This window comes from Mesorhizobium escarrei (genome assembly GCF_935825525.1).
Classification (GTDB): domain Bacteria; phylum Pseudomonadota; class Alphaproteobacteria; order Rhizobiales; family Rhizobiaceae; genus Mesorhizobium; species Mesorhizobium escarrei.
Genome location: NZ_CAKXZT010000145.1, coordinates 778 through 57,335, shown reverse-complemented (window position 1 = coordinate 57,335; position 56,558 = coordinate 778). Strand labels below are relative to the sequence as shown.

Annotated in this window: 54 protein-coding genes and 1 pseudogene; 20 read left to right on the top strand and 35 right to left on the bottom strand. The window is 61.6% G+C overall.

The genetic code is table 11. From position 1 onward, the window contains the following. Positions 1-62: 62 nt before the first annotated feature. The 3 genes from NMG80_RS24685 to NMG80_RS24675 form a co-directional block, all read right to left on the bottom strand. Positions 63-272 carry a hypothetical protein gene (locus tag NMG80_RS24685; RefSeq protein WP_254020517.1) on the bottom strand — a complete coding sequence of 70 codons (210 nt, stop codon included), beginning with the start codon at positions 270-272 and terminating at the stop codon, positions 63-65. 279 nt (positions 273-551) lie between these two features. Continuing rightward, the gene (locus tag NMG80_RS24680) at positions 552-2,720 is read right to left on the bottom strand and encodes an amylo-alpha-1,6-glucosidase (RefSeq protein ID WP_254020516.1); all 2,169 of its coding nucleotides are present in this window, start codon (positions 2,718-2,720) and stop codon (positions 552-554) included. A 77-nt stretch (positions 2,721-2,797) separates the two neighbouring features. Beyond that, positions 2,798-3,892 carry a glycosyltransferase family 4 protein gene (locus NMG80_RS24675; protein ID WP_254020515.1) on the bottom strand — a complete coding sequence of 365 codons (1,095 nt, stop codon included), beginning with the start codon at positions 3,890-3,892 and terminating at the stop codon, positions 2,798-2,800. 178 nt (positions 3,893-4,070) lie between these two features. Here NMG80_RS24675 and NMG80_RS24670 point away from each other — a divergent pair, with 178 nt between their 5' ends. From NMG80_RS24670 to NMG80_RS24640, 7 genes are all read left to right on the top strand, one after another. Further along, positions 4,071-4,217 carry a hypothetical protein gene (locus NMG80_RS24670; RefSeq protein WP_254020514.1) on the top strand — a complete coding sequence of 49 codons (147 nt, stop codon included), beginning with the start codon at positions 4,071-4,073 and terminating at the stop codon, positions 4,215-4,217. A 27-nt stretch (positions 4,218-4,244) separates the two neighbouring features. Continuing rightward, the gene (locus NMG80_RS24665; RefSeq protein ID WP_254020513.1) at positions 4,245-4,487 is read left to right on the top strand and encodes a hypothetical protein; all 243 of its coding nucleotides are present in this window, start codon (positions 4,245-4,247) and stop codon (positions 4,485-4,487) included. A gap of 312 nt (positions 4,488-4,799) precedes the next feature. Beyond that, positions 4,800-5,555: an ABC transporter ATP-binding protein gene (locus NMG80_RS24660; RefSeq protein WP_254020512.1), complete on the top strand. Its 756-nt coding sequence runs from the start codon at positions 4,800-4,802 to the stop codon at positions 5,553-5,555. Then, positions 5,548-6,294: an ABC transporter ATP-binding protein gene (locus NMG80_RS24655; protein WP_254020511.1), complete on the top strand. Its 747-nt coding sequence runs from the start codon at positions 5,548-5,550 to the stop codon at positions 6,292-6,294. The genes NMG80_RS24660 and NMG80_RS24655 overlap by 8 nt, the downstream gene beginning before the upstream one ends. Before the next feature lie 61 nt (positions 6,295-6,355). Further along, the gene (locus NMG80_RS24650; protein WP_436798340.1) at positions 6,356-7,543 is read left to right on the top strand and encodes an ABC transporter substrate-binding protein; all 1,188 of its coding nucleotides are present in this window, start codon (positions 6,356-6,358) and stop codon (positions 7,541-7,543) included. A 69-nt stretch (positions 7,544-7,612) separates the two neighbouring features. Continuing rightward, positions 7,613-8,500 (top strand): branched-chain amino acid ABC transporter permease, encoded by an 888-nt coding sequence (locus tag NMG80_RS24645; RefSeq protein WP_254020509.1) that lies wholly within the window; start codon positions 7,613-7,615, stop codon positions 8,498-8,500. Then, positions 8,500-9,483: a branched-chain amino acid ABC transporter permease gene (locus tag NMG80_RS24640; protein WP_436798674.1), complete on the top strand. Its 984-nt coding sequence runs from the start codon at positions 8,500-8,502 to the stop codon at positions 9,481-9,483. Before NMG80_RS24645 ends, NMG80_RS24640 begins: the two co-directional genes overlap by 1 nt. Positions 9,484-9,565: 82 nt before the next feature. Here the strand turns inward: NMG80_RS24640 and NMG80_RS24635 are convergent, their stop codons facing one another. Then, complete coding sequence (locus tag NMG80_RS24635; protein ID WP_254020508.1) at positions 9,566-9,970, bottom strand: type II toxin-antitoxin system VapC family toxin; 405 nt, start codon at positions 9,968-9,970, stop codon at positions 9,566-9,568. Further along, positions 9,967-10,200 (bottom strand): AbrB/MazE/SpoVT family DNA-binding domain-containing protein, encoded by a 234-nt coding sequence (locus NMG80_RS24630; RefSeq protein WP_027156398.1) that lies wholly within the window; start codon positions 10,198-10,200, stop codon positions 9,967-9,969. Before NMG80_RS24630 ends, NMG80_RS24635 begins: the two co-directional genes overlap by 4 nt. Before the next feature lie 157 nt (positions 10,201-10,357). On the opposite strand from NMG80_RS24630, the gene NMG80_RS24625 reads away from it, so the two are divergent. Continuing rightward, positions 10,358-11,302 carry a lipid kinase gene (locus NMG80_RS24625; RefSeq protein WP_254020507.1) on the top strand — a complete coding sequence of 315 codons (945 nt, stop codon included), beginning with the start codon at positions 10,358-10,360 and terminating at the stop codon, positions 11,300-11,302. A gap of 59 nt (positions 11,303-11,361) precedes the next feature. Here NMG80_RS24625 and NMG80_RS24620 read toward each other — a convergent pair whose 3' ends face one another. From NMG80_RS24620 to NMG80_RS24605, 4 genes are all read right to left on the bottom strand, one after another. Beyond that, positions 11,362-11,868, bottom strand: a complete 507-nt coding sequence (locus NMG80_RS24620; protein WP_254020506.1) for a hypothetical protein — start codon at positions 11,866-11,868, stop codon at positions 11,362-11,364. A 228-nt stretch (positions 11,869-12,096) separates the two neighbouring features. Then, positions 12,097-12,909, bottom strand: coding sequence for an ABC transporter ATP-binding protein (locus NMG80_RS24615; protein WP_254020505.1), 813 nt, complete (start codon positions 12,907-12,909; stop codon positions 12,097-12,099). After that, complete coding sequence (locus NMG80_RS24610) at positions 12,903-13,970, bottom strand: FecCD family ABC transporter permease (protein ID WP_254020504.1); 1,068 nt, start codon at positions 13,968-13,970, stop codon at positions 12,903-12,905. Before NMG80_RS24610 ends, NMG80_RS24615 begins: the two co-directional genes overlap by 7 nt. Continuing rightward, positions 13,960-15,090: an ABC transporter substrate-binding protein gene (locus NMG80_RS24605; RefSeq protein ID WP_436798673.1), complete on the bottom strand. Its 1,131-nt coding sequence runs from the start codon at positions 15,088-15,090 to the stop codon at positions 13,960-13,962. The genes NMG80_RS24610 and NMG80_RS24605 overlap by 11 nt, the downstream gene beginning before the upstream one ends. Positions 15,091-15,204: 114 nt before the next feature. Here NMG80_RS24605 and NMG80_RS24600 point away from each other — a divergent pair, with 114 nt between their 5' ends. Then, entirely contained in the window at positions 15,205-15,993 is a 789-nt protein-coding gene (locus NMG80_RS24600) for a class I SAM-dependent methyltransferase (RefSeq protein ID WP_254020503.1), read from the top strand. Positions 15,994-16,384: 391 nt separating this feature from the next. Here NMG80_RS24600 and NMG80_RS24595 read toward each other — a convergent pair whose 3' ends face one another. Beyond that, the gene (locus NMG80_RS24595) at positions 16,385-17,710 is read right to left on the bottom strand and encodes a type II toxin-antitoxin system HipA family toxin (RefSeq protein ID WP_254020502.1); all 1,326 of its coding nucleotides are present in this window, start codon (positions 17,708-17,710) and stop codon (positions 16,385-16,387) included. Beyond that, positions 17,710-17,964, bottom strand: a complete 255-nt coding sequence (locus tag NMG80_RS24590; RefSeq protein WP_095486276.1) for a helix-turn-helix domain-containing protein — start codon at positions 17,962-17,964, stop codon at positions 17,710-17,712. The genes NMG80_RS24595 and NMG80_RS24590 overlap by 1 nt, the downstream gene beginning before the upstream one ends. Positions 17,965-18,177: 213 nt before the next feature. On the opposite strand from NMG80_RS24590, the gene NMG80_RS24585 reads away from it, so the two are divergent. Then, complete coding sequence (locus NMG80_RS24585) at positions 18,178-19,197, top strand: LLM class flavin-dependent oxidoreductase (protein ID WP_254020501.1); 1,020 nt, start codon at positions 18,178-18,180, stop codon at positions 19,195-19,197. A gap of 41 nt (positions 19,198-19,238) precedes the next feature. On the opposite strand, the pseudogene NMG80_RS24580 reads toward NMG80_RS24585, so the two are convergent. The 15 genes and pseudogenes from NMG80_RS24580 to NMG80_RS24505 all read right to left on the bottom strand — a co-directional run. Beyond that, positions 19,239-19,751, bottom strand: a pseudogene (locus NMG80_RS24580) (RES family NAD+ phosphorylase); the annotation flags it as partial. Continuing rightward, positions 19,748-20,137, bottom strand: coding sequence for an antitoxin Xre/MbcA/ParS toxin-binding domain-containing protein (locus NMG80_RS24575; RefSeq protein WP_254020500.1), 390 nt, complete (start codon positions 20,135-20,137; stop codon positions 19,748-19,750). The gene NMG80_RS24575 and the pseudogene NMG80_RS24580, both read right to left, overlap by 4 nt. 229 nt (positions 20,138-20,366) lie before the next feature. Then, on the bottom strand, positions 20,367-22,013 hold the full coding sequence (locus NMG80_RS24570; protein WP_254020499.1) for a GMC family oxidoreductase: 1,647 nt from the start codon (positions 22,011-22,013) through the stop codon (positions 20,367-20,369). Further along, positions 22,010-23,524, bottom strand: a complete 1,515-nt coding sequence (locus NMG80_RS24565) for an FGGY-family carbohydrate kinase (RefSeq protein WP_254020498.1) — start codon at positions 23,522-23,524, stop codon at positions 22,010-22,012. Before NMG80_RS24565 ends, NMG80_RS24570 begins: the two co-directional genes overlap by 4 nt. 26 nt (positions 23,525-23,550) lie before the next feature. Then, complete coding sequence (locus tag NMG80_RS24560) at positions 23,551-24,393, bottom strand: class I fructose-bisphosphate aldolase (protein WP_254020497.1); 843 nt, start codon at positions 24,391-24,393, stop codon at positions 23,551-23,553. Further along, positions 24,366-26,102 (bottom strand): glycerol-3-phosphate dehydrogenase/oxidase, encoded by a 1,737-nt coding sequence (locus tag NMG80_RS24555; RefSeq protein WP_254020496.1) that lies wholly within the window; start codon positions 26,100-26,102, stop codon positions 24,366-24,368. The genes NMG80_RS24560 and NMG80_RS24555 overlap by 28 nt, the downstream gene beginning before the upstream one ends. A gap of 18 nt (positions 26,103-26,120) precedes the next feature. Next, complete coding sequence (locus tag NMG80_RS24550) at positions 26,121-27,116, bottom strand: aldo/keto reductase (protein WP_254020495.1); 996 nt, start codon at positions 27,114-27,116, stop codon at positions 26,121-26,123. Next, the gene (locus NMG80_RS24545; protein ID WP_254020494.1) at positions 27,113-28,093 is read right to left on the bottom strand and encodes a sugar-binding transcriptional regulator; all 981 of its coding nucleotides are present in this window, start codon (positions 28,091-28,093) and stop codon (positions 27,113-27,115) included. The genes NMG80_RS24550 and NMG80_RS24545 overlap by 4 nt, the downstream gene beginning before the upstream one ends. A gap of 28 nt (positions 28,094-28,121) precedes the next feature. Next, positions 28,122-29,111: an ABC transporter permease gene (locus NMG80_RS24540; RefSeq protein WP_254020493.1), complete on the bottom strand. Its 990-nt coding sequence runs from the start codon at positions 29,109-29,111 to the stop codon at positions 28,122-28,124. Between the two features lie 19 nt (positions 29,112-29,130). Next, entirely contained in the window at positions 29,131-30,672 is a 1,542-nt protein-coding gene (locus NMG80_RS24535) for a sugar ABC transporter ATP-binding protein (protein WP_254020492.1), read from the bottom strand. Positions 30,673-30,778: 106 nt separating this feature from the next. Beyond that, entirely contained in the window at positions 30,779-31,810 is a 1,032-nt protein-coding gene (locus NMG80_RS24530) for a substrate-binding domain-containing protein (RefSeq protein WP_254020491.1), read from the bottom strand. A gap of 421 nt (positions 31,811-32,231) precedes the next feature. Further along, complete coding sequence (locus NMG80_RS24525; RefSeq protein WP_301943385.1) at positions 32,232-33,356, bottom strand: LacI family DNA-binding transcriptional regulator; 1,125 nt, start codon at positions 33,354-33,356, stop codon at positions 32,232-32,234. 110 nt (positions 33,357-33,466) lie between these two features. After that, complete coding sequence (locus NMG80_RS37085) at positions 33,467-34,984, bottom strand: amino acid ABC transporter permease/ATP-binding protein (RefSeq protein ID WP_301943386.1); 1,518 nt, start codon at positions 34,982-34,984, stop codon at positions 33,467-33,469. Between the two features lie 76 nt (positions 34,985-35,060). Further along, the gene (locus NMG80_RS24510) at positions 35,061-35,897 is read right to left on the bottom strand and encodes an ABC transporter substrate-binding protein (RefSeq protein ID WP_254020489.1); all 837 of its coding nucleotides are present in this window, start codon (positions 35,895-35,897) and stop codon (positions 35,061-35,063) included. Between the two features lie 164 nt (positions 35,898-36,061). After that, positions 36,062-36,928 carry a PfkB family carbohydrate kinase gene (locus NMG80_RS24505; protein ID WP_254020488.1) on the bottom strand — a complete coding sequence of 289 codons (867 nt, stop codon included), beginning with the start codon at positions 36,926-36,928 and terminating at the stop codon, positions 36,062-36,064. A gap of 101 nt (positions 36,929-37,029) precedes the next feature. Between NMG80_RS24505 and NMG80_RS24500 the strand changes: the two genes are divergently transcribed. From NMG80_RS24500 to NMG80_RS24460, 9 genes are all read left to right on the top strand, one after another. Further along, a complete protein-coding gene (locus NMG80_RS24500; protein ID WP_254020487.1) occupies positions 37,030-38,031 on the top strand; it encodes an SIS domain-containing protein in 1,002 nt (333 codons plus the stop codon). A 62-nt stretch (positions 38,032-38,093) separates the two neighbouring features. After that, positions 38,094-39,221 (top strand): NAD(P)/FAD-dependent oxidoreductase, encoded by a 1,128-nt coding sequence (locus NMG80_RS24495; RefSeq protein WP_254020486.1) that lies wholly within the window; start codon positions 38,094-38,096, stop codon positions 39,219-39,221. Positions 39,222-39,453: 232 nt separating this feature from the next. After that, positions 39,454-41,223, top strand: coding sequence for an IucA/IucC family protein (locus NMG80_RS24490; RefSeq protein WP_254020485.1), 1,770 nt, complete (start codon positions 39,454-39,456; stop codon positions 41,221-41,223). Then, entirely contained in the window at positions 41,207-42,916 is a 1,710-nt protein-coding gene (locus NMG80_RS24485) for an IucA/IucC family protein (protein WP_254020484.1), read from the top strand. The genes NMG80_RS24490 and NMG80_RS24485 overlap by 17 nt, the downstream gene beginning before the upstream one ends. A 13-nt stretch (positions 42,917-42,929) precedes the next feature. Next, positions 42,930-44,201, top strand: a complete 1,272-nt coding sequence (locus NMG80_RS24480) for an AMP-binding protein (RefSeq protein ID WP_254020483.1) — start codon at positions 42,930-42,932, stop codon at positions 44,199-44,201. Further along, complete coding sequence (locus NMG80_RS24475; RefSeq protein ID WP_254020482.1) at positions 44,201-45,544, top strand: DUF6005 family protein; 1,344 nt, start codon at positions 44,201-44,203, stop codon at positions 45,542-45,544. The genes NMG80_RS24480 and NMG80_RS24475 overlap by 1 nt, the downstream gene beginning before the upstream one ends. Then, entirely contained in the window at positions 45,541-46,386 is an 846-nt protein-coding gene (locus NMG80_RS24470; RefSeq protein ID WP_254020481.1) for a sugar phosphate isomerase/epimerase family protein, read from the top strand. Before NMG80_RS24475 ends, NMG80_RS24470 begins: the two co-directional genes overlap by 4 nt. Before the next feature lie 172 nt (positions 46,387-46,558). Further along, positions 46,559-46,828 carry a type II toxin-antitoxin system prevent-host-death family antitoxin gene (locus NMG80_RS24465; protein WP_254020548.1) on the top strand — a complete coding sequence of 90 codons (270 nt, stop codon included), beginning with the start codon at positions 46,559-46,561 and terminating at the stop codon, positions 46,826-46,828. A 69-nt stretch (positions 46,829-46,897) separates the two neighbouring features. Next, complete coding sequence (locus tag NMG80_RS24460) at positions 46,898-47,182, top strand: hypothetical protein (RefSeq protein ID WP_436798672.1); 285 nt, start codon at positions 46,898-46,900, stop codon at positions 47,180-47,182. A gap of 70 nt (positions 47,183-47,252) precedes the next feature. On the opposite strand, the gene NMG80_RS24455 is transcribed toward NMG80_RS24460, so the two are convergent. The 9 genes from NMG80_RS24455 to NMG80_RS24420 form a co-directional block, all read right to left on the bottom strand. Beyond that, positions 47,253-47,666 (bottom strand): helix-turn-helix domain-containing protein, encoded by a 414-nt coding sequence (locus tag NMG80_RS24455; protein WP_254020480.1) that lies wholly within the window; start codon positions 47,664-47,666, stop codon positions 47,253-47,255. Then, positions 47,666-47,821 carry a hypothetical protein gene (locus NMG80_RS37430; protein WP_367186005.1) on the bottom strand — a complete coding sequence of 52 codons (156 nt, stop codon included), beginning with the start codon at positions 47,819-47,821 and terminating at the stop codon, positions 47,666-47,668. Before NMG80_RS37430 ends, NMG80_RS24455 begins: the two co-directional genes overlap by 1 nt. Beyond that, the gene (locus NMG80_RS24450) at positions 47,761-48,060 is read right to left on the bottom strand and encodes a type II toxin-antitoxin system RelE/ParE family toxin (protein ID WP_367186002.1); all 300 of its coding nucleotides are present in this window, start codon (positions 48,058-48,060) and stop codon (positions 47,761-47,763) included. The genes NMG80_RS37430 and NMG80_RS24450 overlap by 61 nt, the downstream gene beginning before the upstream one ends. A gap of 246 nt (positions 48,061-48,306) precedes the next feature. Beyond that, complete coding sequence (locus tag NMG80_RS24445; protein ID WP_254020479.1) at positions 48,307-50,388, bottom strand: TonB-dependent receptor domain-containing protein; 2,082 nt, start codon at positions 50,386-50,388, stop codon at positions 48,307-48,309. A 168-nt stretch (positions 50,389-50,556) separates the two neighbouring features. After that, positions 50,557-51,315: an iron ABC transporter ATP-binding protein gene (locus tag NMG80_RS24440; protein ID WP_254020478.1), complete on the bottom strand. Its 759-nt coding sequence runs from the start codon at positions 51,313-51,315 to the stop codon at positions 50,557-50,559. Then, complete coding sequence (locus NMG80_RS24435; protein ID WP_254020477.1) at positions 51,312-52,286, bottom strand: iron chelate uptake ABC transporter family permease subunit; 975 nt, start codon at positions 52,284-52,286, stop codon at positions 51,312-51,314. Before NMG80_RS24435 ends, NMG80_RS24440 begins: the two co-directional genes overlap by 4 nt. Continuing rightward, a complete protein-coding gene (locus NMG80_RS24430; RefSeq protein ID WP_254020476.1) occupies positions 52,279-53,259 on the bottom strand; it encodes an ABC transporter permease in 981 nt (326 codons plus the stop codon). Before NMG80_RS24430 ends, NMG80_RS24435 begins: the two co-directional genes overlap by 8 nt. Then, positions 53,256-54,158 (bottom strand): siderophore ABC transporter substrate-binding protein, encoded by a 903-nt coding sequence (locus NMG80_RS24425; protein ID WP_254020475.1) that lies wholly within the window; start codon positions 54,156-54,158, stop codon positions 53,256-53,258. The genes NMG80_RS24430 and NMG80_RS24425 overlap by 4 nt, the downstream gene beginning before the upstream one ends. A gap of 28 nt (positions 54,159-54,186) precedes the next feature. Further along, positions 54,187-54,471, bottom strand: coding sequence for a DUF2218 domain-containing protein (locus NMG80_RS24420; RefSeq protein WP_254020474.1), 285 nt, complete (start codon positions 54,469-54,471; stop codon positions 54,187-54,189). Positions 54,472-54,630: 159 nt separating this feature from the next. Between NMG80_RS24420 and NMG80_RS24415 the strand changes: the two genes are divergently transcribed. Next, positions 54,631-56,340, top strand: a complete 1,710-nt coding sequence (locus NMG80_RS24415) for an ABC transporter ATP-binding protein (protein WP_254020473.1) — start codon at positions 54,631-54,633, stop codon at positions 56,338-56,340. Positions 56,341-56,558: the final 218 nt, after the last annotated feature.

Below are 56,558 nucleotides of genomic sequence, written 5' to 3'. Positions count from 1 at the left end.
ACAGGTGTTGCGCTACGCTGGCTGTGTATGCCATTTCCGGCGCCGCAGCCGGGCGGGCGGCGCTATCGGCCCAACGGCTGCCTTGATAGGGAAATCAGTTCTGTCTCGTCGGTCACGCCGGCCATGTAATTGGCAATAATCCGAGACGCGATCGCCTCGCGCTGACCAGTCGATTGACCTTCAAGCTTGAGCTGTTCGAACGCTCGAGCCAGCAGAAGCAACTCGGACGGATCGAAAATACCAGCTTCCTCAGCTTTTCGACGGATGGCCATGGCATCCCTCAAAGACGATCGATTGTCTTTGCAACGTTTGCCGCGACATTGTGTTCCGGGAGGTGGTTCAACACGAGCCTAAAGCGCGTCGCGTTCGACCGGCCTCACGTGACGCGCTTTAGGTTGTTGTTTATGCATGTCGTTATCGCAAAACCCCTGCACACCCTCGGGTCCAGGCCCGAGGGCATGCTTTTGCGCGACATGCATTACATTAGGCGCGCGCCCTTGCTGGCCCTCTGCCGACAGCGGCTGACGCCAGTGGCCGCTTGCCGGCCTGCGTTATGAGCGCACCACCAGAGGCACCAGACCCTCATGGCGGTGGTCGAGATAACACACAACACGGTCGCCAATGCGCTCGAAGATGAGATCGACTTTCGCCTCGCCAATGGCCAGGTGGCGGATAACGATGTTGTCGATGCCGATAGGCAGCCGCGGGCGTTCCACAGTGATCTCGCGTTTCCAGCCGTCAACCCGAATGCCCAGGCAAGCCTGCAGCATCATGAAAGCGGAGCCAGCCGACCAGGCTTGCGGCAGGCAGGCGACCGGGTAGGCCACCGGTGAATCGCTGGCCGCACGCGTAAAGCCGCAGAACAGCTCTGGCAGCCGCATGTTGAAACGGACCGCCGCCTCGAACATACCGCTCATCAGCTTCACGACGCTGTCGCGTTCGTGATAGCGGGCGAGCCCGGAGGCGCAGAGCGCGGTGTCGTGCGGCCAGATCGAGCCATTATGATATGACATCGGGTTGAATGGGATCTCGTCGTCGGCCAGTGTGCGAACGCCCCAACCGCTATGAAGATGGGCAGAGAGCAGCTGGCTGGCAAGTGCCTGCGCCCGTTCCGCCGACGGCAGCCCGACATAAAGCAGGTGACCGGCGTTGGACGTGCGAACCGCGCATTGCTTGCCTTCTCCGTCGATCGCCAAAGCATAGAAATCGCGGTCCGGCATCCAGAAATGCGTCTCGACCGCCTGACGGATCCTCTCTGCCAGGGCGCTCCAGTGCGCCGCCTTGGCGTCGTCGCCGCGCCTGGCGGCCAGCGCCGCCATCCCTTGATATGCGGCGAAGGCATAACCTTGCACCTCGACCAATGCGATCGGCCCTTTGGGGATGGTGCCGTCGGCGTGGAAGACGGCATCGGAACTGTCCTTCCAGCCTTGGTTGAACAGACCCGTGTCGGCCGCCCTGTTGTAGGTTACAAAGCCTTCCCCGTTGCGGGCTCCGACCTCTTCCATCCAAGCAGTGGCGGCGCCCAGCGAGTCCCACATACGGTCGACGAATGCCTCGTCTCCGGTGCGATCGGCGTAGGACGAAGCCAGATAGACATAGAGTGGCGTGGTGTCGACGCCGCCATAGTAGCGGCCGAACGGCAGCTCGCGCAGCACGGCCATTTCGCCCTTCCGGGTTTCATGCATGATTTTGCCAGGCTCGGCATCGTCGAATACAGAGGTCTCGGTCGACTGATAGTGGGCAAGAAACGCCAGTACGCCGCGGGCAAGGTCCGGATTGAGCCAAAGCATCTGCAAGGCGGAAATGACGCCATCGCGGCCGAAAGCCGTCGAAAACCAGGGGATGCCGGCATAGGGGTATGGCCCGGTCTCCAGATCGGTCGTCAGCAGCGCGATGTCGGCGCGCGTGCGTGTCAGCCAGTCGTTGAACACGCGGCCGGAGCTGAAGACGGTGGCGCCCTGCCGGCGCTTTGAGCGCATGGCGAAGCGGGCTCGCGCAGCGGCCGCGCGAAAGCGGTCGCTGGAGGGGGTTTCGTCGCTGTGGCCGACCTCCAGGTACAATGCTCTGCTGTCACGTCTTGCCACGACAATGAGGAAATCGGCGTGATTGGGGTGCACCTGATCGGGCTTGATCGAGAATGCGATGACCGATTGACGCGCCACATTGTCGAGGCCTTCATATCGGAACGTTACGCTCGCCGCGCCGACCAGCGCGTCATGGGCGCGGCCGCGGCGGCTACGCGTAGTGCCGCGCACCTCGAACATGTCACGGAAATCGGCGTCGAAGTCGAGCCTGACCGGGAGAACCACCTCGCGCGCGGAGTAGTTGGTGAACTTGATGCGTTCGAACATGCGGTCCTGCCAGATGAACCGCGTCCGATCGACGTGGACGACGCCCGGCAAAGCTTCGCTGCCATTCGGCCCGATAGTGGCCAGGTTGGTGAGATTGGCGGTGAACAGGATGTTGTCCTGCGACAGCGAGGCGCCGAGCAGCGACGGCATCCGGCCGCCGATGAACAGGCGAAAGCGCGACAAAACACGCGTGTCGTCACGGAAAAGCCCGTCGCCGGTGCCGCGTATGTCGCCGTAGCTGTCTGCGACGACGAAGCAATCCTCGTGTTTCAGCGCAAATTGCCGATGCGGCTCGCGCGGTGCCGTTTCGTCGATTGCCGGCAGCGCCACGGCTGGATCAATCTTGCGGTCTTCGAGTTGAGTGGTCATGGTCAACTCCTCCCGTCCAGAAGCGACCAAGGCGGCTCAGGCGCTGATCCGAGCAGCCGAGCCGTCGCCTTGCTCGGTCAGGTAGACATAGTCATCATTGCGGCATTTTTAGCGCGCTCGTGTTGAGAACCAAGTGCTTCTGTTATGTCCTCCGAGAGCGAGCCATAGATCGCCACGTAGTCGCGGCACATGCGCTCGACCGTGAATCGCTCTTCAAAAGTCCGTCGCACCTGTGCACGATCAAGCCCGTTTATCCGCCGTACCGCATCCACAGCTCCGTCCAGCGTGTCGACGATCAACCCGGAAACACCATCGTCGATGACCTCCGGAACGGCACCGCGCCTGAACGCTATCACAGGCGTGCCACAGGCCATCGCCTCGATGGTTACGAGTCCGAAGGGTTCCGGCCAGTCGATAGGGAACAAAAGCGCTGCTGCATTACCCAAAAAGTCTGCTTTTCGCCGTTCGTCGATCTCGCCGATGAATTCCACGTTCGAATTTCTAAGAACTTGGGGTTCGACCCTCTCTTTCCAATAGGATTGGTCTACCTTGTCGATCTTGGCGGCGATCTTCAGCGGCATTCCGGTACGTGCAGCGATCTCAATGGCCGTTTCCGGCCCCTTTTCTGGTGAGATGCGGCCGAGGAATGCGAGGTAGCCCGATGCTTTCGGGCGAAACGGCAGAAGATCGCGAGGCAGACCGTGATACACCGTTCCGACCCAACGGACAGGCGGCATGGGCCAGCGTTGATCGTAAGAAATCGAAACCAGCGGAATGTCATCAAACATCGCATAAAGCTGCGCCAGGTCCGGGAGGTCGAGCCGGCCATGAAGTGTCGTAACGGTTCGCTGGGCAAAGTCCCGGACTATGGGGAAGTGGAGAATATCGATGTGAAAATGCAGCACGTCGAATTCATCGGCCCGCCTGCGCACCTGTTCAAGCATCATCACGTGCTGGGGAATGTCGTGCCGGACCCTGGGATTCAGGCGCAGTGCAATATCGCAACATGGGACCAATTCGGCAGAGGTGCGGGAATCACCGCTGGCGAACAAGGTCACGTCATGCCCCTGTCGAACAAGCTCTTCAGTCAGATATGAAACTATTCGCTCGGTCCCGCCATAGGTCCGCGGCGGCACGGCTTCGGTAAGGGGGGCGATCTGGGCAATTTTCATCTGCAACACTTCTCGAAAGCGAAGGTCATCCTTCAAAAAGCTACGACGGCAATCTCCTTCCTCGCGTTCATTGCGGTGCGGTCCTCCTGCGCCAACTCTCGAAGGGCCGATATGTTCCCGGCGGGAACAATCGCCGCGTCAGGGGAGTTCAAGTAGGCGGACCAAAAGGAGAACCAGGATGGCTACGAAGCTTCAAGACATAAAAGCCGTCAAGGGATCGAGCGGCGAGCACGGCGGCAACCGCGGTGGCAATCAGGACAAGATGGACAAGCCGCAAAAGAGCAGCCAGGCTGCCGGCAAGGATCCAAAGCGCGGCAAGGACTAACCGACGCCTGCCCCGGAGCGGGCCGCAATGGCTGCGATCCCCGACCATCGACAGGAGGCAAAGAAAAACTCGCCTCCGAAAGCCGAGCAGCCTGTATCGGGCCAGCCTGTAGCGGGAAAGAGGGCAAGCGGCAGCGACAAGGCCAAGGAACCGGCCAAGGGCGGCGCCCAAGCCAGGAAGGCCCAGGAATGGGGCGGCGGATCGAAAGCGTCGAAAGGCAAGATCACCCGGGCAGACCGGGAAAACCCCAACTCAAGCCAGCGCAGCTAGGCATTTCGCGTTCATCCAATCAGTCGGCGCGGAATTTCGAACGGCTCGGCCGGATGGGTTCGGATTGGGGATGGGTTCGGATTACAGGCACGCCTGGCCTGTCGTTTGCTCCCCTTCGAGATTGCAATTAGAAAATGCTCGAAGGCTCCGTGCCACAGCGCCGGCAATTGCGGCCTTGACGCGATGTGGATTAGGTCGTTTGTTGCGGGCGGAAGTGCCACGGGAGGAAACCATGGAAGTCACCCTGGGGGCGGATAGCCTCGCAGCGCGGTTCCACGTTTTCACGCCGATGACCGGCGAGGGCTCCCGCGCATGAATTCCGGAGCGATCCTCGAAGCAGCGGGATTGACTAAGGAATTTGGGGGCTTTGTCGCTGTCAACAATGTCAACCTGACGGTGGAGCGAGGATCGATCCACGCGCTGATCGGTCCCAACGGCGCAGGCAAGACCACCCTCTTCAACTTGCTGACCAAATTCCTCCAGCCAACGCGCGGGGCGATCCGCTACCAAGGCCGCGACATCACCAGGATGCAGCCGGCCGACATCGCGCGGCTGGGCCTTGTGCGCTCCTTTCAGATATCGGCGGTGTTTCCGCACATGACGGCACTTGAGAATGTCCGCATCGCGCTGCAGCGCCGGCGCGGCGACAGTTTCGATTTCTGGCGCTCCGAAACAGTGCTCTCCAAGTTCAATAGCGAGGGTGCGGCTCTTCTGGCCGATGTCGGCCTGACCGAGTTTTCAGATATCCGCGCCAGCGATCTGTCCTACGGCCGCAAGCGCGCGCTTGAAATCGCGACGACGCTGGCGCTGAACCCTGAAATGCTGCTTCTCGACGAGCCCATGGCCGGCATGGCGCAAGAAGACATCGAGCGCATCTCGGCGCTGATCCGGCGCATCTCCAAGAACCGCACGATTTTGATGGTTGAGCACAATCTGTCCGTCGTCGCATCGCTGTCGAACCGCATCACCGTGCTCGCGCGCGGCAAAGTCCTCGCCGAAGGCGACTATGCTGCGGTTTCCAAAGATCCGCGCGTTGTCGAAGCCTATATCGGGGCCGGCCATGTCTGAAGTTGAGCTTGCAAGCAGGCCGGCTGCTGGGCCCTCGGCGAGACCGCTGCTTCGCGTCGATGGCCTGCAGGGCTGGTACGGCGAGAGCCATGTGCTTCACGGCGTGAGTTTCGAGGTTGGCGAAGGCGAAGTGGTGACGCTGCTCGGCCGCAATGGCGCCGGCAAGACGACGACGCTGAAGGCGGTGATGGGAATTCTTTCCAGGCGCTCGGGCTCGGTCACCTACGACGGTCGGGAGACGATCAAGCTGCCGTCGCGGTTGATCGCACAGATGGGCATCGCCTACTGCCCCGAGGAGCGGGCGATCTTTTCCAGCCTCTCTGTCGAGGAGAATTTGATGCTGCCGCCGCAGGTGCGCCCTGGTGGGCTCACCGTCGAGCAGATTTTCGAGCTCTTCCCGAACCTGAAGGAACGGCTTTCGAGCCAAGGCACCAAGCTATCGGGCGGCGAACAGCAGATGCTCGCCATCGGCCGGATCCTGCGGACGGGCGCCAAGCTCTTGCTGCTCGATGAGCCGACCGAAGGGCTTGCGCCGGTCATCGTGCAGCAGATCGGCCGCACCATTGCCCGGCTCAAGGACGAGGGATTCACGATCGTGCTCGTCGAACAGAATTTTCATTTCGCCGCGTTGGTCGCGGACCGTCACTACGTGGTGGAACAGGGGCGCGTGATCGACACGATCCCCAACCGCGAACTCGACGCCAACATCGACAAGCTGCACGCCTATCTCGGTGTCTAGACAATCATCAACCATCAACGGCGCGTTGCGCCGCAATCGGAGGGAAGTAGCGATGAAAAAAATGGGATTTGTCCTGGCTTCAACGGCGAGCCTGCTGATGGCCGGCGCGGCCTACGCCACAGATGTCAAGATCGGCGTTCTGAATGACCGTTCCGGCATCTATGCAGACATCGCCGGCGAAGGCTCGGTCATCGCGGCCCAGATGGCGGTCGAAGACTTCAAGGCGACGGACAAGGGCATCAATGTGTCGATCGTCTCCGCCGACCACCAGAACAAGCCGGATGTCGGCTCGAACATCGCCCGCCAGTGGTACGACACCGAAAATGTCGATGTAATCGCCGACGTGCCAACCTCGTCGGTGGCGCTCGCCGTCAACGAGATCACCAAGGAGAAGAACAAGATCTTCCTCGCCTCGGGTCCGGCCTCGTCCGACCTCACCGGCAAAGCCTGTTCGCCCAACACCGTCCACTGGACCTACGACACCTGGGCGCTTGCCAACGGCACGGGCTCGGCCATGGTCGCACAGGGCGGCGACAGCTGGTTCTTCGTCACAGCGGACTACGCCTTCGGCCACGCGCTCGAGCGCGATACGTCGGCGGTCGTCGAAGCATCGGGCGGCAAGGTTCTCGGCGCCGTCCGTCATCCTTTCCCCGGCCAGGATTTTTCGTCCTTCCTGCTGCAGGCGCAAGGGTCGGGTGCCAAGGTCGTCGGCCTCGCCAATGCCGGCGGCGACACGATCAACGCGGTCAAACAGGCGTCGGAATTTGGCATCACGCAGGGTGGCCAGGCGCTCGCCGCCCTGCTGATGTTCATCAACGACGTGCATGCGCTTGGCCTCGAAGTGGCGCAAGGCCTCGTGCTCACCAGCGCGTTCTACTGGGACAAGAACGATCAAACGCGGGAATTCTCTGCCCGTTTCCAGGAGCGGAATGCCGGACAAAAGCCTTCGATGATCGAGGCCGGAGTCTATGCTTCTGTCCTGCATTACCTTAAAGCCGTCGAAGCCGTCGGCGACAAGGATGCGGCCAAGGTGATGGCCAAAATGAAGGAAATGCCGACCGAGGATCCGCTGTTCGGCAAGGGCACGATCCGCGCCGACGGGCGCAAGCTGCACGACATGTATCTGTTCCGCGTCAAGAAGCCGGACCAATCGAAGCGTCCATGGGATTATTTCGAGACGGTGGCCACCATTCCGGCCGACAAGGCGTTCCGCCCGCTCGCCGAAGGCGGCTGTTCGCTCGTCAAGTAAGCGAGCCTCGCCAACGATGCGCCGAACCACTCGGCGCGTCGTTTCGTCGATAAGTCAGCTGGAGCGACCATGTTCGAACTGCTTGGAATTCCGCCGCAGGTCCTGTTCGGGCAATTGCTGCTCGGGCTGATCAATGGTTCCTTCTATGCGGTTCTGAGCCTCGGGCTGGCGGTCATCTTCGGTCTGTTGAACATCATCAATTTCACGCATGGCGCGCAGTACATGCTGGGCGCCTTCGGCGCCTGGATGCTGCTCAACTATCTCGGCGTCGGTTACTGGTGGGCTGTGTTCATCGTGCCGCCGATCGTCGGCGTCACCGGCATCGTGCTCGAGCGCGTAATGATCCGACGGCTCTATCACCTCGACCATCTCTACGGGCTGCTTCTCACTTTCGGCCTGGCGCTGATCATCGTCGGCTTCTTCCGCCAGTTTTTTGGCGTTTCCGGCCTGCCGTACCCACCGCCGCCGCTTCTGACCGGCGGGTATAATCTCGGCTTCATGTACCTGCCCAATTCGCGCGCCTGGGTGATCGTGGCTTCCCTCATCGTGTGCCTCGCGACCTGGTTCATCATCGAAAAGACCCGGCTTGGCGCCTATCTCAGGGCAGCGACCGAGAACCCGACCATGGTCGGCGCGTTCGGCATCAACGTACCGCTGCTGGTCACGCTCACATATGGTTTCGGCGTCGCACTCGCGGGTTTCGCCGGCGTGCTCGCCGCGCCGATATACGCAGTCAATCCGAACATGGGGGCAGACCTGATCATTGTCGTCTTTGCCGTCGTCGTCATCGGCGGCATGGGCTCAATCCTGGGCTCAATCCTCACCGGCTTCGGGCTCGGGCTGATCGAGGGGCTGACCCGCGTATTCTATCCGGAAGGCTCGGCCGTGGTGATCTTTGTCATCATGGCGCTCGTGCTACTCGTCAAGCCCGCGGGTCTGTTTGGACGGAGTGTGTGATGACAACCGACACCAACCCGATCGCTATGGCGGCCATAACGTCCGTCGGCGCCGCGGGCATGCCCCGTCATCACCTTGCGATCTTCGTCGCGCTCTTCGTCTTCCTCATCGCCGCGCCATTTCTGCTCTATCCGATCTTTGTCATGAAGGTGCTGTGCTTCGCGCTGTTTGCCTGCGCCTTCAATCTGTTGCTCGGCTTTGGCGGTCTCCTGTCCTTCGGCCACGCAGCCTATTTCGGCATGGCGAGCTACGTCTCGGCCCATGCGGCGAAGGTGTGGGGCCTGACGCCTGAACTTGCCATTATCGCGGGCACGCTGGTGGCAGCCGTGCTCGGTCTCGCCATCGGCTCCCTCGCCATTCGCCGCCACGGCATCTATTTCGCCATGGTGACGCTGGCTTTTGCGCAGATGATCTATTTCTTCTCGCTGCAGGCGGCGTTTACCGGCGGCGAGGACGGCATCCAGGCCGTGCCGCGCGGCCATCTGTTCGGGCTGATCGACCTGGGTTCGAGCGAAGTTCTCTATTTCTTCGTGCTCGCCATCTTCTTCGCCGGCATATTGCTGATCTATCGGATCATCCATTCGCCGTTTGGACAGGTGTTGAAGGCGATCCGCGAGAACGAGCCGCGCGCGATCTCGCTGGGCTATCGGGTCAACCGCTACAAGCTCGCCGTGTTCGTGCTGTCGGCCACGCTCGCCGGCGTCGCCGGCGCAACCAAGGCCATCGTGTTCCAGTTGGCGTCGCTTACCGACGTCTACTGGACGATGTCCGGCGAAGTCGTGCTGATGACGCTGTTGGGCGGCATGGGCACGGTGTTCGGACCAATCGTCGGCGCGGCAGTCATCGTCACGATGCAGAACTACCTCGCGACATTCGGCGACTGGGTCACGATCGGCCAGGGCATCATCTTCGTTGTCGCGGTGCTGTCGTTCCGGGAAGGCATCGTTGGCGTCCTGGCAAAATGGATCCGAAAACCGCTCTGACCGGGTCGTGAAACCAGCGACCGGTCGCCGGTTAGACCATTCAGCCACTCAGTAGCCGCTCATCCTGACAGTGGCGGGCTGTTCAGGCGCCCGGTGCGATTAGTTTCAGCGATGGAAAATAGGTGCGGTAGCGGCCGACGTCGCGGGTGAGCAGCGGCAGTCCATCGACGGCCGCATGGGCGCCAATGAAGAAGTCAGGCAGCACACCAGTGCGCGATCCGCCCGATTTGCGATACTGCGTAAACACCTTTCCGGCGAGGAACAGTGCTGCCCGGGGCATCGGAGCCATTTGGAGACCAGCTTCGTCAAGCAACGCGTCGATACTCTCGATGCGGTCATAGCGGACGGCAAGTTCGGTATAGACTGCATCGTTGATCAACAACGGCCCATCCAGGTTTGCCGCCTCAAGCTGGGCGATCGACCAATCAGCCCAGTTCGCATCGTTCGTGACAAGATCGAGCAGAACATTGGTGTCGACCAGCGTCACGCGTCACCACGCGTCAGTGCCATGATCGCGTCGGTGTCGAGGCCCTTGCCGGCGTGGCCGCGCAATTTTGCGAAGCGGCTTGCGGGCTGCTTCTTGTCACTACGCACGATCACCACATTGCCGTCATCGGTGCGGCGGAAATCAACCTTGCTGCCCGGGACGATTCCGAGCAGGTCCCGGACCGGCTTCGGGATGGTCACCTGTCCTTTGGCTGTGACTGTGTTGGTCATGTTGCACCTTGGTAATACCTATTTTCCACAAGGTATTACCTTTTCGGTCGAATTTCAACCTCCGCACCGGCTGCCGAAGCCCGTGATTTTGTGACTTGTTCTCCCAGGCGCGCCTGTTGACGTCGTAATCCGCAGGCACGCACCCTATCTACGCCGCATGAATGACATCACGAACAGACGCGCGCTTCTACTCGTCAATCCAAAGGCAAGGCGCGGGCAGGAATCTATCACACCGGTCGTCGAGCGGCTGGAAGCCGGTGGGCTCCGCGTCAGCGTCGAGACATTTGAGGCGCTGCCCGAGATAGCACGCGACATCGTGCGCCTTCGCCATAGGGCCGACCTTGTGATCGTGTGCGGCGGCGATGGCTCGGTGTCCTCGGCGGCGGTCGCGGTTATGGAAAGCGGGCTGCCGATGGGCATCATTCCGATGGGGACGGCGAACGATCTGGCGCGCACCCTCGAAATACCGTTGGATCTTGGGAAGGCGGCCGACGTGATTGTAGAGGGTGCAAGACGTCTGATCGATATCGGGACCGTCAATGGTCACGCGTTCTTCAACGTTGCGAGCATCGGCCTCAGCACCGATCTTGCCCAGGGTCTGGATCCGGCGCTGAAGAAGCGTTTCGGCAGGTTTGGCTATGCCTTGGCGGCCATGAAAGTGTTGACCAAGGCCCGCCACTTCGAAGCAAGGATTACCAAAAAGGGCGCAACGACCGAAGTCGAGACCTACCAGATAGCGGTCGGCAACGGCCGCCACTATGGCGGCGGCAACGTCGTCGAGGAGACAGCGGAGATCGATGACGGCCATCTCGACCTGTACAGCCTGGAAATGACGAACCTCTGGAAAATGGCGCTTATGCTGCGCTCGTTCCGCTCGGGCACGCATGGCGCATGGAGCGAGGTTCGCACGGCCAGATGCGTCGAGTTCGACATCGAGACGAAAAGGCCGATGCCGGTGAACACTGACGGTGAGATCGTGACCTCGACCCCGGCGCATTTCAAGGTCCACCCGAAGGCGATTTCGGTGTTCGCGCCGGCCGCCGCGCGCATGCAGCCCCGCACAAAGGTCCCTGGTGATGCGGTCAGCGCAACCAGCGGCTAGACCCGGCGATCAAGCGAGCACGTCGCTTGGTCCCACATAGCCTTCGGACACGCCTTCGATCATTGCTTGAGGAACGCGCCCGTGTAGGTCTGGCCGGCAAGCCTGACGGTTCCGGCCAGGGTTTTGTCGGGCCGCATGACAAAACTGAGGTCTGCGCCATTCGGCAGGCGCTCAAGCTTCAACGTCGTCCCCACAATTCTTCCAGCGCCGGCGGCCTCTCCCGGGTGGTTGTCGCCCAGAGTTCCCCACGCATAGGTAACCGTCACCTTGCCATTAGAAGAAATCGTCTGAACGGCAAGTTTGGCGTCATACATCCCATCCAATCGTCCGGCCCATAGACCCGAAAAAGCAGCGTATTTTGTCGGAACGGTCTTGTCGGGGGGAGTGACCGCCACGGATTGATCGATAATTGCCGAGCCGGAGGGAACAGCGGCAGGATCCGGGGCAGTTTGGGCAGGAATGGCATCAGGTTCTAGCGCAGGTTCGAGAGTGGGTCGCGGCGTTTCAGGAGCCGATTGGCACGCGGTTATGGCAAGCGCCACGAAGCCAAGCATTGCGTTGCACATTCGGCGTGCCATGTTCTGGTGCCCCGGCCATCTCTAGATTTAGCGCAGGCCAACCTTATCGCGCGTTTTCATGACCTCTGTCTACCCAAGGTGTCTCGTACGACAGCGGCTCGTCGAAGGACGTGCCGCGGTCGTGAGTGAATGCCTCCATTGGTCGCCCAAGTAGCCGCCATGGCGATAGTAAATGTTTTTGATTCAAAGATTTACGCCAGTATTTTGATCTATTTTCTAGATCTTTGGCTTTCGACCGCAGATGCCTAAGCTGCTATCGATGCAGTCGCTGCCGTCGGCCGCGACGCCGTCCACCATGACATGACCGATGCCCCGCGAGCAGCGCTCGATCCTCGCCTCGACGCGGTACACATCACGCAAAAGCGCCGGGGTGACAACATCTTCCGGCGTGCCGCAGGCGATCATCCGCCCCTCGGCGATGACGATGCATTTGTCAGCGAAGCGCAGGGCCTGATTGAGGTCGTGAATTGCGATCAGCACTGCTATTCCGTGCTTGCGCGCAAGCCCGCGCATGAAGCTCAGCACCTCGACCTGCCGGTGCAAGTCAAGCGCGGACGTCGGCTCGTCCATCAGCAGGATTTCAGGTTCGCGAGCGAGCGTCTGGGCAATGCTTACCACCTGCCTTTGCCCGCCGCTCAATTCTCCGACGTTGCAAAAGGCAAGATCCGAGATGCTGAGCGCGGCCAGGATGCCGTCTATGAGTGCGAGGTCGCCGTCGCTGACCGACCAGGCCGAGCCCTGCTTGCGGGCGAGCAGGATCGATTCATAGACAGTCAGCACCGCGTTGGCTGCCGTATCCTGCGGCATATAGCAGATGCCGTCCGGCCCCTTCACCGCTCCCTCGAGGCAGACGCGTCCCGGGCCCTTCAGAAGTCCTGCGATGCGCTTGAACAGCGTCGACTTCCCCGCTGCGTTGGGTCCGATAACGGCGACAACCTCGCCACCCCGGAAAATGGGAGTTGAAACGTCCGAAAGGACGAGCCGCGCCCCGTGGAAGGCTCCGAGACCATCGAGCCGGATCGTTACCATGAGCGCCTCACATTCGAGAGGATCAGCGAGATGAAGAAGGGAATGCCGATAAGCGAGGTGACAATGCCGATCGGGAAGATCGTGCCTGGAATGAGCGACTTGCTGGCAACCGAACTCGCCGAAAGGATGAGCGCGCCCGAAAGCGCCGAGGCGGGCAGGAAGAAGCGCTGATCTTCTCCGATCAGCATGCGGGCGATGTGCGGACCGACGAGCCCGATGAAGCCGATCGTGCCGACGAAGGCGACGGGAATGGCAGCAAGGAGGCTCACCATCATCATGGTTTCGAGCCTAAGGCGTGCGACCTTGACGCCAAAGCTCGCGGCCTTGTCCTCGCCTAGCCGCAGCGCCGTCAGCGCCCAGGCGCGGCGCACGAATATCGGAAGGGTTGCGAGAAGGATGAGGCTGGTGATGATGAGCTTGGGCCAGGTGGCTTTAGTGAGACTTCCCACCGTCCAGAACACGACCGCGGCGAGCGCCTGCTCGGAGGAAAGATACTGGACGAGCGACAGCAGCGCATTGAAGGTGAACACGAGCGCGATGCCGAGAAGCACGATGGTTTCGACCGTCACGCCGCGCTTGAGACTGAGCAGGTGGATGACGAGCGCGGTCAGCATCGCCACCACGAAGGCGTTGAGCGGCACGATGTATTCGATCGCCGCCGGGATCAGCGCGACGCCGAAGGCGAGCGCGAGTGCTGCGCCAAAGCTGGCCGCCGCCGAAATGCCGAGCGTGAACGGGCTGGCGAGCGGATTGTTGAGGATGGTCTGCATCTGCGCACCGGCGACCGACAGTGCTGCGCCGACGACCACTGCCATCAGCGCGATGGGAAGCCGGATGTCCCACAACACGACGCGCACCTGAAGCGGCACACTGCCGGGAGAAACCAGGGCGAGCACCACCTGGTCGAGGCTATAGCTTGCGGGTCCGAGCGCGAGGTCGATGCAGAGGCTCAGCAGCAGCGCCAGGGCGAGCCCCGCCAGGATCAGCTGCTTGCGCAGGACGAGGGCGCGGTAGAGCCCGCGCCCTTGTTTGGCTGACAGTGCGGCCGGTTCACTGCTCATCGGAGAGCGAGACCCAATGGCCGGGCCTGTACTCGACCGGCAGGAACTTCTCGTGCAACTCCTTGAAGGTGGCCTCGGCGTCGAGGTCGGTGAACAGGTCGGGGTGCAGCCATTTGGCCATCTGCTGTATGGCGACGAACTGAAAGGGGCTGTTGTAGAATTGGTGCCAGATGGCGTGGACCTGCCCGTTCTCCACCGCCTTGATGCCGGTTAGCGCGGGCCGCTCGGTCAGGCCCTTGAGTTTCTTCAGTGCCGCAGCTTCGTCGGCGCCGGGACCGACGCCGACCCATTTGCCGCCCGGCACATAGGCCTCCCAATTGCCGCCTGTCACAATCACCTGGTCGGGATCGCTGGCGATGATCTGTTCGGGATTGAGCGCGCCAAAGGTGCCTGGGATCAGGCCGGCCGCGATATTGGCCCCGCCGGCCATGTCGACGAACTTGCCAAAATTGTCGTTGCCGAAGCTCATGCAGCAATCATCGGAATAGCCCCCCGCGCGATCGATGAACACGGTCGGGCGCTTGGGATTCTTCTGCGCGATCACATCGGTGACGCGCGCGATCTGGGCGGCGCGGTAGGCGATGAACGCCTCGGCCCGCTGTTCCTGGCCAAGCAGCTTGCCGATCAGGCGCATGCTCGGCTCAGTGTTGGTGAAGGGTTGCTCGCGAAAATCGACATAGACCACCGGAATGCCGACGGCGGCGAGCTTCTCGATATATTGCGCGTCCTCGGTTGCCTGTTTGGACTCGATGTTCATGATCATCACGTCCGGCTGAAGCGCGATGGCCTGCTCGATGTCGAAGGTGCCGTCCTTGAAACCGCCGAAGGTCGGTATCGCCGCCATCGACGGGAATTTTTCCAGATAGACGGCGTAATTGTCGGGATCGGCCTGGGAGAAATCCTCGCGCCAGCCAACGATGCGCTTGAAAGGGTTGTCGGTATCGAGCGCGGCGATCAGGTAGATCTGCCGGCCTTCGCCGAGGATGACCTTCTCGACCGGCGTCTTCACCTCGACCTTGCGGCCGGCAATGTCGGTGACGGTCTCGGCGTGCGCGCCTGGAGTAAGCGGCATCAAGGCCGCGAGGGCGACCGCGGCCGCAAAAATCGATTTCAAGATCATTGGGCTCTCGCAATTCAGTTGCCGGCCCGGCTTATGAAACATGAATTGTATAATCAAGAATTTTCTTTTAGAGCAATTCCAATGTAGCCGCCTTTGGGGAGAGCGTTTCGGACAATGACGGCTCACGCAAACTATTCGCTGCGCGACGAAATTCGGGACTATTGGTCCGACCGCGCCGAGACGTTCGACCTGCAGGTCGGCCACGAGATTTTTTCCGAGCAGGAGCGTGCCGCCTGGCATGCGCTCATAAGCAGGCACGTTGGGCCAGGCGCCGGGCGGGCGTCTCTGGATCTCGCCTGCGGGACAGGCGTCATTTCGCATCTGATGCACGATCTGGGCTTTGTGGTGACAGGCCTCGACTGGTCGGAAGCCATGCTGGCCAAGGCGCGCGCCAAGGCACAAAACCGCTCCGCCGATATCCGCTTCATCATGAGGGATGCCGAACGCACGCTCGAGGACAAGGCGAGCTATGATGTCATTGTCACCCGTCACCTGGTCTGGACGTTGTTGGATCCGAAGGCGGCCTTTGCCGAATGGTTTTCGCTGCTGAAGCCCGGCGGCAAGCTGCTAATCATCGACGGCGATTTCGTCAGCCGCAACTGGGCGACGGGTTTGCGGGAAATTTGGGAGAAGCTCACGGCCGGCAAGTCCCGGGTCTCGGACAATGACGGCGCCGTCATGGCCAGACGTCACCAGAATATTCTTGCTCGTGTCTATTTCTCGGGCGGCGCACGGGCGGAAGAGATAGTGCGCTTGCTGGCCGAAGCCGGGTTCGAGCAGCCGGTCGTCGACTGGAAACTGGGCGCGATCCATCGCGCTCAGGCTCGACAGATGAGTTGGCCCAAGGCGCTCGAACGCGCCACTCAACATCGCTTCGCGATCTGCGCGACAAAGCCGCAGTAAACGCCTCGGCGCTGCCGGCATCGGTCGCTTCATGCCTGCTTCGTTTGAAGCCGTCCGTCGCCTCAAAGGAGCGAGGCGACGGCACGACAACGAATAGCTGCCGGTCTGCTTTAGCTCAGATGACAGTGCCTTCGCGGCAGCGCAGATCAGCGACGGCATCGGCCGGGTTTGTGCGGGTACTAAGCGCATATTGGACGATGCACTCCTGACCGTAGTCAGTGTCGATCACCAGGGGCAGAGCCCCTTTTCGGGTATCGGAAATACGCGAGAATTCCAGTTTAAGTGCCGGGCCATCATCTTCCAGGGGGCATGTTTTTCATCGAATTCGGGGCGCTTGTCCCAGATCAGAGGGCCCCAGCCAAGGATTGCTATGCGCGGGCGTTGCCCCAACTCAGACATGAGAAGCCTCCAGAGAATTTGCGACGAGCTGGCTGCGGTGCTTGATGGCCGCCACGGTCGAGGTCACAAGCTGATCGGGGAAGCTACTGGGCAGCGACTCGACAACAGCTTGTACTTGCCGATCGGCATTGGCTTCAATGTCTTCAAGAATCGCCCGCATCGCCGGAGTGCCGACACCAGCGATATCTGCCGTCTGCATGAAATGTCGTGGCACGACGTCACTGATGGCATAGTGGCGATTTGTTCCGACGGACATCGCAAGTTTGAATTTCTTGCGTTGAATTTGGCCCTGGTCGAGGCTCGGCTGCGCTGTCAGCACATCGTACAGCGGTGTCATGCGATAGCGCCCGCCGGGACCGAGGAAAATGCTGAAATTTTTTGCATGCCCATCGGTCGCGCCGAGCAGCCAGAATATGATGCTCGCATGCATGAACGTCGTGATGTCGGCATCAGGCGTGTCGCTGCCTTTGAGCAGATTGATGATCTCGCGCATACCGGGACCACCATCCGACTGGTACTTTTTTGTCGGCGGGATCGATAGCGCCTGGCAGATGTCTTCCTGCGGCAGTCGCAGCAGTCGTCCATCTCTTGCCCAAAGGCGATCGAAGCGTTCTACGATCAGTGTGCGGCGTTCCCCGAAATCGGCGATTTCAACGGGGGGTGTGGGGATACCAAACGAATGCAGCAGTCTGAGGCATAAATATTCGTTCTCGACGCTGTTGGAGAGGTCGATGCCATTGGGAAGCTGCCCAATCTGCGGTTTGAGGATGTGGGTGGTGGCCGTCGTTCCTATCGGCTTGAACCATTGGCCGTCCTTACGCAGCAGCGCGGTTTTTTCCTGAGCGCCAGCGATCGAGATTCGGAAATCTTGGTCTTCGCCCATGCCGAGGGGTGCTGCCGCGAGATTCTTGATGATGTCGGCGATCTCGTCGTCAGTGATCGGTTTGCCGTCGGTGTCGCCGGCGGTCCCGGGCTCGACGCCATCAGGCAGAAACTGGAGTGCGCCGACGCAATCATGACCGAGGGCCGTCAGCAGGCTGAAGGCGTCTGTGCCGTCTGCGCCAACGCGTTCGGCGACGCGCGTTCGGATGAGGTCGCTGTCAGGCAGCAGGTTGTCGAACACATTGATGACGGGGGTGCCAATATACCGATCCTCGCGCAAGGGCAGCGACAGTGACGCTGGGAACGTGCCGCGCCAGTTCAGCCAGTCGCGTCCGTACTGGAAGTCGATAGCACCTGTCGCCTCGCGGCGCAGGACGCCGACATGGCGGCTGTTCAGAAAGACATTGAGAGGAGCGTGAGCGCGTTTCCGTGCCATCAGAACAGGTCCTCGATATCGGCGGCACTGCCTTGGGTACGTGGCCGGACGACCAGTTCAAGGTTCAGAGCCGAAAGCGCTTCCATTAAAGTGCGCAGCTGGACAGCGGGCTCTCCGGCTTCCAGACGTGAGACAGTGCCCTGGCGCAGATGGATTTGTTCGCCTAGAGCCCCCTGGCTCAGCCGTGCCTGTTTTCGAGCGCGGCGCAGGATGGCGCCGAGCTGTTTTTCTGTGCGGGCGATCTGATCGGTCATAGCAGTCCTCCACACATCAATATACGCGATGGCGTATAAACTGTCAATATACGCGTTCGCGTTTAAAATTTTGATATACGCGAGGGCGTATAAAAGGTGAAAATACGCGTTTGCGTATGGCGCTTCCAAGCCGCCAGGTCTGAATTGGCGTGGCAGGCGAGCGGTTCAATAACTAGATAACGAGAACGCCTTTCACTCTGACGTGGCATTCTCATGAAAAAAATCGGGTTTCTGTCGTTCGGACACTGGGCGCCCTCGCCGCAATCGCAGACGCGATCAGCCTCCGACGCTCTGCTGCAATCCATCGAGCTTGCCGTTGCTGCCGAGGCGCTGGGCGCCGACGGGGCATATTTCCGTGTGCATCACTTCGCACGGCAACTCGGCTCGCCATTCCCGCTGTTGGCGGCAGTCGGCGCCAAGACCAGCCGCATCGAGATAGGCACAGCGGTGATCGACATGCGCTACGAGAACCCGCTCTACATGGCCGAGGACGCCGGTGCCGCCGACCTGATCGCCGGCGGGCGTCTGCAGCTGGGTATCAGCCGCGGCTCGCCCGAGCAGGTGATCGACGGCTGGCGCTACTTCGGCTACGCCCCGCAAGAGGGTGAGAGCGACGCCGACATGGCCCGGCGGCACACGGGAGTGCTGCTCGAAGTCTTGCGCGGCAAAGGATTTGCCCAGCCGAACCCGCGGCCGATGTTTCCAAACCCGCCCGGCCTGCTTCGCGTCGAACCACATTCGGAGGGTTTGCGCGACAGGATCTGGTGGGGCGCCGCGACCAATGCCACCGCGGAATGGGCGGCGAAACTGGGAATGAACCTGCAGAGCTCCACGCTCAAATTCGACGAGGGCGGAAAGCCTTTTCACATTCAGCAGGCCGAACAGATCCGGGCCTTTCGTGCGGCCTGGAACGCGGCCAGTCACGAACGCGAGCCGCGGGTGTCGGTGAGCCGTAGCATCTTCGCGCTGGTGGACGATCGCGACCGCGCCTATTTCGGCAGCAATGAGAGCGAGGATCATTTCGGCTACATCGAAGCGGACAGGCGCGCCGTGTTCGGCCGCACCTATGCCGCCGAGCCGGACGGCCTCATCGAGGAACTGAAGAAGGACGAGGCCATTGCGGAGGCCGACACGCTGCTGCTCACCGTTCCCAACCAGCTCGGCGTCGATTACAACGCGCATGTCATCGAGGCGATCCTGACCCATGTTGCCCCGGCCCTGGGCTGGCGCTGACGCCTGCGGCCAAAGCCCTGCCCTTCCGCGAATGCTTCACGCCAGGACAGCTGGTCCTTCGGCAGCCGGCCGCTCGGATCGAATACGTTCACCTTGTGCGGAAGATCCGGCCCCCAGTCCCACAGCACCAGGTTGCGGTCCTCCGTCTCGGCGCCCGGAGCAAAACTCGGAACCAGAATACCGGCAATGCCTTGAGGCCGCAGTCGGTCATAGATGAACCAGGATGCAGGACGCTCTCCCCCGCTGAGAGCCGTCGCCCAGGCGCAGGCCATGTCCTCGAACGTGACAGAAGATTCTCCCCTCCCCTGCTCCGTCGTCAGATCAGTGATGTCCCCGCAGTCCACCTCATAAGAGCACAGCACGCAGGGGTCGATCCGATGCGCGAAACCCTGGTTGGCTTCCTTGACCGCTGTCATTACGGTCAGCGCCAGATAAAGCGCCGGCACACCTTTGGGATTGAAGCGGGCACCCCTGATCACCGCTCCATCACCGGAAGTCGGTTTGAATGCCCAGCGTGGATCATGCGCCCTGTAGCAGGTTCCGACAAACCTCAAGCAAAGCCACCCAAAGCCATATGATCGAGATAGTCGCGAACGGCGGCGGCTTTGCCTTCCTTCACGAGGGCTTCGGCGGTGCGTCCGCCGAACGCCGGCAGCGGTTGGGCTCGGTACCAGGCCATGGCCTGTTCCTTGCCGCCCGCCCAATCGGCCACGCGGCTGATGATCTCGAGCATTTCCCGTAGACGCCCCTGTGTCTTGGCCGTGCGGCTGCGCTCTAGCCGATAGAGGGTTTCGCGGGCAAGACCGGTGGTCTCCGCCAGTTGGCTCTTGGACATTCCAAAACTGCCCGCCACCTGGTCAATGGCAATTTTCCCGGCCCGGTCCATATAGGACAAAACCAGAGATTCATTCTGCACCGGTGTCTTAAGGGCCTGACCCATAGATCTCTCTCTTGTCATATCCATAGTCACATTCACTGTGCAAAATATATGACAATTATCGACCGTCTTCAAGTCCCGGAAGCCGATGGCATCTCCAACCGAGCAGTGTGCCGCCACGGGCCGTCCGATGTGTCCACGTGACGTGCTGCTTCGAAGCACTCTTGTCCTACGTCTGTCGAACACATCGATTCGGCGGGACGCTGAGAATCGCATGCACTGCTCATTCGTTTCAGTTTAGCTCAGACGCGCCGAGAACATTTCTCGTGGTTGCGTCCTGCAAAACCATTTCCGATGCTTTCTCGGCGATCATGATCACTGGAGAGTTGGTGTTGCCGGAAACGATCGTAGGCATAATCGAAGCGTCGACGACGCGCAGGCCAGAAATGCCGTGCACCCGCAGCCGGCCGTCGACCACCGCCATCGAATCCGCGCCCATCTTGCAGGTGCCGACCGGGTGGAAAATAGTGGTGCCGATATCGCCGGCCTTGCGGACGAGATCTTCGTCGCTTTCATAATGTGCACCGGGCAGCATTTCCTCAGGCGCGAAACGGGCAATGGCGCGCGCCCTCATCAAGCGGCGGACATGGCGGAGCGATGCCACAGCCACGGCCCTGTCTCCGTCGGTAGACAAATAGTTCGGCCGGATCTTCGGAGCCGCCTGCGGATCGGACGCCTCCATGTGGACGCTGCCGCGGCTTTCCGGTCTAAGATTGCAGACCGAAACCGTGACCGCGGGGAAGCGATGCAGCGGCTCGCCCAGCCGGTCAGTGCTCAACGGCTGGACATGGTATTCGAGGTCGGGCGTCTCCAGGCGTGGGTCGCTTCTGGCGAAGATACCAAGCTGGCTCGGCGCCATCGACAGCGGTCCGCTGCGACGGATAGCGTATTCGACGCCCATCGCCGCGCGGCTAAACAGATTGTGGTAGCGCTGGTTTAGCGTCGAGGCGTTGGCGACCTTGAAGACTGTGCGGATCTGCAGATGATCCTGCAAGTTCTCGCCGACGCCTTTCAGCGCGTGGCGAACAGGGATTCCTGCTGCGCCAAGCACGTCGGGTCGGCCGACGCCGGAAAGCTCGAGCAGCTTCGGCGAATTGATCGCGCCAGCGGCAAGGATCGTCTCGCCTGCCCGTGCACGATGCAACTGGCCGCCCATGCGGAAGACAACGCCGGTGACGCAAGCTCCGTCGAAATGCAGATTCTCGGCCTCGGCGCCGGTGACGACTCGCAAATTCGGCCGCCGCAGCACGCTGCGCAGGAACGCCTTCGAGGTATTCCAGCGCACGCCTTTCCTCTGGTTGACCTCGAAATAGCCCGACCCCTCGTTGGTCCCGCCGTTGAAATCCTCAGTGCGGGGGATGCCGAGTTCCTCGGCAGCATCGCGGAAGGCATCCAGGATCGGCCACGACAGGCGCTGGCGCTCGACGCGCCATTCGCCACCGGCGCCGTGGAGGTCGTTGGCGCCACCAAAATGGTCCTCGGACTTGCGGAAATACGGAAGCACGTCATCCCAGCCCCAACCGGGATTTCCGGCTTGCCGCCAGCCATCATAGTCAGCCGCCTGGCCGCGCATGTAGATCATGCCGTTGATCGACGAGCAGCCGCCCAGAAGCTTGCCGCGCGGATAGTTGAGTGCACGACCGTTCAGCCCGGGCTCCGGCTCGGTCTTCATCAGCCAATCGGTGCGCGGGTTGCCCATGCAGTAGAGATAGCCGATGGGAATGTTGACCCAGTGATAGCGGTCGCTGCCGCCGGCTTCCAGAAGCAGCACGCGCATGGCTGGATTGGCCGACAGCCTGTTGGCCAGCACGCAGCCGGCTGAACCCGCGCCGACGATGATGAAGTCGTACTGTCCAAAATCGGCAGCGGTCTGTGTCAATTGGACGTCCGTTCGCTTGCCATCCTGTCCCATAGCGGACGCATGGCCTGGTTGATGTCGCCATAGAGACGATAGCGCTGCTCATAGGCCGATGCGATCGCGCTATTGGGCTGGTAGCAGCGGTCGGGCGCGGTCATCGCCGCGGCGCCCGCAGAGAAGTCGGCAAACAAGCCGACGCCTGTCCCGGCTGCAATTGCAGCTCCCAGCGCACCTGTCTCGCGGCTGCGCGCCACGGTCACCGGCACCCCGAGCACGTCGGCGAATATCTGCGGCCAGACGGCGCTGCGCGAGCCGCCGCCCGAAAGAACCGCCTGGCTGACAATGGCTCCCGCTCGACGCAGCGTCTCGACATGGCGCCGATGCTCAAAGACGACGCCCTCGAACAGCGCGCGCAGCATATGCGCCCGCGTGTGCCAGCCGGCGACGCCGTAGAAACCGGCACGCGCCTTGCCGTTCTGCTGCGAGCCGTAAAGGAATGGGTGGTAGATCGGCATGTCTCCCGCGGGATCGACGGAAGCAACAAGCTCGCTGCAGATATCGAATGGCGATGCGCCTGCCGGCGGCGCATGCTCGAAGAACTCACGCACGATCCACTCGAGATTTGCGGCCGAAGTGGCGCTCGATTCGATGGCGAGGTAACGCACCGGATCGAACGTCGACAGCATGAAGATCGACGGATCGCGGATCGGCTCCTGGGTGATAACCTGGTTGATGCTCCAGGTGCCGGCAATGATGGAGGCGGCGCCGGTGCTGGTGACGCCCGAACCGATGGCGCTGGCGACGACGTCGAACAGGCCCGCCACCACAGGCGTGCCCGCAAGAAGGCCGGTGGCGGCGGCGACATCGCGCGTGACATAGCCGGCAATGGCGGAGGCTTCCAGCACGCCAGGCAGCAATTCCATACAATCGTCGAGACCGTAGGCGGCCAGCAACTCAGGCTCATAGCGTCGGCCGGGCATTTGCAAAAGCCCGCAGCCCGACATGTCCGACGTCTCGGTCGAGCGCGCGCCGGTGAGGCGGTTGACGATAAAATCCTTGCACAGGAAGACGGTGCCTATTCTGGCAAAGAGCGCCGGATCATGGCGCCTGAGCCACGCCAGCAGGGTCGGCGTCTGCGCCGCCCAGGGCCGTTGCAGGCAGTGGGCATAGGTCCGGTCGCCAACGCCCGCGGCCGCCCATTCGCTGACGATGCCGACTCCGCGCGTGTCGAGCGACTGGATGCCGAGCAACGGGTCGCCGCAGCGGTCCAGCGCGTAGAGCCCGTTGCCGTGGCCGGCGCAGCCGATCACCGCGATGTCGCCGGCGTCGATGCCCGACTGGTCGAGGCATTGGCGGATGACCTCGACGGCGTTTCGCCATAATTCGCCGAGGTCCCGCTCGACATGGCCGGGCTTTGGCATGCAGGAGCGGCCATCGCGAGCGGCAAGCGCAAGCTCGCGACCTGCGGTGTCGAAGATGATGGCCTTGATGACGGTATTGCCCGCATCAAGACCAAGAATGTATCGCTGCATTGAAGCTCCTCCCAAGCCGCCAAAATTTATCCTTGTTGGTAGAGCTCCCAGGCCGCCGCGCCGTCGGCATTCTCATGGATGATCGCCATCAATCCTCTCACGACGGCACGAGGGTTGGAATGCTGGTATATGTTGCGGCCATAGACCATGCCTGCCGCGCCTTGTGCCATCAGCGCCGCCGACTTGTCGAAGACGGCGCGCAAATCCTCCCTGCCCCCACCGCGCACAAGGACAGGACAGCGCGCCGCCGCCACCACCCGGTGGAAGTCGTTCGGATCGGTCGTCGGATCCGCCTTGATGATATCGGCGCCCATCTCGCTGGCGAGCCGGGTCAGGGTGACGATCTTTTCGGGGTCGCCGTCGACCATGTAGCCTCCGCGCTCCGAGTTGGGCAGCATCGCCAGCGGCTCGATCATCAGCGGCAGGCCGTATTTTTCGCAGTCGGCGCGAACGCGGGCGATGTTGTGGACGCATTGCCGGAACAGATCCGGCTCATCGGGCAGCATGAATAGGTTGACGACCACGCAGGCCGCGTCCATCTCCAGCGCGCCGATCAGCGGCTCGGCTTCATTCTGCAGGATGGCCCACATCGAGCGATGGCGGGTTTTGTTATATGGATTGCCCATGTCAATGCGCATGACCAATGCTGGCTTGTCCTTGCCAGGCAGGGATTGCAGCAAATCGGCCTGGCCATAATTCATCTGAATGGCGTCTGGTCCGGCGGCGACCAGCTGGCCGACGACGCCAGCCATATCCTCCAGCCCTTCCAGAAACGACGGCTCGTTGCATACGCCATGGTCGATTGCGACGTCGAGACAGCGCGCCCCGCCGAACAAGCGGTTCATGCGGACTTTCTTGTTGATGCGCATTCGGCGCTCCTTCCTTGGTCTTTTTGCGATAGCTGGTCGAGATCGACGCCGTGCTGGCGTTGCATCAGGGCAAGGAAATCGGTGCGCTCGAATGCCTTGCGCGCAGCGTCCCAGCTCTTTTCGACAGCGAGAATATCGAGAACCGCATCGAGAAGGTCGCAAGAGAGAGCACCGGTGATGGCGATTGTCGTGCGGCGAAGCAGCAGGTCCTCCAGCTGTTCGACATATTCATTGGCGATGAGATATTGGATCTCCCGGGTCGAGTAGGCGTTGCCGGGCAAGCGCTCGTCATGTCCCGCTGCCATATGGGCGGCGACGGCATCCGCAACGGTGCCGTAGCGCTCGAACAGGCTGCGCATGCGGTCAAGCGGCAGGCCGTGTGCGGCCGCGCGTTCTGCGCACCATTTTTCGGGGGCCATGGGAAAATGCCGGCCGCCGCCGATCGGCATGTTTTCGGTGCCGACGATGCGCTGTCGGCACAATCGCTCGAGCACGATATTCGCTGCCAGTTCGCCGAACGAGCGGAAGGTTGTCCATTTCCCGCCGATCATGCAGAGCGTCGGCGGCACTATACCGGCGCCCTCGATGAGCTCGCAGAAATGATCGCGGGGAATGCGCCCGGTAAAACTGTCCTGGCTTATCGGTAGCGGCCTCACCCCGGTGAACTGAAAGACGATGTCGGAATCAGCGATCTCGATCTCGGGAAACACGAAGGACAGGGACTGCCGTATGTATTGCCGCTCGTCGTCCTCACAGCGCGCCTGGTCGGGATCGTCGATACGGATATCCGTCGAGCCGACCAGCACGTTGCCGAGATAGGGGAACAGGATGCAGATCCGGCCGTCCTCGTTCTCATAGTAGATCATGTGGCCGTCGAGCGCGTCGTGAAGCTCGCGATTATTGACGATCAGATGCGAACCTTTGGTGCCGCCCATGAGCTTCGGCGCGACGGCTCCGATCGCCAAATTGGTCAGGTCGATCCAGCCGCCTGTGGCGTTGACGACGAGCCGCGGCTTCACGGCGACCGTTTCGCCGGACAGTCGGTCGTTAAGCACCAGGCTGGCGTCATCGAGCGATACGCGTGCATAGTTGAGCGCTCGAGCTGACGGTTTTTGGTTCATGGTGTCGCGCAGCATCTCGGTACCCAGCCGCTCGGGGTGGCTGACCCAGGCGTCATAGTATGTCGCCGAATTGCGGATGGCGGGATTGATTGCAGGCCAGACCTTGAGTGTTTCAGCGCGGCTCCTGAATTTGTGCGTCGGGACGATACGCCGTGCGGCGGTGAATAAGTCATACATCGCCAAGCCGATCTTGATGACCAAAGCGCCGCGCCGGCCCGGACGACGGCTTAGCCCAAGGAAGCGGAATGCGCCATTTGCTATGCCTGAGAACAGGTCGAAGATTGGCACTGTGGTTGGCAGTGGCGCAACGTAATGCGGCGCGTTCTTCAACAACCGATCGCGTTCGAGCAGAGATTCGCGGACCAGTTTGAACTCGCCGTTTTCAAGGTAGCGCAAGCCGCCATGAACCATGCGCGAGAGGGCTGCGCTGGCGCCGCCACAATAATCGCCCTTTTCCGCGAGCAGCACATCGACGCCCTGCAAAGCGAGTTCGCGAAACACGCTGATGCCGTTAATGCCGCCGCCTATGACGAGGACGTCAACATCGGGGTTCTCGCGCAAGCCGGCGATCGTCTGGATGCGATTCATCTCAGGACGCGCTTTCGATCACGCATCTATCGCTACGAGATGCACGGCCACCGCCGCATCGATGGCCCCCAGTTCCGCCGTGCTCAGTAAAATCTCCCCCGCCCTGGCGTTGTCGAGCGCCTGCGTCGCGTTTCGCGCTCCACACAACGCGAAGGTGATGCCGGGCTGCGCCAGCGTCCAGGCGATGACGATCTGCGCCATGGTGGCCTGGTGGATCTCAGCGACCGGGGCCAGGGCATGTTTCAACGCGGCTACCTTGCACCGGTTAGCCTGAGAGAAGCGCGGATTGTCTTTGCGCTGGTCGTCGCCGCTGAACTCACGCGCCGGATCGATGGCGCCTGAGAGCAGGCCGAGTGCAAGCGACGAATAACTGAGTGCTGCAACTTGATGCTGGCGCGCGATCGGCAGCAATGTCTGCTCGATCTCGCGATCCAGCATCGAATATCTTTCCTGGATCGCGTCGAGCTGGCCAGCGGCGAGATACTGCTGCAGCTCGGCAGCATTGAGATTGCTTGCGCCGATGGCGCGGATCTTGCCAGCGGATTTGAGGCGTTCGAGCGCTTCCATTGTTTCGGCAATGGGTGTCGTCGGGTCTTGCCAGTGGGTGATGTAGAGATCGATATAGTCGGTGCCGAGCCGCCGCAGGCTCTGTTCCACTTCATAAGCGATGCCGTCGGCGCCCAGATATCGGTTCACCGGCGTTCCATCCTGATCGAAGAAGTGGTTGCCCTTTTTCGAATGCCAGTTCAGGCCACATTTGCTGGCGATGACCGCGCGGTCGCGCTGGCCCTTGATGGCCTTGCCGACGATCTCTTCGCTGCGACCGAGACCGTAAGCCGGCGCGGTGTCGATCAGCGAGACGCCGGCATCGATGGACGCCTGGATGGCGGCGATCGATGCTGCTTCATCCGTACCACCCCACATCCAGCCGCCGATGGCCCAGGTGCCGAGTCCCACCGCCGAAGCGACAACGCCGGACTTGCCGATTGAGCGGGTGATTTGTCGAGAATTCATGCTGCATTTCCTTCGGCGAGCTCGAGGATCTTCAAGCCGGTGGTTTCGTCGGTGACGAGAGTATCGAGATGAGAGCCGCGCATGGCACTGAGGATCGGGACCACCTTGCTGGCGCCGCTTGCGACCCCTATCGACTGCGGAATGGTCGCGAATTCCTCAAGCGTCAGCGAGACCAGTGAGCGGTTGAGGCTGTAGTCGGCGAGCTTGCCGTCGCTGTCTATGAGATGGGCGAGCAGCTCGCCCGCCGCGCCAGAGCGCTCGATGGCCAGCCGGTCGGCGCTCGAGGACGGGTGCAGATCGTAGTAGCTCGAATCGTCGGTCAGGATGGAGCCGATGCCGACGACCGCGAGCGTTGCTTCGCGCGCCTTTTTGAAGACATCCGAAACCGCCCGCACGCCCATCAGCATGTCGCGTTGGGCCGGGCTGTCGGCAAACAGCGGCGCGTGAACCTGATAGGCGCGGCCGCCGAGCTTGTCGGCCATCAGAGACGCGACATGATTGACGTCGGTGTAATGCTTGCCCTGGACCAGGCCGGTCGCGGGAACAACCTCGACGTCGTAGCTGCGGCTCGGCTTGAGGCCGGCGACGACGGCACTCACCCCCTTGCCCCCGGTAATGGAAATCGTGTCGCCGTCCTTGATCGTCTCGAGCACCAGCCTGGCCGCCGCCTCGCCGACGCGCTGGAGGGCAGTCTGCGGATTGTCCGAAACGGAAGGAACGACGACGGCCCTTTGGAGTCCCCCTATCGCGACAAGTCGCGCCTCGATGTCGACCAGTTGCTCGACCGGCGACTTGATCTTGATCTCGACAAGCCCGAGTTGATGACCGCGCTTGATCAGCCGGTTGACGGTCGCATGCGAGATGCCGAGCTCCTTGGCGATTTCAGCCTGCGTCTTGGCTTCCATGTAATGAAGCACAAGCGCCTGATACATCTGGCGGACGATCGTGACGTCATCCCGCGAATTGGTTGGTGACATGATGGATGCTCAACTCTTGCGCTGCTGCTCAGGATTTCCTGCGGTGCAGAAAGTGGTCGATCGATACCGCCGCGAGCAGGATGCATCCCTTGATCATGTCCTGCCAATAGACTGAAACGTCGAGCAGGATCAGCGAACTTGTGACGACCGAGAGCAGCGCCATGCCCAGTATGGCGCCAAAGATGGTGCCCGAGCCGCCATTGAGCGATGCTCCGCCAATCACCGCCGCGGCGATGATGTTGAGCTCCATGCCAGCGCCGAAGGTCGGGGTCGCAGCGCCAAAGCGTGACATATAGATGACGCCGGCAAAGCCCGCGAGGGTGGAGCAGAGAACCGTCACCCAGAATTTGACCTGCTTGGTCTTGATGCCCGAAAATTGGGCCGCCTTCTCGTTGCTGCCGGTATAGAAGACCTTGCGGAAGGCGGTGGCGCGCCGAAGCAGAAAATCGAAGATGGCCACGACCACGACAAAGATGACGATGACATAAGGCACATTGCCGAAGCTGCCCTGGCCGATCGCCTTGAACCCGGGCGGCAGGGTGAACAGCGACAGCGGGGTTCCCTTGGTGATGACAAGGCAGAGACCGCGCACGATCACCATCGCCGCCAACGATGTGATGAAATGATTGAGCCCGATAACGGTGACGAAGAAGCCCATGACCGCGCCGATCAGCGCGCTGGCGCCTATGCCGATGAGGCTCGCGGTCCACGGGTCCAGCCCCATCAGGAAGAGAGCGCCTGACACGACCATGGAGAAGCAGACCACCGACCCGACGGAAAGGTCGATGCCGCCGACAATGAGGAGTATCGTCATGCCGACCACGACAATGCCTTCAATGGAGAAGCTCATCAGCATTGCGCGGAAATTCCCCCAGGTCAGGAAATGCGGCGAGGCGAATGTCATGGCGAGGCACAGCGCCAGCATGATTGCGATCAGCCCCGCCTCGCGCATTGACCCCAGACGCAGCCAGTTGCGCCCGCCAAGCCCGGGGGCGCTCGCCTTGATTTCGGCCTCCATGAGGGTTCCTCCGGTCTGTCTAAGCGACATTCTGAACCTGCCTTGCGTTTGATCGTTGCTGGCGGACACCCGAAGCCAGCAGCATGATTGCCTCTTCGGTCAATTCGTCCGCTCCCAGTTCGCCGACGATGGCACCTTCGCGTATGACAAGCACCCGGTCGCTGAGTCCGATCAATTCCGGAAGCTCGGATGAAATCACGATGACGCCGACGCCCCGCTCGGCGAGATCGCGAAGCAGGCGATGAATTTCCACTTTGGCGCCGACGTCGACCCCGCGTGTGGGCTCGTCCAGAATGACCACTTTGGGGCCGACCGAAAGAAGCCTGGCGATGGCGACTTTCTGCTGATTGCCACCGCTAAGCGTCGACACCTGTGTCTCGATGCCGCCCATGCGCACACCGTGGCGCTCGACCAGGTCGGTGGCTTGCTTTGCCTCGGCGCGGCGATCGAGCAGCCCAAGCGGCGTGGTCAGCTTCCGAAGGTCCAGCGCGGAGATGTTCGAGGCAACCGACAGGTCCAGGAACAGGCCAGACGCCTTGCGGTCCTCTGAGAGGTAGACCAGACCCGCGCGCACCGCATCGCTGTAGGTCCTGATGCTGACCGGCTCGCCATTGAGTTCGACCGATCCCGACACTTTTGGGCACAAGCCGCAAACGGTCTGGACCATCTCGCTGCGGCCGGCGCCAATCAACCCGCCGATGCCAAGAATTTCGCCTGCTCGGAGCGTGAAACCAACGCCGGCGGAACCCTGTCGATAGGAAAGATTTTCGACCGACAGCACAGGGCGGTCGGTACGCCGCTCAGGCGAGAGCTTTTGCGGATAGAGCCGCGTGATTTCGCGCCCGACCATCTTGCGCACGACGTCATTGGGAGTGACCGAAGCGATAGGATCGGTCGCAACGTATCTGCCGTCACGAAACACCGTGACGCGGTCGCACAGGCTGAAGATCTCTGCCATGCGGTGGCTGATGTAGATAATTGAAATTCCGCGCGCCTTGAGATCGCGGACGATTGCGAAAAGCCGCTGCGCCTCGGTCTCGGTCAGCGCGGCCGTCGGTTCGTCGAGCATCAGCACCCGGCATTCGAGCGTCAGCGCCTTGGCGATTTCCACGAGTTGCTGGTTGGAAATCGAAAGATCGGCGACCGGCGTCTCGACCGGGATTGGCGCCAGCAGGTCCATTATCTTCTGCGCATCGGCGTAGAGGCGGCGAAAATTCATCAGCGGCGCGCGCCGATTGTTGATCGCCGCCATGAGGATATTCTCGGCGACCGTGGCATCCTGGCAGAGCGCGATTTCCTGATGGACGAGGCCTATGCCAAGCCGCTGCGCGGCGGATGGCGATGTGATGGTGACGTTCTTGCCTTCGAGACGAATGGCGCCTTCGTCGGGTTGCACAATGCCGGCGATGATATTCATCAGCGTGGACTTGCCCGCGCCATTCTCGCCGCACAGCGCGTGAATTTCGCCCCGCTGCAGCGTGAAATCGACCCCGGTCAGCGCTTTGATGGCGCCGAAGGATTTCGAGATGTCGCGAATTTCAAGAATGGCGGCGGCAGTCACTCCGTCCCCCTGCAGCGTTGAAATTGATGATATGGCCCGGGTTGACGGGGCGCGAACGCGCCCCGTCCGGTCGAGCATTCCGAAAGAGCTCCAAGAGCGGCAGGCCCTATTCCTCAATGCCCTTGGTGCCGCGCCGCTTGAGGTAGGCGTCCCAATAGAAATCGTCGGCATTTTCCGCGGTGACGATGGAAAAGCCGTTGTCGACGAAGGGCACGCTCATGGCGTTGAACCCCGACCGCCGGGCGTCGTTCATCGGGTCGATCAGTTCGGGATGCTTGGCCAGCCACAGCAGCATGAACCCCATATAGCCCTGCATGCCCTGGTTCGGGTTGACTGAGCCAAAGATTTCGCCGGCCTTGATCATGTCGAGAATCTTGGCGTTGACGTCGGCCAGCATAACCCGGATTTTGCCGCCGCCTTCCTTCGCGGCCTGAGCGGCGCCGATTGCCGAGTTGGCTTCCGGCATGAACACCGCGCCCAGATCGGGATGCGCCTGAGCAAGGCTGAGCACGGCCTGATAGGCCTTCGTCGCATCCTGGTTCGATGCCGCGCGGCCGACGAGCTTCATATCCGGCCATTTGGCTTCCATGCGGGCGATGAAGGCGGCGATGCGCTTGTCGTGATTGTCCTGTCCGGGGTTTTCGAGGACCGCGTATTCGCCCTTGCCATCCATCGCCTTGGCGACTGCATCGGCGGCATAGGTGCCTTCGGCGACGTTGTCGGAGGTGATGTAGGACACTCGTTTGGAGTTGGGCGAATCTGCGGCGAATGTGACGACTGCCGTTCCCTGCTCAATGGCCCGATTGATTGGCTCGATGAAGGGATCGGAGTTCATCGGATGGACCAGGATGCCAGCCGGCTTCTGAGCCAGCGCCTGGTCGAACGTCGCTATCTGCTTGTTCACGTCGTATTCGGGCGTTCCGGTGTATTCGGTCTCGCAGCCGAACTGTTTGCCAGCCTGCTTGAACATCTCGTAGACCGGGAACCAATATTCGACCCCGGAAACCATGACGTTCATGACGTATTTTTCACCCGGCTCGCATTTGAACGGGTTGGCGGCCTGGGCAGCGGCGTGGCTTGCCCCCAACACTGTGCTGGCGGCTGCCGAAATGGCGAGCATGCTCAAAAATTTGCGCAAGAGTCCTCCCTCGGCCGAAGCCTGGTCAATTGGGCGGTCGGGCACTTACGTGCCGCCGCTTGTGGTTGATGAGGCCGAACCTCCTCCCGAGGCCCAGCGGTTGATCATTCGCAGGAGTTGGCTCAAGTGTCAATAAAATTCACATGCAGAAATATATTTCACGCCTGCTCGGTGCGCCCGGCCGACCGAGACGACAAGCGTCGCCATCGCAGCAGCCGTTCTCGTGCGTGTGAACGGTCCGGGGTCGACTGGCTGGCAATGACGAGCACCGATGGGACCGCCAGTGTTGGTGAAGAACGGCCGGGCAAGCTCAGGCCAGCGGTTTCAACTGACCTGCCGATGCTTTCCTGAATGACCTACGACCGTTTTAGGTCCCAACGCAGACAGTGGTTGAATGTCAGGGACGGGCCTGCTTCCCCTCTCAGGGGACTTCAGATCGTCCGGCCTGCAGCTGGACATGCACGGCAATCGAATTGCGCTCCACCACTCGGGCCGCCAGGACACGGTGCTCGAAAGGTAAGGTGGCCTCCGCCAGCCTCTTCAAGAGAAGCTCCGCCCCCGCCGCTCCGATCAAATGCGCTGGCTGCGCGATGGCTGTGATACCTTGGGCCACGAACTGCATCCAGTCGAGATCGTCGAAGCAAAGCAGCGAAACGTCTCCTGGAATCGCAAGCTTCAGTGCGGACGTCGCCTCCAGAACGCCTGTCGACATCACACCGTCGGCGGTAAATAGAGCGGACGGCGCATTGCGCATCGTCAGCAGATCGAGCGCCTCTTTGCGGGCCGCCTCGCTGGAATAGACCGCCACGCGGCGGATCAACTGCAGATCCGGCTCGATACCTGCGGCACGATGAGCTTCCAGATAACCCAACAGCCGTTGCCAGCTTGGATGGTGGTAGCGAACGTCAGCGCTGGAGAGATCGACGTTCGCCACAAACGAGCCGACATCATCGCGCTGGCCCGGACCCAGTTCGGCCAGTATGCCGATGCGGCTGTGTCCGGCCTCAATCATCGCAGCGATGCTGCTGCGCGTGACAGACACGTTGTCGACCACCACGGAATCGGTTTCCAGGCCCGCCACGATGCGGTCGAACTGGACCACGGGACAGCGGGCCGCGACTGCCTCACGAAGATGATCCGGCTGATCCGCGAAGGTCGACGAGACGATCAAACCGTCGACCTGTTTTTCCAGCAGCAGTTGCACCGCCTCTCGCTCGAGTTCGGCATTTTCGTCACTATTCGTAACGATAACCCCGAAGCCGCCACGGCGCGCGACATCGCCTATTCCACGCAAGACGCTGGCGTAGAATGGGCTTTCGATATCGCCGACCACAACTCCGATCGTCTGCGTCTTACCGGTGATCAGACCTTTTGCCAGGCGATTGGGGCGATAGCCCAGCGCAGCTGCGGCGGCGCGCACCTTCTCCTGAACTTCGGGGCTGCTGTAGCCGTAGTCGCCAAGCACACGCCCCGCCGTGGCGGAACTGACCCCGGCGCGGCGAGCAACCTCTATGATGGTTGCGTTTTTTGACGATCTTTGAATCACTCAGCAAGCCCCCGCCGCCATTCGTGCGTCGTAAAGACGAGCTAGTGGCAGTTAGGCCCACCCCGCAAGCCCGAACACCGCAGCACTCGCCGTTCCACACACCATTGCAATCACAGCACCTCAGACAGAAAGCGCCGAAGACGTGGGCTTTGCGGATTGTCGAAAAGGTCCGCCGGTCGCCCTGCCTCGACAATCCGCCCCTCGTCCATGAATACGACCTGGTTTGCAACCTTGCGAGCGAAGTTCATCTCGTGGGTAACGACGACCATCGTCATCCCGCCCCGCCCGAGGTCGGCCATCAAATTCAGGACGCCCTTCACCAATTCCGGATCGAGGGCGCTGGTGACTTCGTCGAACAGCATAATTTCGGGTTCGAGGGCCAGGGCGCGCGCGATGGCCACCCGCTGCTGCTGTCCGCCCGAAAGATTTGCCGGCCGATGGTCTTTGCGCTCCAAGAGTCCGACTTCATGCAGCCTCGCTGAGGCCGCGCGCTCAGCCTCCTGGCGCGACATGCCTCTTACCTTGCGCAGCGCCAGGGTGATGTTGGCGAGCGCACTGCGGTCGGGGAACAAGTTGAATTGCTGGAAAACCATACCGACACGCCGCCGGAGCTGGTCAGGGGTCTGGCTGTAGATGCTTTCGCCATCGAGCAGGATGTCTCCGGCTCGACATTCGACGAGGCGGTTGAGGCAACGCAGCAAGGTCGACTTGCCCGAGCCGGATGGCCCGATCAGGCAGGTGACCGTCCCGGGCTCCACTTTCAGACTGACGTCATGGAGCACCTGGACGGCGCCGTAGGCCATGTCGATATTCTTGACCTCGATGCTGCCGCCCTTGAAGCGGGCGGGCGACTTCGCTGCGCCCGGCACGCCGGCTTCCGCAAGCTCGGCGACTTCCTTGAGGCCGCTCTGCACGCCGCTGATACGCTTGCCGACGCGCATGCGCGCGTCGATGTAGTTGACGAGGTGGGTTAGCGGCACCGTGATCACGAGGTAGAACACCCCGGCCAGCAAGAGCGGTGACAGGTTGCCGGTCAGCACGGCCTGATCTTGGCCGACGCGGAACAGTTCGCGTTCGGAGGCGAGCAGGCCAAGGAAATAGACCAGGCTGGAGTCCTTGACGTTGCCGATGAACTGGTTGACCAGTGCCGGCAGGACGCGGCGGATGCCTTGCGGGATCACCACCAGGCGCATGCCTTGGCCATACGTCATTCCGAGCGTGCGGGTGGCGTCGATCTGACCGCGCTCGACGCTCTGAATGCCGGCCCGGAAAATTTCTCCGATGTAGGCGCCGGCAATAAGGCTGAGTGCCAGAATGCCCAGCGGATAAGGCGATGGACCAAAAAGATCGCGGCCCAGCCGCGCGAAGCCCTGGCCAATGATCAGAATAGTGACAATGGCGGGAAGCCCACGGAAGATATCGGTGTAGACCCGCGCGAGGAGTTTCAGCGGCCGGTTCTCGGAGATCCCCATCACCGCGAGGACGATTCCGATCAGCGTCCCGAAAAACGTCGAGGCGACAGCCAGGATCAGGGTGTTCTTGAGGCCGACCCTCACCATGTTTGGCAGAACTTCTGCCATCGCCTGGAAATCAAGGAAGCTGCGGGCGAAGGTATCGTACCAGCTCATATCAAGTCCATTCATAACTCGGCCGGGCACCGTTGCTCACGGGCCCGGCCGGAAAACACAGCGAAGTCGCTCGTGCTCACTCCTTGGGCAGATATTGAGCTGGCATGGGGGTGCCCGCGAACCATTTTTCGTGCAGCCGTTTCCAAGTGCCATCATCCATGGCCTCGCGCAGCGCCTTGTTCAGTGCCTCGCGGAAGGCATCGTTGCCTTTCCTGACGACGAACCCGGCTGGCGCATCGAAGGACGGCACGTTCATTGTTATCTTCAGGTTCTTATAGCGTTCTACATACTGCTTGGCCGACTCATAGTCGGTGAAATGGCCATCGATCGTCCCATTGTTCAGCGCCGCCACTGCGGTGTTGTTGTCGGGGAACTTGACGATGTCGCCCTTCAGATTCTTCTCGGCATAGATTTCCTGCAGCGTCCCCTGGATGACGCCGATGCGCTTTCCAGCGGTGCTCTCATTGCTCGTCAGAGCCGGATCGGCCGAAATGATCGAAAGGTAACCCGCGAGATAGCCATCGCCAAAATCCACGGTCTTCTTGCGCTCCGCGGTCGTGCCAATGGCGGCGACAGCGACGTCGAAGCGGCCGTTGGCGACGGATGGCAGCAGCGCCGAGAATTCCTGGCCGGTGAAGACGACCTGCTCCTCCTTGAACCCAAGCCGCCGCGCCACGTCGCGGAAGAGCTCAGCGTCGAAGCCGGTGAAGTTTCCATTGGCGTCGGTGAAGACGTAGGGTTTCGCATCGCCCATCGTTCCGACGCTGATCACCGTCGGGTCGATGAGATTGTAGGGGTTGTCGCTCGCCTTTGCCTGCGTGGACCAGGCCAATGTGCCAAGTCCTGTCGCCAGCGCGACGGTCAGCGCCAGACCGCATTTCACCAGGTGGCGCCTGCTCGAATTCGTTTGCATGTCTTCTCCTCTTACGATCGGCCGAACCCCGGCCCTGTGGTCCCACTCGACGTCTGATCCAACAAAAATGCTCTTAGGCGGCGTTTCGCTGAGTGGATGAGAACGTTATCACTTCCCCTAGCATTGTCCGTTCCTCGCGTCAATTGCTTCGGAGAATTTCGCAGCTAGACGGCTTTCCCGGGTGGGAGTGTGCCGCGCCGCCGAAGGATCTCGGGCGTCATGTTCCCGATATCTATTGCTGACGCATGGCCGATCGCGCCGTAGTACTGGCAGGTTGCAGCCGCCGCCTCTGCGGCATGGCGCAGAATGTCCTGAGGCGCCTCTCCGTTAAGCAGGCCGAGTAGCGTTCGGGCGATGAAGGTGTCGCCCGCGCCCAAGGTGTCGACGGGTTCGACCAGCCGCGCCGGCGTGTGGTAGGAGACGGAGTCTCCATGAAGCACCGCGCCGGCTCGACCGCGAGTCTCCAAAACCCACTTTGAACCACATGCAAGCAGCTCGGATACGATTGCAGCCAATTCCTTGTCGTCGAGACCATCCCCTGAGACGGAAGCCAGATAGCAATAAGGTCCAATCTTGCGGCGGTGATCCGGCTCCCGCCGGGTAGAAAAATCGTAAGATAACAGTGAGTTGCCTGATACTGAGGCAACCCACGGGTCTAACCCGCTGGACTGGCCGATGTGGACGACCTGAAAGCCTGAGAGGAAATCCAGATCTTCATGCGTCGGCGTGAACATCGAAACGCCGAGGTCGAAATCCAGGAAAATCCGATCGGCCTTGTGGTGACCTATAAGGCAGTAAGCGGTCGGCCCTTCGAGGCGTCGCAAACGGGTGACGTCAACGCGCTCCGACGCCAGTGCAGTGCAGATCAAGTCCCCAGCCCGGTCTTTACCGATCGCCCCAACATAGGCCGACTGCCCGCCGAAGCGGCTCACATAGACCGCGACATTGAGGCAGTTTCCGCCAGGATACATCTCGCCGCGAGCAAGATAGCAATCGACCACGTTATCGCCCATGGCGGCAATCTTGACCATTGCAGGACTTTCAGCTTAAAGGATGTGATAACGTTCGCACAATGGCTGCTGCCTGTCAATTGCGCGCCGGCACCAACTCTGTCAACGAGACGAGGACGCTCATGATTTCCGCCCTGCCCGCCGACATAGAACGCGCTCTGAACGCCACGGCGGGCAGGCAGTTTTCGCACCTCTTTCTCGTGGGGTGCGGCGGCTCGCTCTCGATCATGATGGCAGGCAAATACTTCCTCGACCGCCACAATGGTACATTCGCCTGCGACATCTACAACGCGGATGAGTTCGTCTGCCGAGATCCGCGGCGGTTGGGAACTGGCACGCTCGTTGTCCTTTGCTCGCAGACAGGAACCACCAAGGAGACCGTGCGGGCGGCCAATCATGCCAGGGCGCGAGGCGCAACGACAATCGGCATGACGCTCGACCAAACATCGCCCCTCGCGCGGGCGGTCGACCACCCGATTGCCTACCAGGCCTCGTACACGACGGGCAAAGCAATCGATGCAGCCTACAGCAATTACGGCGTGCTCTATATGCTGCTCGCCGGTCTGATCGATGCTCGGCAGGATGGCGGGCTAACCAACGACCTGCTGATCTCCCTGGGCCATCTTCAACCGGCCATCGAGCGCGCGCACCGGGCCTACGCTGACCGGTTCGAGGTCTTCGCCCCTCGCTTCGCACCTCGAGAGGCAATCTACACACTGGCCAGCGGTGCCAGCTACGGCGCGGCCTACTCCCACGCCATCTGTGTGCTCATGGAAATGCAGTGGTACGACTCGCAGGCAATACACGCGAACGAGTTCTTCCATGGCCCATTCGAAGTGGTGGACAGGGACGCCTGCTTCATCGTCTTGCTGGGTTTGGACGAGACGCGGAGCCTTTCCGAACGCGCCCGCGATTTCCTTATCAAACACGGCAGCCGGGAAAACATCCTGGTGCTCGATGGAGCCGAACTCGACCTCAGCGGTATGTCCGAACATATCAAACCCTATCTCGTGCCTTTGGTCTTCTTCGACACTCTATGGCGTTTTGCCTACAAGCTGGCCGGTTTGCGCGATCGGCCGATGCTCGAGGGCCGGCGCTACATGAAGAAGCTGTCGGACTACTAGGCCCGCCGCGCGTGTGGCGATCTCACACTCCCAGCCCATCTTCCGCGTAGAAGGATTTCTCTATGACTGCATCCCCAAAGCCGCGCCAGGTCGTCGTTGTCGGCGCAGGCATCTTTGGCACCTCGACCGCGCTGCACCTCGCCCGCCTTGGCCTTGATGTGACCATTGTCAACGACGGCGCGCCGTCCAACGGTGCATCCGGCCGTTCACTTTCCTGGCTGAACTCAGCGCGACGCGCGGACACTGCCTATCACCGTTTGAGGCTTGCGGGCATCGACCGCTATCGGACGCTGGCCGCCACAAGGCCGCAAACCGTGTCGTGGCTTCGCTTTCACGGCGGCCTCACCTGGGATGCGGATGATGAGGCGAACCAGATCGCATCGATGTGGCAGTTGGAGCAGGAAATTGGTTATGACTCGCTTCTGCTCGACCCTGCCGGAGTTGGCGCAGTGACGCCTGGCATCGATGCCAGTGCGATCACCCCGCAGGGGGCCATCTTCAATCCTGGCGAAGGATGGGTTGACCTGCCCTCTTTGATCGATCTGCTGCTCAATGAATTCCGCTCCCGCGGCGGCAAGCTTGTTCAGGACGCTGGACGCGTGCGGATAGTTGCCACAGGCGGTCGCGCACGTGGCGTCGTCACTGCTGGCGGTGCGGCGGTCGAGGCGGATGCAGTGGTCCTTGCCGTTGGGCCAGCGACGCCTGGCATGCTGGCGGAGATCGGAGTCCATGTCCCCGACGCCACGCCGATTTCACTTCTCTTGAAGACCAAACCGATCACAACCGACCTTCGTGCCGTGCTGAATACGCCGCGCGTGGCGGTGCGCCCGACGCCGGATGGCGCACTTGTTTTGGATTCGGCATGGTCGGAGGAAGAAGTCGTGGTCAACTCGGACGGCACCTACACCGTGCACGACAAGACGGTCACAGGACTGCTCGACGAAGCCAGCGCCGTGCTCGAAGGCAATCCGCGGCTCCAACTCGCTACCTACGCGGTTGGCCCGAAGCCTATACCCGGCGATGGCGAGCCGGTGCTTGGCTCCGTCGAGACCGTCGCCGATCTTTACGTCGCCTTTAGCCACAGCGGCGCCACGCTTGGACTGATCGTCGGCGAATTGCTGGCCAAAGAAGTCGCCTCCGGCAATCCGCACCCCATGCTTGCAACCTTCCGCGCCAACCGTTTCGGCTAAAGGGCAATCGCGGCCGAGATCAAACTGTCCAGATGAGCCGCGGTGGCATTGCCCAGATGACCGCATTCGGGAGGTTGATCCCTGCACCTGACTAGGATAACATGACAATCGTAGTTTAGTTTTAGCCGCGGCCGCAGCAAGGCTGGCCCTTCACGCGCGGCGCCATCAAAACCTTTGAAGCTCAGCACAGAGCGCCTGCCCGGCGTCTGTGTAACATGGCGTCCCGCAACGAATGATCGACAAGAATCAGATTGCAGCAGAACAGGCAATTTTTCGGGCCTTCGCAAACAGCTATCTGCGTGAGCTGAATTCCGGGAACCCCGTGTTCCACCGCATTGGAGAACGGAACTTCGATTGCGTGGAGATTTCCCTGCCGTCGCGGCATGCCGTGCTGCGCATCGAAATGAAATCCCGATCGCTTTGCGGAATGCACCTGTTCGGACAGATCTGGATGCGTCAGGATGCCGGTCCGAACTGGCACGAGATAGAACCGATCCTGGCCGTGCATCTGCTTGCGCTGGGAGCCAGGGAAGCCGGATCGGCCACGCATCGACAGGCCGATGTGGAGCTTCTCGAGCGGGTTCTTCAGAGCTGTCAGGCGACGAAGCGTTACCTCGACGCCGCCGGGCGGGCGCCGCCACCGGTCGGCTTCATAGCCGCGGAACAATCCCTGTACTTCGGACATCCGCTGCACCCGACGCCCAAGAGCCTGCAAGGCATGTCGAACTGGCAGCAGGACGTCTATGCCCCCGAATTGCGCGGCGGTTTCCAGCTGGCCTATTTCGCGGCCGCTGCCGAGCTTGTCCGCGAGGATTCCGCCGGCATCGCGGTGACCTCGATCGTCAGCTCACTGCTGGGGAATGACGCCGGCAACGTTGCCGCGGGTAACGGCGAGATGCTCCTGCCCATGCATCCGCTTCAGGCGCAAGCATTGATGCTCGACCCGGCGGTGCTCGCGCTCATGGATTCAGGGCAGATCCGGTATCTCGGTCCGGCAGGGCCGGTTTTCACGGCGACTTCTTCGGTGCGCACGGTTTACAGCGCTGAGGCCGCCTGGATGCCGAAATTCTCGCTGCCCGTCCGCATCACCAACTCCAAGCGCGTTAACAGGCGGCACGAGTTGGAGGCAGGCGTTGCGGTGGCGCGCCTGTTCGAACGCGCCGGGATAGACATGTTCGAGCCGCGCCTCGGCTTTCTCCACGACAGCGCATACGTGACGCTGGATATTTCCGGACAGGCCGAGAGCGGTTTCGAAGTCATCTTCCGCCAAAACCCGTTCCGGGGCCGCGCCGGCGATCCGGTGATAACCGTTTCGGCACTGACGGCCGAACCACATCCCGGGCACAGCTCAGTGTTCGAAAAAATCGTCCGGCGCGTCGCGCAGGATCATGAGGTCTCTGTGCGGCAGGCGTGCCATCGCTGGTTCGAATGCTATCTCGACTGTGCGCTCGATCCGCTGGTCAAACTCTACGACCGGTTCGGCGTCGCGCTGGAAGCGCATCAGCAGAACAGCTTGCTTGACTTGTCGCAGCAGGGGCTGCCCAGCCGATATTTTTATCGCGACAGTCAAGGATTCTACCTCTCGAACAGTTTCAGGGCCCGGTGGTATGGCCTGGTCCCTGAGGTTGTCCAGATCCGCAGTCTCTTCTTCGACGACCGCGAGATTCGCGAGCGGCTGTCCTACTATCTCATCGTCAATCAGATCTTCTCGGTCGTCGCGCGCGCCGGGCACGACGGCCTGGCAAGCGAGGCCGAACTGCTCGCCATCCTGCGTGCGCGGCTCAAGAAGCTGGCGCAAGAGCTCACTGGCGCGGGCGGGGAATTCGCGACCAGCCTGCTCGACAAGCCGCACATCACCGCAAAGGCCAACCTGGCAATCCGGCTGCAGGATGTCGATGAGCTGGCCGAGGGCGGCAGCGCCATCTACACGCATTTTCCCAATCCACTGAGCCGTGTCGGGCTGTTTGTGGCCGCGGAGCAGGCACATGCCATTGCCTCTTGATCTCCACGGCATCCCCGAGCTGCGTGTGATGCGCCAGCTCGCGGAAGCCCTGGTCTATGAGGGCCTGGTCGATTGCGCGGTGTCGCGCGGCGGCGGGAAAGCCGGTTTCGAATGGCGCTGCGGCGCCGCCTCGATACGCTGCGAGGGATCGATCGGCGCCTTCGGCCGGGTCAGGATTGTCGCCGAAACGATCGTGCGGGGCTGCGACGACCAATGGCGACCGGCGACGCTCGGTGATCTCCTGGCGAGCATAGACACCTGCCCCGAACGGCGCGCGCAACTCACATCCGAACTGGATCGGACGCTCGATTTCAGCGCCTGGAACGGGCGCAATCTCCGGCCCAGACCGCGCCGCGATCTGCCATTTGCACAACTCGACAGCGCGATCGACGAGGGCCATCCCTATCATCCGTGTTTCAAGGCGCGTACCGGCTTCGACTACGCCGACCATGTGGCGTACGGCCCGGAAGCAGGCAACGCCTTCCAGTTGGCCTGGCTGGCGGTCGCGCCCGAACGTCTGCACTCGGCGTTTCCCACGGACGAGCAGGCTTTCTGGATGCACGAACTCGGCGCCGAAACCTACTCGCTGCTGGATGAACGCCGTGCCAGGCTCGGCGACAATGCAAGGCGGTTCGGCCTGATGCCGCTGCATCCCTGGCAATGGAAAGCGTTACAAGGCTCGGAGCTGTCGCGCTGGCTGGCGGAGGGCTCCGCCGGATTCCTCGGCCAGGCCGGCGATCGCTATACCGCCAGCCAATCCGTGCGGACGCTTTTCAATCGCGATCACTCTCGACGCGCCAATCTCAAACTGCCGATGAATCTCGTCAACTCGTCGGCCAAGCGCATCATCGAGCCGCATTCGGTGTGCAGCGCGCCGTCGATCAGCCGCTGGCTGAAGGACATTGTCGCCAGCGATACGCTGTTCGAGGCGCGCTATCCGCTCACGATCCTCGCCGAATATGCCGGCACGATCGCAGATCGGGAAGGACCACTGGCAGGACAGATCGCCGCGATCTGGCGGGAGGACGTTACCAGCAGCCTTCAGTCCGGAGAAACCGCTGTGCCTCTCAACGCGCTGATGGCCCTGGAGAGTGACGGCCGGCCGTTCGTAGCGGACTGGATCGATGAGTACGGGCTGGACGCCTGGCTCGACAGGCTTGTGGACACGGTGGCGATGCCGGTGTTTCACCTGCTTATCGGCCATGGCATCGCGACGGAAGCGCATGGCCAGAACCTGATCCTGATCCATCGCGATGGCTGGCCGATAAGGCTGGCGATGCGCGACTTCCACGACAGCGTCGAATATGTGCCGGGCTTCCTGCGCGATCCCTCCACTGTTCCCGACTTCCTCGCCTTGAACCCTGCCTATCGTGATGCCGCGCCAAACCAGTACTACTGGATGGAGAGCGCCGATCTGCTCGGCGAGCTCTGCCTGGACGCGCTGTTCGTCTACAACCTCGCCGAGATCTCGCATCTGCTGCGGCATTGCTACGGCCTCGACGAAGACAGCTTCTGGTCAGACGTCGGCAGGCGGTTGCAGGACCATTGCCGGCAGTTCGGACTGACACACCGGCAGGCCGCGCTTGGCCTGTTCCAGCCACGGATCCGCACGGAATCGCTGCTGCGACGCAAGCTCGCGCCACCGGGCAGCGAATGCGCCCACGAAATCCCAAACAGCCTTGCAGTCGCGTAAGGAGACAGAAAACATGATCGCAATCAACGACACGGTCTTTGATCAAACCTATTTCCGCGACGCGGCGGACCGCATCGCGGCTGCGGCGCAACTCGACAAGCGCGCAGGCGACCGTTTTGCGGTCTGTTTCTCCGAGGCGCAGGATTGGCTGGCGTTCTTCTTTGCCGCGCGCGCGGCCGGCGCCAGCGTGCTGCCGCTGCATCCCTCGACGCCATATGCCGCGGCGCGCCGGCAGGCGGAGACGGCGAAGTGCAACTGGCTTTTCTACAACCGGCTGGAAGGCGAGCCAATTTGCGAGGAGCGCGCCAGCGAAGCTGGACAGCTGTTGCAGATGAGCTCCGGCACGACCGGCGAACCGAAATGCATCGCGCGCGCCTGGAGCGAGATAGACGACGAGATCGAAAGCTACACCTCAGCGTTTGTCGAGCCACAGGACATGACCCCGTTGATCGCCGGTCCAACCACCCATTCCTATGGCTTGATCTGCGGCGTAATGGTGGCGCTGAAGCGCGGCCAGTCGCCCGCCATACTGGACACCGGGAACCCCAAATTCCTGCTGCGCAAGCTGCGCGAAACGGAGCGGCCCTATCTGATCTCATCGCCGGCCATCCTTCACATGCTCGCCAGGCTTCTGCCGGCCGGCGAGCAGATCCACGCAACGATGACATCCGGCACCCTCTTACCCGACCCCTGGTTCGGGCAGATCAGGGTCAAATCAAAATACATGTTCCAGCAGTACGGCTGCTCGGAAGCCGGCTGCATCGCGATCAACCCGGATGTGCAAGCGGCTGATGAAGTCGGCTATGTGCTGCCGCGCTTTGCGTTGCGCGACGCCGGCACGGCCATTGAGCCGAAGGAAATTGCCGTCGAGAGCAAAGGCGTGGCGGTCGAGACGCGCGACCTGGGCTACCGCCGCGACGACGGCATGCTGGTCTTCCTGTCGCGTCTCGACGATTTGATCAACGTCTCCGGCCTCAACGTCTATCCGAAGGAAGTCGAGGACGTCGTCATGACGTTCGGCGGCATTGGCGACGCGGTCGTGTTTCGCAAGCAGGATGCATTCGCGGGCGAGCGCGTCGCGCTTCTGTTCAGCGCCGAACATGCGGTCGACCGGACGCAGCTTCGGCAATGGTGCGCCGAGCGGCTTGCAGCACACCAGATGCCAACCGAGATCGTTCAGGTGGAGCGGATCCCGCGCCAGGCCAACGGCAAGATCAGCCGGCGCGACGTGGCTGTGCGCTACGGCACGGGCGAATTCGCGCCGGTACGGACGGAGGCAGCCTGATGACCTACGATCAGATACTCGACGCGATCGGGACGATCCTGCGCGACAAGCTCGACAACCAGCACATGGATGCCTTCGCGCCGCGAGCCAGGCTGAACGAGGATCTGTATCTCGATTCCGTGCTCATTCTCGAGATCATGCTGGCGCTTGAACTCGACCACGGCGTCGCGCTGCCCGAGGAGGTGATCAGTCGTCAGGATCTGGACACGGTGGAGGACTTGGCGCGGCTGTTCGTCAACGCCCCGGAGCCGAATGGAACACTGGTTAAGCCGGCAAAGGAACTTGTGCTCGCTCGCGCCGAAAGAGAAGCGGTTGAGCGGTTCGGCGTGCATGGCGAGGACTTCGTCGACATCAAGGTCCATTGCTTCGTCAGCAATGTCTGCCACGCGGTGAAGCAAAGGCAGCTTGATCATCGACCTTTCTTCTTCGGCGTCTGGGATGCGGGTTTCGCCGTCGATAAAAGCTGGCGGCTGGCGTATCACGCGCCTGAAATCAACCACGACTTCTTCCGCGTTTGGTTCGAGCGCCTGTACGGCGCCAAGGTCCGCCAATGGTATCGGCCGGACGCCGCCAAGGCAGAGAACCTGGCGACGATGCTGGAGCTTCTGGAGCGCAAGAAGCAGAGCGAGTACCTGATGGTCATGCTCGATCTCTTCCACCTGCCGGAGCGCGAGAACAAGTTCAACCAGAATCCGTTCCCGCACTATCTGATGCTGGAACACACCGAGGACCCCGCAGTATGGATGGTTCTAGACCCGGATTTCCGCTGGGAAGGCAGGATCGAGAAGCAGAAAGTCATCAATGCGATCATGCAGCCGACGGTTGCCGGCGGCTTCATTTTCGACGCTGCCGACATCAGGAAACCGTCCGCCGTCGATCTGCGCGACTATTTCCTTGCCTGTTTCCATGAAGACGACAATCTGCTGACGCGCGCAACGCGCGAAGTCGTTCGGGCGCATTTGGAAGGCCGCGACGGCGTGAAACTGCCCGAGTTGTCGACGGCGCTGCGCGAGCTGCCGGTCATCTCGATCCGCAAATACGCGCTGGAGCATGGCTTTGCCTTCTTCTGGCGATCGCTGCAGCTTTCCAACGCCGAGTTCGACACGATCTGCGACGACATCGAATCCTTGATCCAGGAATTCAAGGCGCTTCACTACGCCATCATGAAGCTCAGCCAGACAGGCGACGAAGCCTTGGCGGCGCGGGTGTTCGAGAAACTCGATGTACTGGACGCGATGGAGCGCTCGCTGAAGCGCCGCCTTGCCCAAACCTATCGGCTGTGGTGCGACACGCGCGGCCTCCTGCACGCGCCACGCCACGATGTCGAGGACGCGGTCGCATGAGGCTGTCGCTCTGCACGATCACCTTCCGCCATCATCTGCTGTCGCTGGAGGACATCGCGCGATGGGCGGCGGCGAACGATTTCCAGGGCATCGAGCTCTGGGGCGCACATGCGCGCAACATGCAGCATATGACCGAGCGCGACGCCAGCTGGATGGCGGCGTTCGGCCTTTCGGTGCCGATGCTCAGCGACTATCTGCCTCTCGATGAGGATCTGGCGTCGCTGCGTCACGCCACGTCGAACCTCTGCCGCCTGGCCGGCCGCTGGGGCGCCCGCAAGGTGCGCACGTTCGCCGGCAAGTCGGCAAGCCGGGATACTTCGCCCGAAGCGCGCTGGCGACTGTCGGCGCGGCTCAAGGATGCCTGCATGATGGCGCAGGACCAAGGCTGCCAGCTACTGGTGGAGACACATCCGGGAACGCTTGCCGATACGCTGTCGTCGACGCAACGCCTGGTTGAGGACGTCGATCATCCGGCGCTGGGGATCAATTTCGATACCTTGCACGTCTGGGAAGGCGGCGCCGATCCGGTCGCCGCGCATCGCGCGCTGTTGCCGCATATCCGGCACTATCATCTCAAAAATGTCCGCTCGCGCGCCGACCTCGTCGTCTTTGAGCCGGCAAACGTCTACGCTGCGGCCGGAAAGCGGACGGGCATGACCGCGCTTTTCGAGGGCGCGGTGGACTATCTACAATTCCTCGACGAATTGTTCGAGCGCGAGGAGGTGGATGCCTCGCTGGAATGGTTCGGCGGCGACTGCTTCAACATACTCGCCAACGACGCCCGCAACATGCGTCTGCTGCGGGCGGATCGCGAAGCACCGATCCGCGCCGGCGTGGCGTGAGTCGCCCGTAAACAATGAGAGGACAGGCGCGAAACGGTACGCCCGAAGCTCCATCGCTCAAACCCGGTATTGGTCCCGCCGCGAGACGGGGACCTTCAGCAGACATTCAGCCCCTTGGATTCCACTGCAGTGCTATATTATACAGCAATATCAGCAAATGCAGGAAATGGTGATGTCGAAATCCAGTGGCACGTACTCGACCAGCGACCTGTCACGCAAATCCGGCGATATCATCGCTGAGGCCATGAGCCATCCCGTCACCATAACGCAGCGCAACAAGCCGCGCCTGGTGCTTCTCAACATCGAAGACTATCGACGCCTGCGGGGCAGCGCGGACAAGCGCGCTGTCGGTACAATTGATACCATGCCCGATAGCCTGCTGGGGGAATTCGAGGATGCCATCGAAGCCTACGCTGATTCAGATGAGACCGTTCAGCCTTGAGCTTCGAAGATATCTAGACGGCCAGCGTTATCCGCTATCCCTATCTTTGGGCGCAGGAAGCCGTGAGCGGTGAAACAGAGGGTCGCAAAAGTCGCTGTCGTTGGTGTCCGCCTCGTCCGCGCCGGTGGCGATCTGATCCTGTTTTTCCCGATCACCACCAAACAACCCGAACCGGGCCGCTTTGCTGTGGAGGTGCCTGATATCGAGAAGCGACGGGCCGGCCTTGATGCCGCGCTGCGACTGTGGATCATTTTCGACGAGTACAACACCACATCGTCGGCCAATCGTTCTTTCTTGAACCCGATCGCCGATCGGGCGATTCAGCAAGGCATTCTTCCTGCCCTTGGCTCGTGAGTTCGTGGTCCGCCGGAAATCCCTCAAGGGAGTAAACCGAACACGGTAGCCATGTTCGGCGCTATCGGCATCACGCCGTTGAGTGCGTCCGCAATCGCCTTGGCCGGCGCGCCAGGCGCTTTTTGGCCGATTCGGCACGATTTGGAGCATGCGGCACCTCGGCGAGACTTTCCTCACCGACCCCTGCCAGTACAACGGGAGCATGGTCCTTGAACCTGACGACGAGATCCAGTTCGCCACCGAGTGCCCTAACGTATCCACGCAGGGTCGACAGGAGAAAATCTGACCGCTTTTCAAGTTGGGCAACTGAGACTTGCTTCTTGCCCAGCTTCTTGCCGACATGCTCTTGGGTAAGCGATCGAGCCTTGCGAAGCTGCTGAAGTGTCTCAAATTCCTCGAGCAGTTCCCTGGTACGGCGATCAGAGGCCTCGATCAGTTCGGGAGACATCGTTTCGGCAAATACATCATCAGCGGAAATAGCCATCACTTTTTCTCCTTCTTCTGCTCTTCCTTACGGATTTTCTGCTTTTCTTGCAGTCGCTTCAAATGAGCATCGAACCTCTGGTCGGCGATCTCAATCAGCTTCTTGTAGAAGCGTTTTTCGCTGACGCCAGACTTGTCTCCGGCGACGAGAAGAATCGCTTTCCTCTCAGGGTCGAAAGCGAACGGACTCTCCACACACCGTCGGCGGCGTCGAAACGCAGTTCCTTCATGTTCGCGTGCTTGGTGTCGTTCAGGGTATCAACTCTCGGCCTGCCATAAGACGGGCCTAGCTGCTTCAGAACATTTGTCAAAGCACGGATTTCGACTTTCACCTCATCGTCGAGCTTGGAGAATTCCGTTTTGAAATCATCGACAAATTCCACGATCCACGGCATGCAATATAGTCTCAACCTTATATAGCGTCAAGTGTATGCGGCAGGCAACGAACCGGAACCGCGCTCGGATGTCGACAGAACCTCGAAATATCCTATCAGTAGTTGAAACTCCAGCTGGCTATCCCAAAGGCGTGGGGCCGACGCTTCTTGCTTCCCCTCAGATTGCGGCGCTCCGGGTGAGGCGGGAGAGGATAGGAAACGCGCCAGCGGCGCGGGCGATTGCCCGGACCGGCGTTTTGCCAAGGATCAGAACCGTGCCGTCGCGCTCAGCCTGAACGAGCGGCCGGGATCGTAGTGCGGCGCCACGCCGACGAAATCCTGCCCGTAGGCAGCGCGGTCTGTGTAGGCCTCGTCAAAAATGTTGAGAGCCTCGGCGCGCAGCGTGAAGTTCGGCTTCGAAGGCGGTGTCCACTCGACATAGGCGTTCACCACCTCATAGCCCGGCAGTTCCTTCTTTGCGCTTGCCGGATCGGTTGGATGCCGCGCCAGGGTCCTGTCGGTCTTGAAGGCGATTTCGATGTCGCCACCGACTTTGACGCCCCAATTGTCGAATGTGTAGCCGGCGCCGATCATCACGATCTGGCCGAGAGGCGTCGTCAAATAGCGGCCGATCTCCGTATCAGCCGGCTCGCCGTCGACGTCGGCATTGATGTCGGCGTATTTCAGGCTGACAAAGCCGGCCTCCCAATCATAGCGGCCGCCGATCTCCCAGCCCTTGGAAACGAGATCGAGCGTTCGGATCGATGTCACCTCTGGGACCGGCGCGCCACGTCCGAACACCGGCAGGCGCGCGTCGTTGATGTCGGTGCGAAACACGTTCGCCTCGAAGGTGAAGCCGTTGTAGCGCGCCTCCAGACCAGCCGTATAGTTGTTCGACGTCACCGGCTCCGGGCCATCGCCATAGGTCCACAGCGGGTTCTGCAGGTAGTTTTCCGCCAGCGGAACACCGCCCCAAACATGTGAGGTACCCGCCTTTACCGTCAGGAACTCCGGCATAAGGTCATACTCGCCCGAAATGTTGCCGCTGACCCCGGCGTTGTTCCAGTCCGAGTCGTCGACGCCGGTGAACCATTGGTGATCGGCGCGCGCGCCGAAGGAAATCCTGGTGCGGTCGAAGGGCTCCAGGCGCGCCTGGGCATAGGCGCCGATATTGGTGGCGCGCTCATCCGTAAAGAACGGCTCTGTCGGGTTAAGATAATCCAGGTCGGCCTTGTCGTTGTAGAAGTCGAAGCCCGCAGTGACGCTGCCGATGTCGAGCGCGAGCCGGTTCTCCACCTTGCCGTTGAAGCTGCTGGTCGCGCCTTCCGTCGGCGAAACAACGTCGACGAAATATTCAGGCGCCGCGATCTGCGATTTGCTATAGGCGAGCACGATCTTGGGGTCCCACCAGCCTTCCGGCGACGTGTCCGTATAGGTAAAGACCGTGTTCTGGCGGCGCAGATCGTAGTTCCGCAATTCGGGTTCCCGGCCCGGCCGATTGATATAGACGTTGGCGCGATAGGGGCGCAACGCGTCGTCGCGGACCTGCTCATGGCTGAGTTCGAAACGATGGCCCTCGACGCTCTCGTAGGCGATCTTGGCCAGCCCGCTGATCAGGTCGGTGCCGGTCCCCGGCATCTCCTGGCCGTTGCCGGCGGTGAAGTTGCCGCCACGGCCGTAATTGATGTAGCCGAGATACTCGAAGCCGTCCTGCTGGCCGAAGCCGCTCACGCCGGTGGTGAACGTCTCGCTGTTGGTGTCCCATATGCCAGTGACGAAACCGCCGAAGTTGCGGCCGGGTTCGAGCAGGTCAACGGCGTCCTTGGTCTCGAATCCAAGCGAGCCCGCGAGTGCGCCCGGACCGGCGTCGGCCGGCGCGACGCCTGCCTGCACCGACGCTGCCTTCAAAAGTGCCGGGTCCAGCAGATAGGTGCCGTTGTGGTGGAAGACCTTGTTGTTTTGTCGCGACCCGTCGACGGTCACGGCCAGATTGTTCTCATCGACGCCGTTGACGTAGATCTTCTGCGTGCTGGGGATCGCGCCGCCAACCGCGATCTGCGGTTCGCCGGAGAACACCTCCCTCAAATCCTGCGGTTTCTTGCGGTCGATCTCCTGCTGGTCGATGGTGATCAGGTTGGCGCCGGCCGTCGCGTTGGCGCCCGCCCCCACGTCCACGACGAGAATGGTGTCGAGTTGCGTGCCCCCGGCGGGAGCTTGGGATTCTTCATTTTCTTCGGCGGTCCTGGCTTCCGTTTCTGGAGCGGGAGCAGACTGCGCCAGCGCTTCGGGACACAAGAAAATGGACATCGCGGTGCTAACGGTCAGCGCTCGCAACAGTTCTGGCGACATCGGCTAAATCCCCTCGAATACGGTAGGCCCGGGCTGGCGCGAACCGCGCCTGTTGGGACTGCCTTAGCGCATCGGTTGCGCTGCGGCAATAAACTTGATAATAAAAATCCACTTATGCAAGCCGTTGTAACTGTTGCACTCTTCGAGCGCCGCAGCCGCGGAGCTTACTCAAGCGTGGTGAAGGACGGTCAGCCGACCGGCGATGTTTTCGACCCGCATCGAGAAGCCAAAAATGCTCTCCAGTATATCCGGCCGGATGATGTCGCCGGTTTCGCCCGATGCGATAACGGCGCCGTCCTTCATCGCGACGATACGGTCTGCATACGAGGCTGCATGATTGATGTCGTGCAGCACGATGAGCACCGTCTTGCCGTGCTCGTCGGCGATGCGTCTCAGCGTCCGCATAAGGTTTCTTGCATGAAACATGTCGAGGCTGTTCAGCGGCTCGTCGAGGAGGATGTAATCCGTCCCCTGGCAGAAGGTCATGGCGACGAGGGCGCGCTGCCGTTGCCCGCCTGACAAGGTGTCGATGAAGCGCAGCGCCAGGTCGCTGAGATCAAACTGTTCGAGCGACGCCGCGACGATTTCGCGGTCTTTCGCGGTCAGCCGTCCGCGGTTGTGCGGGAAGCGGCCGAACCCCACCAGTTCGGCGACGCGCAGGCGGCTTGCGACGCCGGGATCCTGTCGCAGGATGGCCATGATCCTGGCCAATTGCCGGCTCGGCGTCGTATCGACCGGCAGCCCGTCGACTGTGATGCGGCCGCTTTGCAGGGGTCGCAGGCGGGCGATCAACGATAACAGGCTGGACTTGCCGGCGCCATTCGGCCCGACAAGCGCCGTGACGCCGCCCTTCGGCACGGTCAGGCTGACATTATCCAAAATGCGGCTGCCGCCAAGAGCCAGGGAGACGCCTGCAATCTCGATCATCGCCGGCCCCCGGCAAACAGAATGGCGAGGAACACGATGCCGCCGACAAATTCCACGACGATGCCGAGGCTGCCTTCCCCGCCCAGGGCATGCTGGAGGACCGTCTGGCCGCCCACCAGCACGATTATCGCCGTGAGCGCGGCTGCCGGCAGAAGGATGGCATGCCGGTTGGTGCCGACGATGCGCTCAGTGAGCGAAACCACCAGCAGCCCCAGAAACGCCATCGGTCCAACCAGCGCCGTCGACGCCGACACGAGCGCGGCGACAACAACCAGCAGCCCGGCAGCCGTGCCGCGCCACGCCAAGCCGAGCCCAATGGCTGTATCGGTGCCCAGCGCAAGCACATCGAGAACATGTCGCGCCCGCCAGGCGATGGCGACACAAGCCACGGTGATCACGCCGGCCAACAGCAGAAGATCGGGTTCCACCGCATTGAAGCTGGCGAAGACCGTACCCTGCAGTACGGCGAAATCGTTCGGATCCAGCAGCCGCGCCAGCAATGTCGTCAGCGATCGGAACAGCACGCCCAGCACGACGCCGGTCAGCAGCATCAGCGTCAGGTCGAAACGCCGGCGAAGCATCGGCAGGAACAGCGCCAGCGCGAGGCTGGTCATTGCGGTGAAATTGCCGAGGAAGTGCAGGCGTGGATCGATGCCGGCAAAGCCGAAACCGCTCAGCGCAAAAACCAGGGCGGTCTGACAAAAGACGTAGAGCGCATCCAGGCCCATGATCGATGGCGTGATGATGCGGTTGGCGCAAACGGTCTGGAACACGACCGTCGAAACCGCCACCGCCACGCCGACCAGAACCATCGCCGCCAGCCGCACCGCACGCAGTTCGACCACGAAGTCGAGATTGCCGCGCAGGCCTATGGTCATGAACGCCACGCCGACCAGCACTGCGACCGTCGCCATCATCGCGAGGCGGCCCTCGTGCCGCACCAGGCCGCGTTGCATCACGACTTCAGCCATTGCGGTTTCGGCCAAGCAGCAGGAAGAGGAAAAGCACCGCCCCGACGACGCCGAGGATCGTGCCGACCGGAACCTCGTAAGGGAAACGGATGAGCCTGCCGATGATATCGCAGGCAAGCACCAACGCCGCGCCACCGCCGGCGACCCATGGCAAGGTGTGGCGCAGGTTTTCGCCGGCGAAGCGCGATACAATGTTGGGCGCGACGAGGCCGACGAACGGGATCGTTCCGACGACGACCACGGCCAGCGCGGTGATGGCCGAGACGATGACCAGGCCGAGCCGAAGCATGCCGGCATAGTTCAGGCCGAGCCCGATGCTGACATCCCTGCCCAGCGAAAGCATCGTTAGCCGGTCGGCCGTCCACCAGGCCAATACGACGAGTGCGCCCGCAACCCACAACAGTTCATAGCGCCCGCGCAGGATGCCGGAAAACTCGCCCGTCATCCACACTTCGAGATACTGCAGAAGGTCCAGGTGCCATGCGGCAAAGATCGCGACAGCGCCAATGACGCCGCCATAGACCAATCCGAACAGCGGAACGAGAAAAGGCTGTGTTGGCGGCAACCTATGCGCGAGCATGAGGAAAACGGATGTCCCGGCGAGGGCGGTCACCGCCGCGCCGGCTGCTTTCCAGCCAAGCGATGCATCGGGCCAAACCAGCGTCACGACCAGTATGCCGAGTGCCGCGGATTGCGCGGTTCCAGCCGTCGAAGGCTCGACGAAACGGTTGCGGGCAAGCGTCTGCATCACAAGCCCGGCGATGGCCAGGGCGCTGCCGGCCAGAAGTGCCGCCAACGTCCTCGGCAAGCGGCTGATCATGATCAGCCGCAACGCTTCCGGATCGGAGGCCAAACTGCCTATGGCGAGCTCGCCGACGCCGACGAACAGACTGGCCACAAACAGCGCCAGCAGGGTTGCGGCGCCGATTGCCTGATAGGCGAAGTTTTGAGAGCCAAGCGATCCGGCGGTCATTGGGTCCGCGAGAAAGCGTCTCGAATGGTCTTAAGCACGCGCATCGTCGACTGAACGCCGCCTGCAGCGATGTAGAAATCGGCAGCCGGCATGTAGACCACCTGCCCTTTCTTCCAGGCCGTGGTTTCGGCCACCAGTTCATTGTCGAGCGTCGCCCTGGCATTCTGCTCCCCCGAACCGATCGCCGCGGCGCGATCGAGCACGATAAGCCAGTCCGGGTTGGCGTCGCGGAGGAACTCGAAGGAGATCGCTTCGCCGTGGGTGGCGGCCTCGACATCCTCGACCGCCGGCGTGAGCTCAAGCGCCGAATGCAGCCAACCGAAGCGGGACTCCTTGCCGTAGGCGGTCACCTTCGGGCCGCTGGTCATCAGGATCAGTGCCGTGCCCTTGCCCTTGACGGCGGCACGTGTCGACGAAAGCGCGTCGTCGAGTTCCCAAGCAAGCGCCGCCGCCTCGGCCGGCTTGCCGACGAGAGCGCCGTAGGCCATCAGGCGCTGCTTTGCCTGCGCGAACAGATCATCGCCATTCATCGTCATATCGATGCTCTGCGCAATCCGGCTCGTCGCCGCCAGTTGCGGCGAGGAGCGCCCGCCGACAATGATGAGGTCCGGCGCCAGCGCGCTCAGTGCCTCCAGATCGGGCTCGAAGAGAGTGCCAACGATTTCCGCGCCGTGCTTCAACTCGGCGAGTTCGGGCACATAGAGTTTATCGGGCAGACCGGCGATCTTCACGCCAAGGCTGTTCAATGTATCGACTGCCGCAATATCGAACACCGCGAGCGTTTGTGGCGTCTTTCCGACCGTCACCGGGCCTTTCGCGGTCTCGATCTCGGTTGCCAACGCCTGGCCGAGGAAAAGCGCCAATGCCGGCAAGGCCAGGACCGACTTGAGCCATCTCATGAGCATGCTCCGTGTCGAAAACGACGCTTCAATCGTGCCAGGCCAGCGGCGGGAGATTTTCGCGGAAGGCGAACCGGACGAGATGCGATTCGATGACCTGCTTGGTCTCGGTCAACGCCTTGGTGTCGACCGCTTCCACCGTTATGTCCAGCCGTTCGGGACCGGCATTCATGGTAGCCGTGCCGCAGGAGAACCGGCACTGCCCATGCCCATCGCCATAGTCGACCTCGACCTTGTGCGCGAAATGCTTGCAAAGCTGCTGGAGATATCTGCCCGCATTCGGCGTTTCGCAGCGCGTGGTTGCAGTCAGCATCGAGACCTCATAATATGATGTTTACACTCCACTTATCGTAAGCTATCCGTTCGGACAAGTCGACGTCACTGAGCAGTCGCCGCACGAAATGCCTGTAGCGACAGCCCTCGCATAGCCATGCTCCTGGCAGGCCAGACCTTCGAACAGAAAAGCGTCCCAATGCTGCGTAGATTTTTCGCTTACTACCGCCCCTGGAGGGGTCTGTTCATCCTGGATTTCTGCTGCGCGGTTCTGTCCGGCCTGCTGGAACTCGGGTTTCCGATGGCGGTCAAGCTGTTTGTCGACGAACTGTTGCCGACCCAGCAATGGCTGCTGATCCTTGCTGCGTCGGCCGGCCTGCTTGCCATCTACGTGGTGAACACCGGACTGATGGCGGTGGTGGTCTATTGGGGCCATATGCTCGGTATCAACATCGAGACCGAAATGCGCCGGAAGAGCTTCGATCACCTGCAGAAGCTCTCGTTCCGCTTCTATGACAATCACAAGACCGGTCACCTCATCGCCCGGGTCACCAAGGACCTGGAGGAAATCGGCGAGGTTGCCCATCATGGCCCGGAAGACCTGTTCATCGCGATCATGACGTTCATCGGCGCCTTCGCGCTGATGTTCCTGGTCAATCCGCAGCTTGCGCTGATTACGGCGGCAATTGTGCCGCTGGTCGCCTGGGTGACAAGCCGCTATGGCGCGCGCATGACGCGCAACTGGCAGGCGCTTTACGGGCGGGTCGGCGATTTCAATGTACGCATCGAGGAGAATGTCGGCGGCATGCGGGTGGTGCAGGCTTTCGCCAATGAAGACCACGAGCGCAACCTGTTCGCGCGCGACAACGCCAGCTACCGCAAGACCAAGCTCGATGCCTATCGCATCATGGCCGCCAGCACGTCGCTGAGCTACATGAGCATGCGGTTGATCCAACTGGTGGTGATGATCGCCGGAAGCTACCTCGTGCTTCGGGGCGAACTTTCCAGTGGCGGCTTCGTTGGCTTCCTGCTCCTGGTCAATGTGTTCTTCCGGCCGATCGACAAGATCAATTCGGTGATTGAAACCTATCCGAAAGGGATCGCCGGATTTCGCCGCTATGCGGCCCTCCTCGACACTGAGCCGGACATCGCGGATCGGCCTGGCGCAATTGACGCACCTACGCTCCGAGGTGCCATCAGCTACCGGGATGTCACCTTCGGCTATAGCGGCGAACGGCCGGTTTTGAAGAACATCAATCTCGACATCGCAGCAGGACAGACCATCGCCTTCGTCGGGCCATCCGGCGCCGGCAAGACGACCCTGTGCTCGCTGCTGCCGCGTTTTTACGAGGTCGACAGCGGCGCCATCACCATCGACGGTCTGGATATCCGCGATATGACGCTGGCCTCGTTGCGCGGCCAGATCGGCATCGTGCAGCAGGACGTGTTCCTGTTCGGCGGCACGATCCGCGAGAACATCGCCTATGGCCGGCTGGACGCGGTCGAGAGCGAGATCGTCGAGGCCGCGCGCCGCGCGCGCCTCGACGATCTCATCGCCTCGCTGCCGGAGGGCCTCGATACGATCATCGGCGAGCGCGGCGTGAAACTTTCGGGCGGTCAGAAGCAGCGCCTGGCAATCGCGCGTATGTTCCTGAAGAACCCGACCATCCTGATCCTGGACGAGGCAACTTCGGCACTCGACACGCAGACCGAGCGGGAGATCCAGCAGTCGCTGGCAGAGCTTGCGCAGGGCCGAACGACACTGGTGATCGCGCACCGGCTGGCGACGATCCGCAATGCCGATCGCATCGTGGTGGTCGCCGATACAGGCATCGTCGAACAAGGTCCGCATGATGAACTGGTGGCGCGCGGCGGTGCTTACTCACGACTGGGCGCGGCTTCAGATTAAAGTGTACGATGGGGCAGTCACTCAATCTAAGGGTTCGAACAAAGCGGTCATTGCAGTTGATCTAGGCTGCTCCGGCGCGTCGTCTATGCATCCTTCCAGAATTGAATTGAGTTCCACATTGCAATCTTATGCGACTTTGACCTGTAGCAGCTAAGTTCTTATGTCCGGATCTGGCAAAGTAGGAATGTCGCCCCTGCATTTGCCTTGCCAATCTCCTC

Excerpts from the sequence above, each read along its gene's own strand:
- NMG80_RS24440 (WP_254020478.1), bottom strand. The coding sequence starts at position 51,315 with ATGATCGAGATTGCAGGCGTCTCCCTGGCTCTTGGCGGCAGCCGCATT.
- NMG80_RS24620 (WP_254020506.1), bottom strand. The coding sequence starts at position 11,868 with ATGTGCAACGCAATGCTTGGCTTCGTGGCGCTTGCCATAACCGCGTGC.
- NMG80_RS24585 (WP_254020501.1), top strand. The coding sequence starts at position 18,178 with ATGAAAAAAATCGGGTTTCTGTCGTTCGGACACTGGGCGCCCTCGCCG.
- NMG80_RS24420 (WP_254020474.1), bottom strand. The coding sequence starts at position 54,471 with ATGCTGACTGCAACCACGCGCTGCGAAACGCCGAATGCGGGCAGATAT.
- NMG80_RS24465 (WP_254020548.1), top strand. The coding sequence starts at position 46,559 with ATGTCGAAATCCAGTGGCACGTACTCGACCAGCGACCTGTCACGCAAA.
- NMG80_RS24495 (WP_254020486.1), top strand. The coding sequence starts at position 38,094 with ATGACTGCATCCCCAAAGCCGCGCCAGGTCGTCGTTGTCGGCGCAGGC.
- NMG80_RS24655 (WP_254020511.1), top strand. The coding sequence starts at position 5,548 with ATGTCTGAAGTTGAGCTTGCAAGCAGGCCGGCTGCTGGGCCCTCGGCG.
- NMG80_RS24490 (WP_254020485.1), top strand. The coding sequence starts at position 39,454 with ATGATCGACAAGAATCAGATTGCAGCAGAACAGGCAATTTTTCGGGCC.
- NMG80_RS24545 (WP_254020494.1), bottom strand. The coding sequence starts at position 28,093 with ATGTCACCAACCAATTCGCGGGATGACGTCACGATCGTCCGCCAGATG.
- NMG80_RS24450 (WP_367186002.1), bottom strand. The coding sequence starts at position 48,060 with ATGCCGTGGATCGTGGAATTTGTCGATGATTTCAAAACGGAATTCTCC.
- NMG80_RS24565 (WP_254020498.1), bottom strand. The coding sequence starts at position 23,524 with ATGCAGCGATACATTCTTGGTCTTGATGCGGGCAATACCGTCATCAAG.
- NMG80_RS24575 (WP_254020500.1), bottom strand. The coding sequence starts at position 20,137 with ATGGGTCAGGCCCTTAAGACACCGGTGCAGAATGAATCTCTGGTTTTG.
- NMG80_RS24600 (WP_254020503.1), top strand. The coding sequence starts at position 15,205 with ATGACGGCTCACGCAAACTATTCGCTGCGCGACGAAATTCGGGACTAT.
- NMG80_RS24625 (WP_254020507.1), top strand. The coding sequence starts at position 10,358 with ATGAATGACATCACGAACAGACGCGCGCTTCTACTCGTCAATCCAAAG.
- NMG80_RS24560 (WP_254020497.1), bottom strand. The coding sequence starts at position 24,393 with ATGCGCATCAACAAGAAAGTCCGCATGAACCGCTTGTTCGGCGGGGCG.
- NMG80_RS24610 (WP_254020504.1), bottom strand. The coding sequence starts at position 13,970 with ATGAGCAGTGAACCGGCCGCACTGTCAGCCAAACAAGGGCGCGGGCTC.
- NMG80_RS24510 (WP_254020489.1), bottom strand. The coding sequence starts at position 35,897 with ATGCAAACGAATTCGAGCAGGCGCCACCTGGTGAAATGCGGTCTGGCG.
- NMG80_RS24670 (WP_254020514.1), top strand. The coding sequence starts at position 4,071 with ATGGCTACGAAGCTTCAAGACATAAAAGCCGTCAAGGGATCGAGCGGC.
- NMG80_RS24675 (WP_254020515.1), bottom strand. The coding sequence starts at position 3,892 with ATGAAAATTGCCCAGATCGCCCCCCTTACCGAAGCCGTGCCGCCGCGG.
- NMG80_RS24505 (WP_254020488.1), bottom strand. The coding sequence starts at position 36,928 with ATGGTCAAGATTGCCGCCATGGGCGATAACGTGGTCGATTGCTATCTT.
- NMG80_RS24660 (WP_254020512.1), top strand. The coding sequence starts at position 4,800 with ATGAATTCCGGAGCGATCCTCGAAGCAGCGGGATTGACTAAGGAATTT.
- NMG80_RS24665 (WP_254020513.1), top strand. The coding sequence starts at position 4,245 with ATGGCTGCGATCCCCGACCATCGACAGGAGGCAAAGAAAAACTCGCCT.
- NMG80_RS24550 (WP_254020495.1), bottom strand. The coding sequence starts at position 27,116 with ATGAATTCTCGACAAATCACCCGCTCAATCGGCAAGTCCGGCGTTGTC.
- NMG80_RS24445 (WP_254020479.1), bottom strand. The coding sequence starts at position 50,388 with ATGTCGCCAGAACTGTTGCGAGCGCTGACCGTTAGCACCGCGATGTCC.
- NMG80_RS24455 (WP_254020480.1), bottom strand. The coding sequence starts at position 47,666 with ATGGCTATTTCCGCTGATGATGTATTTGCCGAAACGATGTCTCCCGAA.
- NMG80_RS24650 (WP_436798340.1), top strand. The coding sequence starts at position 6,356 with ATGGGATTTGTCCTGGCTTCAACGGCGAGCCTGCTGATGGCCGGCGCG.
- NMG80_RS24470 (WP_254020481.1), top strand. The coding sequence starts at position 45,541 with ATGAGGCTGTCGCTCTGCACGATCACCTTCCGCCATCATCTGCTGTCG.
- NMG80_RS24430 (WP_254020476.1), bottom strand. The coding sequence starts at position 53,259 with ATGACCGCCGGATCGCTTGGCTCTCAAAACTTCGCCTATCAGGCAATC.
- NMG80_RS24500 (WP_254020487.1), top strand. The coding sequence starts at position 37,030 with ATGATTTCCGCCCTGCCCGCCGACATAGAACGCGCTCTGAACGCCACG.
- NMG80_RS24425 (WP_254020475.1), bottom strand. The coding sequence starts at position 54,158 with ATGAGATGGCTCAAGTCGGTCCTGGCCTTGCCGGCATTGGCGCTTTTC.
- NMG80_RS24555 (WP_254020496.1), bottom strand. The coding sequence starts at position 26,102 with ATGAATCGCATCCAGACGATCGCCGGCTTGCGCGAGAACCCCGATGTT.
- NMG80_RS24475 (WP_254020482.1), top strand. The coding sequence starts at position 44,201 with ATGACCTACGATCAGATACTCGACGCGATCGGGACGATCCTGCGCGAC.
- NMG80_RS37085 (WP_301943386.1), bottom strand. The coding sequence starts at position 34,984 with ATGAGCTGGTACGATACCTTCGCCCGCAGCTTCCTTGATTTCCAGGCG.
- NMG80_RS24485 (WP_254020484.1), top strand. The coding sequence starts at position 41,207 with ATGCCATTGCCTCTTGATCTCCACGGCATCCCCGAGCTGCGTGTGATG.
- NMG80_RS24630 (WP_027156398.1), bottom strand. The coding sequence starts at position 10,200 with ATGACCAACACAGTCACAGCCAAAGGACAGGTGACCATCCCGAAGCCG.
- NMG80_RS24415 (WP_254020473.1), top strand. The coding sequence starts at position 54,631 with ATGCTGCGTAGATTTTTCGCTTACTACCGCCCCTGGAGGGGTCTGTTC.
- NMG80_RS24435 (WP_254020477.1), bottom strand. The coding sequence starts at position 52,286 with ATGGCTGAAGTCGTGATGCAACGCGGCCTGGTGCGGCACGAGGGCCGC.
- NMG80_RS24685 (WP_254020517.1), bottom strand. The coding sequence starts at position 272 with ATGGCCATCCGTCGAAAAGCTGAGGAAGCTGGTATTTTCGATCCGTCC.
- NMG80_RS24590 (WP_095486276.1), bottom strand. The coding sequence starts at position 17,964 with ATGACCGATCAGATCGCCCGCACAGAAAAACAGCTCGGCGCCATCCTG.
- NMG80_RS24540 (WP_254020493.1), bottom strand. The coding sequence starts at position 29,111 with ATGGAGGCCGAAATCAAGGCGAGCGCCCCCGGGCTTGGCGGGCGCAAC.
- NMG80_RS24645 (WP_254020509.1), top strand. The coding sequence starts at position 7,613 with ATGTTCGAACTGCTTGGAATTCCGCCGCAGGTCCTGTTCGGGCAATTG.
- NMG80_RS24680 (WP_254020516.1), bottom strand. The coding sequence starts at position 2,720 with ATGACCACTCAACTCGAAGACCGCAAGATTGATCCAGCCGTGGCGCTG.
- NMG80_RS24640 (WP_436798674.1), top strand. The coding sequence starts at position 8,500 with ATGACAACCGACACCAACCCGATCGCTATGGCGGCCATAACGTCCGTC.
- NMG80_RS24605 (WP_436798673.1), bottom strand. The coding sequence starts at position 15,090 with ATGATCTTGAAATCGATTTTTGCGGCCGCGGTCGCCCTCGCGGCCTTG.
- NMG80_RS24595 (WP_254020502.1), bottom strand. The coding sequence starts at position 17,710 with ATGGCACGGAAACGCGCTCACGCTCCTCTCAATGTCTTTCTGAACAGC.
- NMG80_RS24480 (WP_254020483.1), top strand. The coding sequence starts at position 42,930 with ATGATCGCAATCAACGACACGGTCTTTGATCAAACCTATTTCCGCGAC.
- NMG80_RS24615 (WP_254020505.1), bottom strand. The coding sequence starts at position 12,909 with ATGGTAACGATCCGGCTCGATGGTCTCGGAGCCTTCCACGGGGCGCGG.